Source organism: Caballeronia choica, assembly GCF_001544535.1.
Classification (GTDB): domain Bacteria; phylum Pseudomonadota; class Gammaproteobacteria; order Burkholderiales; family Burkholderiaceae; genus Caballeronia; species Caballeronia choica.
Genome location: NZ_FCON02000045.1, coordinates 1 through 55,309, shown reverse-complemented (window position 1 = coordinate 55,309; position 55,309 = coordinate 1). Strand labels below are relative to the sequence as shown.

The following is a 55,309-nucleotide window of genomic DNA, read 5'->3' as shown; positions in this document are numbered from 1 at the left end:
CGGAGCAGCGGGCGCGGCAGGCGGGAATCGGCGTCGTGCAGTAGTGCAGTAGTGCGGTAAGGGACTGATTTCCGCGAAGGCGCGCACGTCAGCCCTTGCTCGCGCGCAGGATGCGTCGCGCGATGCTCCAGCGATGCACCTCCGACGGGCCGTCGTAGATGCGAAACGCGCGCATGTCCGCGAAAATCCGCGCGACCACGGTTTCGTGCGTGACGCCCTGCCCGCCCAGCACCTGCACCGACCGGTCGACGATGCGCCACAGCGCCTCCGACGAAATCACCTTCGCGATGCTCGACTCGTGCTTGCCGAGCACGCCCTGGTCGAGCACCCATGCGCAGTGCCAGATCGCGAGGCGCGTGACGTGGAGGTCCATTTCGTTGTCGGCGAGCATGAAGCCGACGCCCTCGTGCTCGCCGAGCGCACGGCCGAACGCCTGGCGCTCGCGCGCATAGGCCGTCGCGATGTCATGCGCCCGCCGCGCCGCGCCCAGCCAGCGCATGCAGTGCGTCAGGCGCGCGGGCGAGAGGCGCACCTGGGCGTATCGAAAGCCCTCGCCCGCCTCGCCGAGCACGTTCTCGGACGGCACGCGCAAGCCCTCGAACCGCACGACGGCATGGCCGCCCGGAAAGCAGGTATCGAGCGAATCCATCAGCCGCTCGATCACGATGCCCGGGCTTTTCATGTCGGCGAGGAACATGGTTGCCGGGCCGTCCGCGAGCTTCGCCATGATGATCGCGACCGCCGCGCCTTCCGCGCCCGTGATGAACCACTTGCTGCCGTTGATCACGTAGTCGTCGCCGTCGCGCGTGGCGATGGTTTGCAGCATGCTCGGGTCGGCGCCTGCGCCGGGCGGCGGCTCGGTCATGCAGAAGCACGAGCGGATCGCGCCGGCGGCGAGCGGCCGCAGCCACCGCTCCTTCTGCGCCGGCGTGGCGATCGCTTCGAGCAGATGCATGTTGCCCTCGTCGGGCGCGGCGATGTTCAGCGCGACCGGACCGAGCGGCGAATAGCCCGCTTCCTCGAAGAAAACGGCTTTCGCGACGTGCCCGAGCCCGAGGCCGCCGAACGCAGGCGACACATGGCTCGACAGCAACCCGGCGCGCCGTCCTTTGTCGATCAGCTCCGCGCGCAGTGCCTCGTCCGGCCCGTGCGGCGTGCAGCGCGGATCGCGTTCGAGCGGAACGACTTCTTCGGCGATGAAGGCGCGCACGCGTGCCTGCAAGGCGCTGAGTTCGGGGGAAAGCGTGAAGTCCATCGGCGATTCCTTTTTGGGCGGCGTGTGCGGGGCGCCGGTTGTCGTTGCCGCAGCAGCTTAGCGGTTCGCGCGATGAAAGCGCCATCGCGTTTTTCCCGACCGGCGGCTAGTCCTCGTAGTCGGAGTACTTTCGCGCGTCGCCCCGAACCTTGTGCACGGGATACTTCGCGCGGTTCAGCTCCATCTTTTCGAGCACCGCGCGATACAAGTCGACGTCGAGCTTGTCCGCGAGCAGAACGAGGTAGGCAAGGACATCGGCCATCTCATGGCGGATCGCGGTCAGCTTTTCGTCGTCGATCTCGTCCTTGCCGCCCGACACGAGCCACTGAAAAGGTTCGAGCAATTCGCTCGCTTCGACGCTGATCGCGGTCGCCAGATTCTTCGGCGTATGAAAGCGCTCCCACTCGCGCTCGCCGACGAACTGGCGCACGAGTGCTCGCAGTGCGTCGAATTCGCCTCGTGTTTCCGTCTGATCCATGACGATGTTCCTTGCAGGTTGCCCGACTCACGATGATAGCGAAGCCGGTGCAAGGCGCGTTGTTATTGCATCTTGCCGCTGGCCCTGGGGTTGGGCGCTGACTACGCCCCTCGTCCCCCACCGCGGCCTCCTCGTTGGCATCCGTTATATTCTGTCGTATATTACGGAGGTGCAATCGACCGACTGGAGCGCAGCAAAGCAATGCCGATGCGGAATCGAACCATCGTGCCGGACCGGGCCAAAGCCGGCGGTCCAACACAGCGCGACTACTCCGCAACGATCGTCGCCCTGAAGACGACGCCAGACCGCGAGCGGAACGAACTGATCAGCGCCATCGTCGATGCCGACCGGAGGCTGCGGGACAGTGTGCGCCGCTTTCTCTCGATGCTCGCCGATGCGCTGGGCGAACCTTTCCCGGCCGACGCACTCGCGTCACGTTCGTTCGATGAATTGTTGACGTCGCTCGAACAGCACGCAAGAGCGGCCAGCTTCGGTCGCATTAACGAGCTTGGCGCAAGCAATCGACGAGGCGCGCTCGGCAGAACGCCAGCGCAACGTGATCTTCTCGAGCGCTTCGGGCGACGATACGACCGCGCTCTCCACGGCTGCGTCGATGCTTGAACGGCTGGACGCAATGTTCGTCGGACTGTGCGTGGAGCACGTCCTGGAGGCGCATTCGCGCACCGCTCGCGCCAGCGCGTATCTGGACTAGCCCGGATCCTCGATCATGATGGAAACTCCGCCGTTTCGCCTGGCCCGCTCACTGAGCGTGAATCCCGCCGACACGTGTTGTCAGCCGGCGCAAGCGTCGCTTCGGGCGTTGCGGCGGCGCGTGCGTCTCGCCGAACTCGACTCGCACCTGCATTGCTCGATCATCGGCACATGCCTCACCACGAGCGAACTGAGGAAGCTCGTGCCGAAGTTCGCCGACATCGACCGCCAGCACGCAAGCGACCTGGAGATTCACCACACGGCCGTCGAACTCGCGATGGCCGACGGTCCCGGCAGCAAGGCGCTGCACAAGGCGCTCGACGAACGCTACGCCGGCGCGATTCGCCGCTTCGACCAGGCGCGCGACCCGGAGGCCGTGCTGGCCCTATGGGACGAGGCGCGCAAGAACGGCGACGTCTCGCCCGCGTACTGGGCGCTGATGACGCATCCGCAAGCGACGATCGAAGTACGGCAGGCGGCGTTCGGCGACTTGCACATGCTTTCGCATCTGGTTGGCGCGGCGAATCGCGCGGACATCCGGCGGCTGGTCGCGCTGGAAAAGGAGAACGCGGCGCTGAAGGACAAGGTCGAGCGTCAGCAAGGCCGCTTGCAGGAAATGGCCGTTCAGCGCGATGCCGCGTTGCGCCACTTGACGGAGCAAGTCGTGCAGGTTTCCTCGCGCGCGCATGAAACCGATGTCGATGCCGAAGTGTTGCAGCTAAGAGAAAAGCTCGACGATTGCGAGCGGCGTGTCGCGCTGCATACGAGCCGCCGCGAAGCGGCCGAACAGCGCGCGATCCACGAGCAGGAAAGCGCGCAGGCGCTGCGCGCCAGCCTCGACGAAGCGCATGCGCTGCAGAAGATCATGCAGGCCGAATGCCGGGCGCTCGAACGCGCGATGACGGCGCAGTCGGATCGGCCCGAAACGCAGCGAAGCGACTACGCGTGGATCGCCGGGCAGAGGATCGTCTATGTCGGCGGCAGGCCGGGGTCGAACGCCGCGCTCAAGGGACTGGTGGCGTCGGCGGGCGGCGAGTTCATCGTGCACGATGGCGGCGTCGAGGACCGCAAGGGTCTGCTCGCCGCGGCGCTGCCGGGCGCGGACCTCGTCGTCTTCCCCGTGGATTGCATCGACCACGACTCGATGAACATGCTCAAGCGCGTCTGCGATCGGCATCAGGTGCGTTACTACCCGCTGAGAACGGCGAGCGTCGCGAGCTTTGTCGAGTTGATGACGCGCCTCGCGCCCGACCAGCACCTGCGCGCGGGCACGGGCACGCCGCCGGCATCGGCGTTCTGCTTGCGGCACGGCTGACACTGACGCACGACGCAGCACGCAGAGCGGCTATCGAATGAGCCGCGTCAGCGCTGCGATCTGCGTGACGCAGGACGCCTCCGCCTGCGCCTCCACCTCACGATAAAGACGCACGATGTTCTCGCCGACCGGCGTCAGCGCGCAGCCGCCGCCGCTGTGTCCGCCTTGCTCCGAGACGGTCGCGGGCGACTTGAGCGAGCGGTTCAGTTCGTCGATCAACAGCCACGCGCGCCGGTACGACATGCCGAGGCTCCGGGCCGCAGCCGAGATCGAGCCGTGCTCGTGCACGGCTTCGAGAAGCGCGACCTTGCCGGGACCGAGCGCGACAGTGTCGCCTGTACGGATGCGCATGCGAAAGCGCACTTCGGGCCGGGTGCGGGGGACGGCTGATTTGGTTTTGACTGGTGTAACCATGCCCGAAAGCATACACGAAGGGCATGAGGGCAAATGCGGCGGGCGAACTGTGGCGAGAGCGCCACGAAACGAAGCGATCGAGTTTACTATGAGATTACGCTTCGTTATATTCGCACGGACATAGCGCTGCGATGACGTAAGGACACGTCACGGCATCGCGCCTAACCGCCGCTCGGGTCCGAACGGGCTTGGAACCGGCCACCACGAAGGGAACACCATAATGAAGAAGATTCTGGCCGCCGCTGCCCTGGGCAGTCTGGGGATAACCGCGCATGCCCAAAGCAGCGTGACGCTGTACGGCATCATCGACGCGGGTGTCACGTACGTGACAAATGCCGCGACTCCGACGGGACACGACCATCTGTTCAAGTATGGCGACGGCGTCGCGCAGGGCAGCCGCTGGGGCTTGCGCGGCACCGAAGACCTGGGCGGCGGATTGAAGGCGCTTTTCGTGCTCGAAAGCGGTTTCAGTTCCGGCGACGGCACGCTGCAACAGGGCGGCGCCGAGTTCGGGCGGCAGGCCTTTGTCGGCCTTGCGAAGAACGACGTGGGCTCGGTGACGCTCGGCCGCCAGTACTCGTTTTCGACTGACTTTCTCGGCGCCAACTACACGATGGGCAGCCAGACGCCGGCCGGCAACTATGCCTACCACATCAACGACCTCGATCAACTGACGGCGAGCCGCATCAACAATTCGATCAAGTTCAGCAGCGCCAACTTCGCGGGCGTGACCTTCGGCGGCATGTACGGCTTTTCGAACCAGGCGGGCGCGTTCGCCGGGACGCCTACGACCACCACCGCCGGCACGACCACGCAAGGCTCGTCGAGCGCTTACAGCTTCGGGCTGAACTATGCAGGCGGAGCATTTGGCATCGGCGCGGCGTACACGAACATCCGCTTTCCGAACGGCGCGACCCCGCCGTTCAGCGTGAGCATCGCGAACGTGAACACAGGCGGCTTGCGTGACCTCGAGACCTACGGCGTCGGCGCGCGCTATGCGATCGGTGCGGGCCTGATCTGGGGCAACTGGACGCACACGAAGTTCGAGCCGATCACCGCTGCCACGTCGAGCCTGAACAACTACGAAATCGGCGGCAAGTACGCGTTCACGCCGGCCCTGAGCGCGGGCATCGGCTACACGTTCTCGAAGCTCGACGACAACTTCGAAGGCAAGTGGCACCAGATCAACAGCGTGGTGGACTACGCGTTGTCCAAGCGCACCGATGTCTACGCGCTTGCCATCTATCAGAAGGCGTCGGGCAGCAACACGGTCGCGGGTCGCAGCGTTCCGGTGCAGGCCGAAATCGGTTCGAGTTCGAGCTTCATCGGCAACTCGGGCGTGGGTGCGAACAACCAGTTCGCGGCGCGCGTCGGCCTGCGTCACAGGTTCTGAGCGGGATTTTCAACGGCACTCCAGACTTCCGATTGCCATTTGAGCGCTGCAGGCCTCGCCTGTAGCGCTTTTTTTTACTCTGACGCGCGCTCGGGATAGCAGAATGCAAAGTCCTCGCAGCCTGGACAGCCGGGCGCGAACGTCACGGCCCGACCGTTCGCGAGCGCCACTTCCTGCGCGAGAAACTTCTTCCAGCGCAAGTTCTTCACGTTGCGCGCGATGAAGCGGGGATAGTGACGGTGGAGGATGCTCGTGACGTCGTCGCGGCCGCTCAGTCCGAGGTCGCGCCACAGATGGTCGGGACGCAAGCACGCGGTGGCGATGATCGTTGCGAGACAGTGTGCATCGGCGGCGTGCGTCGCGGCGGTGATGTCGTGCTGAAGCAGCAGCGTTCGCAGTTCGCTCACGAATTGCCAGTGAGGCGACCACAGCACGGCAGTCGGTATTTCCGCGTGGTCGAGTGCGCGAGAGAAATGCCGCTTGACCAGCGCCGCGAGTTGATCGCGGCTCAGGCCGAGCAGCAGCAACTCGCGGGCGCCGAGCCTCGCACCGATCAGGCGCGCGAATGCGATCGTATCGGCGTTGGCAGGGTCGAGCGCGCAGGCCAGTAACATGGCCGCCGCCCCGTTCATTGCCTCGCTGAACCGAGCACGTGCGCATCGATGCGTGCGAGGCGCTTCACATGGCGCGGCGCGCGCACCGTATCCGCGCCGGAGACGAGCACGGGCAAACCGTCCTCGATATCGAGCGGCCGGTCAGCGCAGGCGTACGCAACGATCGCGCGATCGCCGATCGGCGAATTGAACAGTTCGTGCCACGAGAACGTGACCGCATAGCCGTCGTGTCCGTGCGCGAGGAACACGGTCCGCTTGAAATCCGAGCTGCCCGGCCGGCGCACGCCCGCCGCGTCGAGCAGGACGCGCAGTTGCACGCCGCGATAGCTGTCGACCGGGCGGATGAACCTGCCGCTCGTGAAGCAGAACAGGTCGAATGGTTCGAGCGACACGCTTTCGTATTCGCGCAATGCGGCGATATCGAGGGAAAGCGGACGTTCGACCGCTCCGCCAATCATGAGAACCGTGTCGGCCGAAACAATCGCTTGGGAATCGTCCATGTGCAAACTCGCTGGTTCGAATCGGGTTGAAACGAATGCCGTAATATAGCCGAGGATATTACGGACGATAAATCGTGACCATGACTTTCACGGCATGCCGCTCATGCCGATCCGCGCATGAGCCAGCCAACGAGACCAGGAGACGTTCGATGAAGCGGCCGCTGCTGGCCTGCGTGACATCGCTTTGTCTGGCCGCGTGCGGCTCGCTCGGACCGGGCTCCGCCGCGCAGACGATCACGCTTGCCGGTGCGCCGAACGGCGTCGCGGTGCGGGTTCCGGAGGGCACGATCTATGTCACGGATGATGCGAGCAACGGCATCGTCGCGTCGTCTGACGCAGCGCATTTCGCCCCTTACGCCACGCTGCCCGCTGCGGGCGGCCAGCGCAATGGCCTGAGCCAGATCGCGACCGGCGCGGACGGCGATCTGTTCGTCGAGCGCTTTGGCTTCGGCTCGACCAGTGCGATTTTCCGCGTCGATGCGGCGGGCCACGTCACGCTGGCGAGCGATGCGAATCCTTCGCGCCGGCGTTTGGGACTGGCCGTGCTGAGCCGGACGGAACTGTTGTCGAGCTGGTTCGTGAAGCAGGGTGACGATCCGGCGCAAGGCGGCGTGAGCCTCGTAACACGAGATCCGGCTTCGAGCCGGGCGACCGAGCGCGATATCGTCGCCGGGCTCGGCAAGCCGGTCGGTCTGGCGATCGTCGGCGATACGCTCTACATCACTGATCAGACGAATAACCGCATCGTGAAAGTGGGCCTTCGCGCGACGCTTTCCGCCGCCGCGCCGGTCGCGGCGAGCGATGTCTTTGCAACGGTGACGGCGCCCGATTTGCTCGCCGCGTCGCCCGACGGGACGCTCTACACGAAGTGCGGCGAGCACGGCCTGTGCCGTTTTTCGAAGACGGGCGAGCCGACTGTCCTCGCGAACGATTTCGATGAGCCGCGCGGCGTGGCGGTCGATGCGGCGCACAAGCGCCTCGTCGCGGTGGACCGGGCGCGCGGCACGGGCCGGCCGAGTCATCTGCGGATCATGCGCCTCGACTGACCCGGCCCGTAGCTCCGGCAATTCCCGCTTACTCGACCGCGACGATCACGCTCGACGCCTTGAACACCGCGCTCGCGGGCGTGCCGGCGGCAAGGCCGAGACGCGTCGCGCTGTCGTTGGTGATGATGGCCGCGATCTGCAGGCCGCCCGCAGAGATCGTCACTTCCGTGTTCACCGCGCCGGGCTTCACGTTCGCGACGGTGCCCGTCAACACGTTGCGCGTGGATATCTTAGAGGGATCGCAGTCGACCATCACGATGACCGACGACGCCTTGATCAGTGCCGACGCCTTCGCGCCGACCGCCAGCCCGAGCGACTTCGTGCTTTCCTGCGTGACGACGGCGACGAGCGTCGTGCCGTCCACGCGCAGCGTGATTTCGTCGTTGACGGCGCCGGACTTGATGGCCGTGACTTCGCCGGAAAAATGATTGCGAGCGCTGGTTTTCATGGCGGTGTTCTCCGTGTTCGAGGTGGTTGTGGCGGGTTGTGGTTGGTGTTCCGCAACTGTACAACATCGCCGGTTGGCGGCTGGGCAGGCGCACGATCGATTGATGCAATCCGCTGCCGTTCGCGCGATGATGACGAACTGCCTCGGGCCTGCTTTCACTCACCTGATGCACGTTTCCGCCCACGCCCCCACTGAGTAACGCGATGACCTTGCACTCGATGAATCGATGGAAGCGCATCTGTCTGGCGATGACCGCCGCGGCGCTCGCTGGCTGCGGATCGAGCACACCGAGCGGCACCCAGCCGATTCCGGCCGAGATAACGAACGTCATGCAGAAGCCCGCCTACAAGAACGCGACGTGGACCATGCAGGTGATCGATCTCGCGAGCGGCAAGGTCATCTATGCGCAGAACGCCACGGCGCCGACCTTGATCGCGTCGGTGCGCAAGCTCTTTTCGGTCGGCGTGGCGCTGAACCAGCTCGGCCCGGACCATCGCTTCGTAACGCCCGTCTACCGGCAAGGCACGGTCGACGCGGCCGGCACGCTGAACGGCAATCTCGTGCTCGTCGCGAGCGGCGACCTGGCGATGGGCGGCCGCACCAACCCGGACGGCACGCTCGCGATCAGCAGCTTCGACCACAACGAAGCAAACGCGCTCGGCAGCGCCGTGCTCACGGCGCCCGATCCGCTCGCGGGTTACGACGCGCTGGCGGCGCAGGTCGCGGCAGCAGGCATCAAGCGGGTGACGGGCGAAGTCGTGATCGATGATCGGCTGTTTCAGCCGTTCAACTATCGCGACGAATTCGACGTGCGGCCGATCTTCGTCAACGACGACGTCGTGGACGTGATCGTCAACCCGGGCGCGTCGGTGGACTGGCGGCCGAAGTCGGCGGCCTTCAGCGTGCAATCGAGCCTTCAGGCGGGCGCTCAGGGCTCGAAACTCGAAATCGATTTGACGCCCGAACTGCCCGCCTGCATCGGCGCGCCGAACTGCGTGGGCAGCGTCACGGGGAATCTGCCGGCGGGCTTCGTGCCACCGTACACGAACGCTTATCCGCTGATTCGCACCTTCCGCATCACCGAGCCGTCGAACTATGCGCGCACCGTGTTCATCGAGGCGCTCGCGCGCGCGGGGGTCACGGTTGCGGCGGCAGCGGTCGGGGCGAATCCCGTCGCGATGCTGCCGGCGCAGAATTCGTACGCCGCTTCCACGCAGGTCGCGCAGCTCGTGTCGCAGCCATATAGCGAGTACGCGAAGCTCGTCAACAAGGTGAGCTACAACCTCGGCGCGGAAATAAGCCTGATGCTGTTCGGCCTTGCCGCCAACGGATCGACGACGCGCGCGGCCGCGCTTGCCGCCGAGCAGAACGTACTCTCGACGCAGTTCCAGATTCCCGCAGCCGACCTGCATTTCATCGATGGCAGCGGCGGCGGCGACACCACCGCGACCAGCCGCGCCGTCACGACCCTGCTCACCGGCATGAGCAAGCAGGCGACCTTCCCGAGCTATTTCGATTCGCTGCCGGTGCTCGGCGTCGACGGGTCGCTCTCGTTCGTCACCAACTTCGAGGCCGACCCGACGCTCGCGGGCGCGAAAGCGCAGGTGCATGCGAAGACGGGCACGTATGTCGGCGGTCCGCCGCTGACGTTGAAAGGACAGTCGCTCGCCGGCTATATCGATGCGAAGAGCGGGCGCAGGCTCGTGTTCATCGTGGTCGTGAACGGCGTGCCGATCAAGTCGCTCGACGATGTGATCAGCGCCTTCCAGGACGAAGGGACGATCGCCGCGATATTGTGGAAGCTGCAGTGAGCGATGCCTGTGTCGGAAACACACGATGCGGGCATCGCGGGCGTCGTAGCTTGTCGGCGGTGTCGCTGCCGATGTCGCTGTTGCGCGGACGCGCGCACGGCGCGTTCGTGCTGTGCGCCTTGCTTTCGGCGTGCGGCGGCGCGCCCGCCCAGAGTCAGAGTCAAAGCTCAAGCCCGAGCCCGAGCCCGAGCCAGGATGAAATGCGCCCGCCACTGCACCATGCCCGCCACACCGCATCCGGCTACGTGAACAACTACGGCGACTTGCCGCACGAATCGCTGCTCAAATGGCGCTGGGAACGCTGGAAGGAAGGCCTGCCGAAACCGCCCGCGAACGGCTATCACTTTCCGCTCGATCATCCCGATGTCGCGTGGCTCAAGGCGAACCGCACCGTCGATACGCTGACGTGGATCGGCCACGCCACCGCGCTCGTGCAGGTCGATGGCGTGAACATCCTGACCGATCCGGTGTTCTCGCAACGGGCGTCGCCGGTATCGTTCGCCGGTCCCGAACGCAAGGTGCCGCCGGGTTTGTCGATCGCCGAGTTGCCGCATATCGACGTCGTGCTGATCTCGCACAATCACTACGACCATCTCGACACCGCGAGCGTGCAGGCGCTCAATGCCCAGGCGGGCGGGCCGCCGCTCTTTCTCGTGCCGCTCGGCATCAGGAAATGGATGGCCGACAAGGGCATTTCGAACGCGCGGGAACTGGACTGGAGCGACGCAACGCACGCGGCCGGCCTCGACTTCTGGTTCGTGCCGAGCCAGCACTGGTCGGCACGCAGTCTCACCGACCGCGCCGAGACACTGTGGGGCGGATGGGTCGTCAGGACGCCGCCGGGCGCGGCGCGTCCGTATTCGTTCTGCTTCGTCGGCGATACGGGATACTCGAAGGACTTCAAGGACATCGGCGAGGCGTTTGGCGGCTTCGACCTCGCGCTCATTCCGATCGGTGCCTATGCGCCGCGCTGGTTCATGCACGCACAGCACGTCGATCCGCAGGAAGCCGTGCAAATCTTCAGCGACCTTCATGCGAAGAAGGCGATCGGCATTCACTGGGGCACCTTCGAACTCGCCGACGATCCGCTCGACGAGCCTCCGCGTCTGCTCGCCGAAGCGGTCGCGAAGGCGGGGCTTTCGTCCGACGCGTTCACGGTTCTGCGCCACGGGCAGACGATCAGGCTCGACGATGCTTCGCCATCGCGCGACGCGCGTTCGCCTTGAACGATCGATCTGGACGACAAGCCGACGTGGCTGTCAGTCCTGCTGCCGTTGGCGGATACCCGGCGTGACCCGCTCCTGGCGCGTCACTTCGACATCCCCGCAACCAGCACCGCCTTGTCCCGATACAAATCAGGGAACATCTGCTTCAAATAGTCGATCTTCGGCAGATCGTTGATCGCGATATATCCGCTGTCGGGATGCAGCGTCAAATAGTTCTGGTGATAGTTCTCGGCCGGATAAAACCCCTTGAAGTCCTCGACGCGCGTGACGATCTTGTCATGAAACGCATGCGATGCATCGAGTTGCGCGATATACGCCTTCGCTACCGTCCGCTGCTCCGCATTCACCGGGAAGATCGCCGACCGGTACTGCGTGCCGTGATCCGGGCCCTGGTAGTTCAGCTCGGTCGGATTGTGCGCGACCGAGAAGAACACCTGCAACAAGCGGCCATAGGTGATCTGCGCAGGATCGAAGGTGACCTGCACCGATTCGGCGTGTCCCGTATCGCCTTCGCTCACGATCTCGTAATGCGCGGTAGTCGCCGCGCCGCCCGTATACCCCGATACGACCTGCGTCACGCCGCGCACGTGCTGGAACACGCCCTGCACGCCCCAGAAGCAGCCGCCCGCGAACACCGCCGTCTCCGCATGCGTCGCGCCGACGTGTTCGTCCTGCGCGGGCGGCGGAATCCTCGTCGCGCCTTCGGTCGAATTCGCCACGCGTTGCAGCGCGAAGACGCTGACCACCAGCATTGCCGCGCCCGCCACCTTCACCCACGGCTTGCGCGTCTGAGATTTAGCCAACATTGCCACTCCTTCAAAGTCGATCGGTAGCGCCGAATCACCGCGAGTCAGCCGAACGTGAACGCGTAAGCCTCGACGCCCGCATCCAGGAACTCGATGCTGAAAGTATGATCCTCGATCGCGCCGGTCTGGCGCACGAGTTGGTAGAGCCGCTCTTCCGTCACCGTGCCGCTGCCGTCGGCGGCGACGTCGGTGCCGTGCGCCGCGCCCGGCGCGGCGCCGTCGATGCTCACGCGAAAGCGCACCGGCTTGCCGTCCGGCGTCGGACCCAGCACCAGATGCAAGTCGCGCGCGTGAAAGCGATAGACGATGCTGCCCTGCGTCGCGGCGAGCGTCGCGCGTTCGCCGCCGACCTTCCACTCTCCCGCGAAACCCCAGTCGTTGACCGAGAGTCGCTTGGGCGCGGCGTAGTCGTGCACCTGGTCCCGCGTCTGGCCGCCGGGTGACGCGAAATTTTCCGCGCGCTGATAGCCGACATAGGTCTCCGGCGAGCGCATATCGGCGCCGTCGGCGGCGAGCTGGACGCCTTCTGCGCCGGCTTTCGTCAGACCTGTCGCCACGTTCGCGGCGCTGGCATGTCCCGCTTCGACCAGCAATTGCTGGATCACCTTTTCCGATTCCGCATACTCGCCTTCGCCGAAGTGGTGATGGCGGATCTGCCCTTGTGCATCGACGAAGTAGTGCGCCGGCCAATACTGGTTATTGAGCGCGCGCCAGATCGCGAAGTTGTTGTCGATCGCGACCGGGTAGTCGATGCCGAGATCGTGCGTCGCTTTCCTGACGTTGTCGACGTTGCGTTCGAAGGCGAATTCCGGCGCATGCACGCCAATCACGACAAGCCCCTGATCGCGATACTTCTGCGCCCACGCCTTCACGTAAGGCAGCGTGCGCAGGCAGTTGATGCACGAATAAGTCCACACGTCGATGAGCACGACCTTGCCGCGCAGCGCGTCGGCGGTGAGCGGCGGCGAGTTCAGCCACTCGACCGCGCCCGTGAGCGGCGGAAGCCTGCCCTCGACCGGCAGCGCAGGCTCGGCGCTCACCTGCATCATGCCCGGCGTGGCTTTCACCTTCGCCTTTGTCTGCATGGCTGCGCCGCCGCCCGACAACCGGTCCACGAGTTTCTGCTCGATGCCGCTCGTCGCGACCGTCGATACGCGGGCCAGCACGCCGGTGTCGAATCCGAGCGCGATCGCCGCCACGCCGGCCAGCATCGCCGCGCCGATGCCGCGCCGCACCCATTCGCCCGCGCCGAGCGAGCGCTTCATCGCCGTGAACACGCGGCCGCCGATCAGCAACGCAACGGCCAGCGAAGTCGCCGCGCCCGCCGCATACGCCACGAGCAACAGCGTCGTGCCGATGCTTGCGCCGCGCAACGCCGCTCCGGTCAGCACGAGGCCGAGGATCGGGCCGGCGCAGGGCGCCCACAGGAGACCGGTCGCGATGCCGAGCAGGAACGACGATCCCGCGCCCGACTTTTGCCCATCGCCTTGTGCGAATGTCGAAAGCCGGTTGCCCGCGTTCACCAGCGGACGCATCAGGCGCTCGGCGAAGCTGGGCAGCAGCAGCGTGAGGCCGAACACGGCGAGCAGCACGATGGCAAGCCAGCGGCCGTACTGGTTCGCCTGCGCGACCCAGCCACCGCCGACGGCGGCGAGCGTCGCGACGAGCGCGAACGTCACCGACATGCCCGCGAGCAACGGCAGGCCGCTGCGCACGAACGGCTGGTCGGCGCGCGCGAACACGAACGGCAGCACCGGGAGGATGCAGGGGCTCAGGATCGTGAGCGCGCCGCCGAGGTAAGCAAGGACGATGAGTAACATGGTCGTGTTTGAGTAGGTGTAGAGCCGGCGCTCAGGCCGCGCCCGGCGTGAAGTTCATCGCGAGGCCGTTCATGCAGTAGCGCAGGCCGGTGGGCTTCGGGCCGTCGTCGAATACGTGGCCGAGATGCCCGCCGCAGCGCCTGCAATGCACTTCGTTGCGTTCCATGCCGAAGGAACCGTCGGTGCGCGTCGCGACCGCGTGATCGAGCGGCGCCCAGAAGCTCGGCCAGCCGGTATGGCTGTCGAACTTCGTGCGCGACGAAAAGAGGTCGAGCCGGCAGCCGGCGCAGGAAAACGTCCCCGCGCGATGCTCGTCGTTGAGCGGGCTGGTATACGGGCGCTCGGTGCCTTCGTGCCGCAACACGTCGTATTGAGCGGGCGTGAGCAGCCGGCGCCATTCGGCGTCGGGGTGCGTCACTTCGAACGCGTCGCGCGGTTGCGCGGCCGATGCGCGCCACTGTGCCGTCGCCGCGAACGCCGCGGCCGCCGCGCCGGCGGTCAGCAGAAAGCGCCTTCGTGTTTGCATGATGTGCTCCTCGTTGAACCAGTGGACGCATTCTCAGGCGCGCGCGGTGTCGAAGTCCTCACGAAAAGTTAAATTAAATGTGATACCTGGCGGCGCGTAAATTTTGCACAATGACCGGGTCGCCATCCTGCCCGTCGGGCGCCGGTGGCTTCGCATTCAAGGGCATCGTCAATCACATGGACCATCCGAAGCGCATCCTGATCGTCGAGGACGACGTCGACATCGCCGACGTGCTGAGCCTGCACCTGCGCGACGAGCGCTATGAAGTCGTGCATTCCGCCGACGGCGCCGAAGGCCTGCGCCTGCTCGAACAGGGCGGCTGGGACGCGCTGATCCTCGACCTGATGCTGCCGGGCGTCGATGGCCTGGAAATCTGCCGCCGCGCCCGCGCGATGACCCGCTACACGCCGATCATCATCACGAGCGCGCGTTCGAGCGAAGTGCATCGCATCCTCGGCCTCGAACTCGGCGCCGACGACTATCTGGCGAAGCCGTTCTCGGTGCTCGAACTGGTCGCGCGGGTGAAGGCGCTGCTGCGGCGCGTCGATGCCGTCGCCAACGACCTGCGGCTCGATACGGGGCGGCTGGAAGTGGGCGGCATCTCGATCGATCCGCTTGCGCGCGAGGCGTCGGTGGACGGGCGCCGGATCGAACTGACGCCCCGCGAATTCGACCTTTTGTACTGGTTCGCGCGGCATCCGGGCAAGGTGTTCTCGCGCATGGACCTGTTGAACGCGGTGTGGGGCTATCAGCACGAAGGCTATGAACATACGGTCAACACGCATATCAACCGGCTGCGGATGAAAGTCGAGGAAGACGCCGGCGAGCCACGCCGCATCGTGACGGTGTGGGGACGCGGCTACAAGCTCGCCGCCCCTCAGTCGCGCGAGGACGCGCCGTGAAGCTGACCCTGACACAACGGCTCGCGGCCGTCTTTTGCGTGCTGCTGCTGGCGTGCTGCGGCGCGTCCGCGTGGCTGCAGATTCGCGCGAGCGACTTGCGCGAGAAAGAGGTGATCCAGAGCCTGTCGCGCGATCTCGCCGGGCACATCGCCCACGACGCCGCGCTGATGGACGCGAGCGGCCTCAAGCCCGACGCCGTGCGCAAGCTCTTCATGCAACTGATGGTGGTGAACCCGAGCGTCGAGGTATACCTGCTCGACAAGGACGGGCGCGTCGTCGCCGACGATGCGCCTCCGGGCCATCTGAAACGCAACAAGGTCGATCTCGCGCCGGTGCGGCAACTGATCGCCGGGGATGCGTTGCCGATTCTCGGCGACGATCCGCGCAGTATCGACAAACGCAAGGTCTTCAGCGCGGCGCCGTTGAGCATGGCCGGGCGGGACCCGGCTGGATATGTCTACGTGGTGCTGCTCGGCGAAGAACACGATCAACTGGCGGCGCGCGTGTCGGCAAGCGGCGTGCTGCGCACGACGCTCGCGATGATGGCGCTCGTCACGCTGCTCGCGCTGGTGGCCGGCCTCGTGGCGTTCGGCCTGATTACGCGGCCGCTGCGCCGCCTGACCGACGCGATGCGCCGCTTCGACGCGGACGGCCCGCCCGCTACGGACGTTGATACCCAGCAGCCGCGCGTGCCGCGCTCGCGCTACGCGAGCAAGGACGACGAGATCGTCGTGCTGGAAACCGCATTCGCACAGATGGCTGAGCGCATCGGCGAACAATGGCGCGCGCTGACGCGGCAAGACCGCGAACGGCGCGAACTCGTCGCCAATATTTCGCACGACTTGCGCACGCCGCTTTCGTCGCTGCATGGCTACCTGGAGACACTCTCGCTGAAAGCGGACACGCTCGGCGAAACCGACCGGCGCCGCTATCTGTCGATCGCACTCGCGCAGAGCGCCAAGGTCGGCCGGCTCGCGCAGGCGCTGTTCGAACTGGCGCGGCTTGAGCACGGCATGGTCGAGCCGGAGCGCGAGACGTTTTCGCTCGCGGACCTGCTGCAGGACGTCTTCGAGAAGTTCGAGCTGGCCGCCGAGTCGCGGCGGCTGAACCTGCGGGCGATCATCCCGGCGCGGCTGCCGCCCGTGCAGGCCGATCTCGCGATGATCGAGCGCGTGCTGACGAACCTGCTCGACAACGCGATTCGCCATACGCCGCCCGAAGGCACGATCGAAGTCGAGCTGGCGAGCCTCGGTGGCCGGGTGTCGGTGACTGTGAGCGACACCGGCCCCGGCATTCCCCCACAACAGCGTGAAGCGCTGTTTCAGCGGCCCTTCACGTCAGGCGGCGCGCATCGCGGCGGTGGGCTAGGGCTGCTGATCGTGCAGCGCATGCTGCAATTGCATCGGAGCCAGATCCGGCTGGTCGACCGCGAGGGCCGGGGCACTACGTTCCAGTTCGAACTGGCGGCGGCCGGCGTTGCGCAGGGCGTGCATCAGGCCGAGTGATCGACGGATCAAGCCCGCGTTTTACGGAAAATCGGCGCCGAGGGAGGTCGCCTCCCGGGCGTCGAAATCGTGGGTTGTTGTTTACGCCGTTTGATGCGCTTGTGCTTCTATGGAACTTGTTTTCTTATTGGTTTATTTGCTCTGCCCCTGTCCGGGGCGGGACTCACTTTCTTTGCTGCTGCAAAGAAAGTAAGCAAAGAAAGCAGCTTCCCAACGCGAATTCTTGCCATGCGCCACTAGCCCGTTCCCTCGGAGTGGTCCAACCGGGGGAGTGTCGTTAGCGGGGTTTCCCCGTTGTTGGCATGTAGAAGAGGTACGGGCGTCGCACCGCAATACGAAGTGGACCAGCAGTCATACATCCGGCTTCGCGCTACGCGCTCACCCGTCAGGGAAAACTAAAACCCGAAACCCATCGCTGAATCTACGTCCTACGTTCGTGCTGCCGCATGCTTCAATTCACCACCGCTAGCAGACCTGTCGTCGGGCACGCAGTGCCAAGACGGATGAATGACTGCTGTTCCACTCCGTATAGCGGTGCGACGTGCGCGCCTCTTCTACATGCCAACAACGATGAAACCCCGCTAACGACACTCCCCCGGTTGGACCACTCAGACATAACGGTCTGGCGGCGCATGGCAAGCATTGGCGGTGGGAAGCTGCTTTCTTTGCTTACTTTCTTTGCAGCAGCAAAGAAAGTGAGTCCCGCCCCGGACAGGGGCAGAGCTAATAAACCAAAAACAAAACGAGTTCCATAGGAGCACAAGCGCATCAAACGGTGTAAACAACCCAACCCAACCCACCCCCAAGCGCCAGCGCTCCCCCCTAACCCGCAGTCTTCCCGCCATCGACCGTAACGATCTGCCCCGTGACGAACGAGGCCGCATCCGACGCAAGGAAAACAATCGCCCGGGCGATGTCCTCCGGCTTGCCGACTCGTCCAAGCGGCACCTTCGACGCGAGCGCCGCCTTCTTCTCCGCCGTGCCGGTGAAGCGATCGAGCATGCCGGTATCGGTCGGGCCGGGTGCCACCGCGTTCACACGCACGCCCGCCGCGGCGTTTTCGAGTGCAGCGGACTTCGTCATGCCTTCGACCGCATGCTTGCTGCCGGCATAGACCGCCGCATAAGCCGCGCCTTCATGCCCGTAAGTCGACGACACGTTGACGATGCTGCCGCTCTCCTGCGCAAGCATCACGCGCAACTCGTGCTTCATGCTGAGCAGGGTGCCAAGCACGTTGGTGTCGAAGGTCGCGGCGTAGCTTTCCGCGCTCTGGTCGACGATCGCGCCCGGTTGACCTTCGGTGCCCGCGTTGTTGACTGCGGCGTCGATGCGGCCGAAGCGCGCGACCGTGGCGTCGACGAGGTTGCGCACGTCGCCGTCGTGGCGGACGTCCGCCCGAATGAAGTGCGCTTGCGCGCCGAGTTCGCGCAGTTCGGACGCGAGCGCGTTGCCTTCGGCTTCACGACGGCCGGAGACGACGAGACGCGCGCCGCTTTCGGCAAACGCGATGGCGGTGGCGCGGCCGATGCCGGTAAGCGCGCCGGTGATCAGGATGACTGGCTTGTCCATTTTCGATTCCTCGGAGATATGGGTTGCGAAGCTCAGGCGCCGCGGGCTTTTCGTCGAGTGCCTTTGCTGTGAGGCAAATTTAGGCTTTTCTTGCGTCGCGGAAAAAGACTTTATAAGCTGGACCACATGCCTCGCAGGCATGGGAGCCCGCATGGAACTTCGACATCTCCGGTACTTCGTCGCCGTCGCGGAGACCGGCAGCCTGACCGTCGCCGCCGAAAAGCGGCTGCATACCTCGCAGCCGTCGCTGAGCCGCCAGATTCGCGACCTGGAGGACGAAGTCGGCGCTCCCTTGTTGAGCCGCAGCGCGCGCGGCGTCGAACTCACGGCGGCGGGCCGCGCCTTCCTCGATCACGCGCGGCTCGCACTCGCCCAGGTCGACGCGGCGACCGAAGCCGCGCGCCGCGCGTCGAAGCCGGCCAAGCAGGTTTTCGCACTGGGCTTCCTGACCGGGCATGAGATGACCTGGCTGCCGCGCGCCATGCGACTCTTGAGCGACGAGTTGCCCAACATCGACGTCACCGTGTCGAGCGACTATTCGCCGGATCTCGCCGATGCGCTCGCGCGCGGCAAGCTCGACCTCGCCTTCCTGCGCGCCGAACCGGGCTTCGACCTCGACTACCGGGTGGTGGATCACGAACCGCTCGTCGTGCTGATGCCGAGCGATCATCCGCTGACCTCGCGCGACAGCATTCGTCCAGAGGACTTCTCCGGCGAGACGTTCATCGCCGCATCGAACAAGGCGACCGTGCTGCGCGCCGTGATCGAAGGCTATATCGAGTGGTGCGGGCTCGACATCACGCCGCAGCACGGCGTCGACAATCTCGCGATGGCGATGTCGCTCGTGGCATCGACGCGAGGGTTGGCGCTGATGCCGGCGTATGCGCGCAACCTGCTGCCGGGGTCGGTGGTCAGCCGGCCGCTCGCGGGTACGGTGCCGACGATCGATCTCGCGATCGGATACAGCCGGTCGAACACGTCGGCGACGCTGAAGCTTTTTTTGTCACGCGCCGATGAACTGGCCGCGAGCGCGGCTTTGTCGTGACAGGCGAGCGGGGTTTCAGGCGTGCGTCTCGTCGGCGTGCGGCGAGCCGGCCCGGTTCGTCGCGCGCGCCGCACGCGTCAGCCGTGCGCGCACGAAGCCGATGTGTTCGCGCAGCACATAGAAGGCATCCGCGTAGGCAAGCGGCGTGCGCAACGTGTCGAGCGATTCCTCGATGTGGTCGAGTTCGGCGAAGAGCGCGCGGCGCTCCTCCTCCGTCGAGTGATCGAGGGCGCCGCGTTCGATCGCGATCAGCGAGCCGTAGTAGCGATAGATGCGCGAGCGCACCCGCCAGCTATAGAGCGCGGGGATGAGCCGCAAGGCGGGCACGAGCAGCACGGCCATCGGCACGAGCAGGAACAGCAGCCGGTCCACGACGCTCGCGATCCAGAACGGCAGCGTGCGGAACAGCAGGCTCTTGCCCGACCGGTAGTAGCGCTTGGCGTCGTCGCTGATCGGGTATTCATGCGCGACCGGGCTTGGGAACTGGCCGGCTTGCTGCATGATCCCCGGCATGCCGTGGATCTCCTGCGCCGCTTCGATGATGAGGTCCGATATCGCCGGGTGGAGCGTCGGCCGCGCGACGATCTCGACAGTCGGGCTGATCAGGTGGACCGTTTCCGGCGGAATCCTGCGGCCGAGGTCGAGCACGCCGGGCGGAAGGTCGATTTCGTCGAGATACGAAAAGAGGCGCGTATAAGCGTTCGCTTCGGCGAAGTCCATCACCGAGATGCCGGGCACTTTCAGGAGCCGCAGCATCAGCCCGCGCGTCGCCGAGTCGCCGTTCAGGATCGCCGCGTCGGCCTCGCCCGCGACGAGTTGCGTCGCGGCTTGCAGGCCGTCGGAGGGAAGCAGCGTGGTGCTTTCGCCGGGTTCGATGCCGTTGGCCGCCAGCAGCTTGAGTGACAGCATGCGCGTGCCGCTGCCCTCGCGGCCGATCGCGATCCGCTTGCCCGCGAGTTGCGACAGGCGGGTCAGGCCACGGCCGCGATAGAACACGACGACCGGCGCATAGAAGACACTGCCGAGCGACACCAGCGATGAACTCGAAGTCGCGAGCCCGTCCGACGAGCCGCCCTGAACCAGCGCGAGATCGACATGCTGCCTCGGATCGAGCAGGCGTTGCAGGTTTTGCACCGAGCCATCGGAGACCAGCACGTTGAGCTTGATGCCGTTGCGCGCGAGGATCTTGCGGTATTCCACGGCCGTCAGGTAGAGCGAACTGTCGCGCGGCCCGGCGCTCATCGTGATGCTGCGCGGCGGCGCCGGGTCGACGAGCCAGACGACGAGCAGCATCGTCACCACGAAGATGACCACGAAGGGCGCGAACGTGATGACGATATCGCGCAGGTGGGTCGACGCGTGATCGTTCGCAGGATGCGGCCGCAGCGGGCGATAGCGCTTCATGTGCGCCACTTCCGCTCAGCCGCTCGCCCGTTTGACGAGCGCGGCGTTCGATACGGCGGCCGCGAATTCCGAGCACGCCGGGCCGCCCATGCGAGCCGGAATGATCGGATGCCGGCAACCCCGAAGACGGGTGAGCGCGGTGTCGAACGGTGCGGTGGTCTCGGCCATGGCGATCCTTCCGGTTATGTTGCGCGGCTTCAGCATGCCCTTGTGCGCATTCTGCTCCATTGTGACAGGCGGCGTCGAGCGGGAGGCCGCTGGCGCTGGATTATGATGAGCGCTTCCCAAGGCACGTGGACTGCCGATGAACGACAACCCTTCTTTCTCCATGCAACCGACGTTGGCCGGCCGGATCATCGAACTGCAACCGCTCCAGCAAAGCCATGCGGCAGCGCTTCTCGATGCAGCGGCGGACGGTCAGTTATGGAACATGAAGCTGTCGGTCATACCCGGACCGGGGTCTGCCGACAAGTACATTGCTACCGCTCTCGCAGGACGCGAGGCCGGGACGGTGATGCCGTTCGCCATCGTCCAGCGCGACAGCGGGCGTGTTGTCGGCAGCACGCGCTTCTGGAAGATCGATCGCGCGAACCGGAAGATGGAAATCGGACACACGTGGTTGAGCGAGTCGGTGCAGCGTTCGGGCGTCAATACGGAGGCGAAATATCTTTTGCTGACGCATGCGTTCGAGGTCATGCGGGCGGTGCGGGTTCAGTTCACCACGGACGAACTCAATGAGAAGTCGCGGGCCGCGATTTTGCGCATTGGCGCGAAGCAGGAAGGCATCGTTCGAAACGAGCGGATCATGCCGGACGGACGAGTGCGGAATTCCGTGCGGTTCAGCATCGTCGATGGCGAGTGGCTGGAGGTGAAGGCGATGCTGCAGGCGAAAATGAGGTAGATGGACGCAGGCGCTCGGGACGGGGCTGTTTACCCAAACCGCACCCCAAGCGCCAGCAACTACCCACCCATCCGCACCCTGGCCTCCGCCGTCGTCTGAAACCCGCCGGCGGCTTCGTCGAACACGTTCACCTTGCCGTGCCCGATGTCATACACCCATCCCTGAACCTTCAGCGTGCCCAGCGCAAGGCGGCCAGCCACCGCCGGATGCGTGCGCAAGTGCGTCAGTTGCAAACGGATGTTCTCTTCCACCATCGCCTGCACGACCTGCTCGCTCGCAAGCTTGCGCGCCGTGACCACGCTGCGCGCGGCCTCCGCATTGCGCAGCCAGGCGTGGACGGTCGGCATCTCGTCGGCGATGGCCGCGCCGGACGCGAGGCCCTTCATCGCGCCGCAGTCGGAGTGGCCACAAATGACGATCTGCCGGACGTTCAGCGCCAGCACCGCATATTCGACGACCGCCGATACGCCGCCCAGCATCTCGCCATAAGCAGGCACGATGTTGCCGATGTTGCGGCACACGAAGAGTTCGCCGGGACGCGTCTGCGTGATCATTTCCGGCGACACGCGCGAATCGGCGCACGTGATGAAAAGCGTATGCGGGGCCTGGCGGTCCGCCAGGCTTTTGAACAGGTCCTCATTGCCGGGGAAGACAACCTGGCTGAATTCGTCCGCGCCCTGGAGCAGATACAGCAAGTCGTGCTCGCAGGACTTGCCGCGTTCTTCGCTGGGGGACCATTGGTCTGACATGGACGGCCTTCCTTGTCGTGATATTGCGTGATGTTGCGTGATTGTCGCGGATTCGACGCCAGGCCCGTGAATATGTTCCGATGACGGCCGTCGCGCACAGAAGCATTTCAGCACATCGACAGGCGCTGCGCACGCGTCGCGTGTCGGACGGTTTCCGGTGGCACCGGTTTCGTGCGTCGAACGCGGCGGCGGTGCACGCAAAAAAGGCCGGGGTTGGCCCGGCCCTTCTGGACGCTGGAAATACACCCCTGCTTATCCGACGCGGATGAGTCCGAGTTGCTGCAATGCGGTCACGCCGTCGTCCAGACCGATCTCCTCGACGATCATGCCATCCTTCAATCGAAGCACGGTCGTGCCGGTGAAGTGCATCTTGCGGCCCGTTTTCGCCGGCAACGATCCGGCGAGGAAATCGTCGAACGCGGGTCCCGTATGCGTGCCGCCGCCTTCCCAGCGGCCGACGACATAGTCGCCCTCGGCAATCAGGTCCGCCGCGCCCCAGAAGTTCAGGTCGGGAAACGATTCGCGGAAATCCGTCATGAAGGCCTTGATGTCGTCGCGGCCGCGTCGCGGCTCGTGCAGCGAGTAGCGCAGGAGCATGTCGGGGGCGGCAAGTGCATCGACGATGCCGAGATCGCAGGTCTTGCCCCAGAAATCGTTGAACCAGCGGGCAACGATTGCCTTGTTGTCGTCTTCCTTGGACATGGTGAATTCCTCGATTGGCTGTGGTGAAAAGAGAAGCTCGATTGCCTCTCTCAGCCCGGACGATATCGACGCGAGCCGCCCGCAGCGCTCCGTTTCTTGCTCCAATATCGAGCGCGCGGTCGATGCGAATCGAGCAGCAAGAAACGGAGTGCGTGCATCCTTGTGGCGCCTTAGCCTGAGCATTCGATCCAATGCGGAGTTCGATCATGCTGCCACTGCTCTCGCTTCATGCTCTCGCGTCGCGACTACAAAACGGCGACGGATTGCGCCCCGAACTTCTCGCGCTATTCGAACGCCAGATCGGATCAACGGACGGCCTCGTCGCCCCGTTCGATCCCCCCTTCGAAGCAGAGGCCGTTCATCGGGACGACGCGCAGAGCGATGCTTCTCGTTCGTAGCATCGGGTGCCTCGTTCTTGTCGTCGCGATTGTCGCGGCGTGCGCGTCGGCGTCGGCGTCCGCGCAGCAGCCCGACGTGAGCGCGATGCAGCCGCGCCACTCGCCGGATGCCGTGCAAGAACCGCCCAAGACACTGAAAGAGCGCCTCGGCGACAAGGCAAGCGACGATCAGCGCGTCGACAACTGCAAGGTGCCCGCCGACCGCCGGGGTCCGAAGCCGCGCCCGGACGCCTGCGCGCACTAACTCGAGACGCAGCGCCGGTCCCCGCTCGGAGACGGTCGATCACGGCGCCCGATGCGCCGGTTCGCACCTCGCCCGGCGCGTCACCACACCGCTCGCACCACCCTCCTCAGGCAGATCCCGCCGTCCCGTCGCAAAATCAGGCAAAATTCAGGGTTGAATGTCTGTCTGCGGCCGGTTTGTGGCGCGGCCGCCAGCGCTCCCCAACCCGCCTCCAACCGATTCTCGAACCTGAGACAAGCGATGAGTACCCAGCAACCGACGATCATCTACACCCTCACCGACGAAGCTCCGCTGCTCGCGACCAGCGCCTTTCTGCCGATCATCCGCACGTTCACCGCGCCGGCCGGAATCAACGTCGAGACGAGCGACATCTCGGTGGCCGGCCGCATCCTGGGCGAGTTCCCGGAGTTCCTGACCGAGGCGCAACGGGTGCCCGACAACCTCAAGGAACTCGGCCGCCTGACGCTGCTGCCCGATACCAACATCATCAAGCTGCCCAACATCAGCGCATCCGTGCACCAGTTGGTGGGCGCGATCAAGGAACTCCAGTCGAAAGGCTACAAGGTGCCGGATTTCCCCGAGGAACCGAAGACCGACGCCGAAAAGGCCATCCGCCAGCGTTACTCGAAGTGTCTCGGCAGCGCCGTGAACCCGGTGCTGCGCGAGGGCAACTCGGACCGCCGCGCGCCCGCCGCCGTGAAGAACTACGCGAAGAAGAACCCGCACAGCATGGGCGAGTGGAGCATGGCGTCGCGCACGCACGTCGCGCACATGAAGCACGGCGACTTCTATCACGGCGAAAAGTCGATGACGCTCGACCGCGCCCGCGACGTGAAGATGGAACTCGTCACGACGAGCGGCAAGACCATCGTCCTCAAGCCGAAGGTCGCGCTGCTGGACGGCGAGATCATCGACAGCATGTTCATGAGCAAGAAGGCGCTCTGCGACTTCTACGAAGAACAGATGGAAGACGCGCGCAAGACCGACGTCATGCTTTCGCTGCACGTGAAGGCCACGATGATGAAGGTCTCGCATCCGATCGTCTTCGGTCACGCGGTCAAGATCTTCTACAAGAACGCGTTCGAGAAGCACGGCAAGCTGTTCGATGAACTGGGCGTGAACGTCAACAACGGCCTCGTCAATCTGTACGACAAGCTCGAAACCCTGCCGACCTCCAAGCGCGAGGAAATCATCCGCGACCTGCACGCCTGCCACGAGCATCGCCCGGAACTGGCGATGGTGGATTCGGCGAAGGGCATCTCGAACCTGCACGCGCCGAACGACGTGATCGTCGATGCGTCGATGCCGGCGATGATTCGCATCGGCGGCAAGATGTGGGGCGCCGACGGCCGTCCGAAAGACACGAAGGCCGTGATCCCGGAGAGCACGTTTGCCCGCATCTATCAGGAGATGATCAACTTCTGCAAGACCAACGGCAACTTCGACCCGACCACGATGGGCACCGTGCCGAACGTCGGGCTGATGGCGCAGCAGGCCGAGGAATACGGCTCGCACGACAAGACCTTCGAAGTGCCGGAAGCCGGCGAAGCGCGCATCGTCGATCTGGCAACGGGCGACGTGCTGCTCGTGCAGAACGTCGAAGCGGGCGACATCTGGCGCATGTGCCAGGTGAAGGACGCGCCGATCCGCGACTGGGTCAAGCTCGCGGTCACGCGTGCGCGCAACTCGGGCATGCCGGCGCTCTTCTGGCTGGACCCGTATCGTCCGCACGAAGCCGAGATGATCAAGAAGGTCGAGACCTACCTGAAGGATTACGACACCAGCGGCCTCGACATCCAGATCATGTCGCAGGTGCGCGCGATGCGTTATACGCTCGAGCGCGTGATCCGCGGCCTCGACACCATCTCGGTCACCGGCAACATCCTGCGCGACTACCTGACCGACCTGTTCCCGATCATGGAACTGGGCACCAGCGCCAAGATGCTGTCCATCGTTCCGCTGATGGCGGGCGGCGGCATGTACGAAACCGGCGCGGGCGGCTCGGCGCCGAAGCACGTCAAGCAACTGGTCGAGGAGAACCACCTGCGCTGGGATTCGCTGGGTGAATTCCTGGCGCTGGCGGTGTCGCTGGAGGACCTGGGCATCAAGACGGGCAATGCAAAGGCCAAGATCCTCGCCCGGACGCTCGATGCCGCCACCGGCAAGCTGCTGGAGAACAACAAGAACCCCTCGCCCAAAACCGGGCAACTGGATAACCGCGGCAGCCAGTTCTATCTCGCGATGTTCTGGGCGCAGGAACTTGCGGCCCAGACCGACGACGCCGCGCTCGCCAAACAGTTCGCACCGCTCGCGAAGCAACTGACCGAAAACGAGCAGACGATCGTGGCCGAGTTGGCCGAAGTGCAGGGCAAACCCGCCGACATCGGCGGTTACTACATGCCCGAGTTCGACAAGCTCGACACCGTGATGCGGCCAAGCCCGACGCTGAACGCCGCGTTGTCGGCGGTAAAGGGTTGAGGGTTCGTTGAACGCGCCCTTCCGGTCCCTGGCCGGAAGGGCGCAGGCTTTACTCTTCCGACATAACCCTGGCGCGTCCTCCGGGACAGCCAGGCGTCCCCTCATCGCTCCCTTGCCTGCATTGCCCGTCGTGGTGCCTTCTCGCGCCGGCGAACGCGCGCCTCACGATAGTCACGCACTCCTGCTTTCGCGGGTATCCACGATGCGGGTATTCGTCGGCGGGCCGGTCGAGCAGACTCTGGAAACGCTGGAGATGAACGAAGGCATTCGATATCCGGCGCCATCCATTGACTACTGGAAGCGCAGCGATGACTCGCTTCGCATCCGATGCCACCGTCGGGAGCCACGCCATGTATATCGGACTTCTCGTTTCGCAAAGCCGGCAGACGCAAGAGTACAGCCCTCATCACGCCGACATGCCGGCGCTGGACGTCATGTATCCGCGTCACGTCAACGGGCTCTGGCAACTTGTCAAAGGTCTGTTTCGTAAGCTCGTTCAGCCGGCGACTTCGCCCTGACATCCGCCCGACGTTTCATTCTCACCACGCTCTTATTTTGGTGACTAGGGTTATCCCTTATTCGTCCCGTACACTCCCCCGGAACGGCAGCAATTTGCGACACCAGCAGTACGACCGGGAGAGCAAGATGCAGAAACACCGAAATCACAAAGTTGTCATCGTCGGCGGTGGTGCCGGCGGCCTCGAACTGGCATCCAGACTCGGACGACGCTTCGGCTCGCGCCACGTCACGCTGATCGACAAGAATCTTTTCCACATCTGGAAGCCGTCGCTGCACGAAGTCGCGGCGGGCACGCTCGACATACACAAGGAAGGCCTGTCTTACGCGATGCTCGCGAAGCATTGCGGCTTTACGTTCGTGCCGGGAGAAGTACGCGGCGTCGATCGCGATGCGCAAACGGTCGAACTCGGTCCGCTGACATCGGAGCAAGGCGAGGAATTCGTTCCGCGGCGCGGCGTGCAATACGATTCGCTCGTGATCGCGGTCGGCAGCCGGTCGAATTTCTTCGGCACGCCGGGAGCGTCCGAACACGCGTTCGCGCTCGATTCGATGACCGAAGCCGAACGCTTCCGCCTCAAGCTCTTGCGCGCGCTGCATCTGGTGAACGTCGCGAAGCAGGTGGGCAGCGGGCGGCAACTGAACATCGTGATCGTCGGCGGGGGCGCGACCGGCGTCGAACTGGCGGCGGAACTCCGGGAAGCGTGCGCGAACATCGCGCTCTATGGGCTGACTGGCCTCGAACCGCAACGAGACGTCCGCATCACGCTGATGGAGGGCGCGCCACGCATCCTGGCGCCGCTGCCGGAGAAGCTGTCGAAGGCGGCGCATGGGCTGCTGTCGGCGCGCGGGATCGACATCATGACCAACGTCCGCGTCGCGAGCGTCGACGCGAACGGGCTGAAGGACTCGTCGGGCAACTTTTATCCGGCGGATATCTGCGTCTGGGCTGCGGGCATCGAAGCGCCCGCGTTCCTCAAGAATTTTGGCCTTGCCACCAACCGGCTGAATCAGCTCATCGTCGACGAATTCCTTTGCACGGACGATCGTCACGTGTTCGCGCTCGGCGACTGCGCTCAGGCGCCGTGGGCCGCGCGCTCGAAGTCGGTGCCGGCGCGTGCTCAGGCAGCGCACCAGCAGGCGAGCTACCTCTTCAAGGTGATGACGGGTCGCATCCTGCAACGCTCGACGTCTTCACGTCGTCCGTTCGATTATCACGACCGTGGTTCGCTCGTTTCCGTCGGTCAGGCGGAAGGCGTGGGAAGCCTGATGGGCGTGTTGACCGGCAAGAGTCTCTTCGTCAAAGGGCAGCTCGCGCGGCTGATGTACATGAGCCTGCACCTGATGCACCACCAGGCCGTGATCGGCACCCTGCCGACGATGCTCGCCGCGCTCGGCCGCCTGTTGCTGAAGCGCACGGCGCCGCGGGTGAAGCTTCACTGAGTGCGCGTAAGCCGATGGTATGGAACCGCGGCAAGGCCCCGGCCGTGAGTTCCTCGATGGCAGTCGAGTCCAAGGAAATTGTTCGTGAATCGACAAATGTGATTTCGTTCTATCGGCATGGAAGTTCGATAGAAGCGACCATAAACTGAAATGGATTGAACGTCGCGAGGGTCGTTTCGTTCTGCTCGCGAGGCTGTGAGTTACTTCGTCTTTACGAAAGATCGCAAAGGGGCATAACGATGCTGAAACTCCTCGAAGCCGTAGCGTACCTCGCGGCGCTTTTGCTGTATCTCGCGCCAGCCATCATCGCGGACATGCGCAAGCGCGAGGATGCGCTCGCCATTACGGTGGTCAATGTTCTGCTTGGGTGGACAGTCGTCGGCTGGGTCGCGGCGCTGGTGTGGGCACGTCATCCGGTAAGCGAGAGACGCTTGACGCGGGCGGCGAAGAGAACGCGGCGTGCCATTGCCCGAGTGACGATCGGTGCGATTGTTGCACGGGCGCGGGCGAGCGGGTCTGGAGGTCGCTGACGCTTTGGGCGGGGTTGGGGTCACGGTTACACCGTTTGATGCGCTCAGGCTTCCATGGAACTTGTATTGGGGTTGGCTCAATAGTGCTAACGGACCAATAGCAAAGCAAGTTTCATCTAACTCTGAGTGCATCAAACGGTGTAACCCAAACCCCGTGAGCGCGCATCAACACCACACAACGCGTTCATACCCCACAGTGCGTCGAAAAACATGACGCTCGCCCCAGGTGGTGTACTCCATGTACGCACACTCCAGCACCACGATCCAGTTACGCAGATACATCGCCGTTCTCCTCTCGCCTTGTCCGGGAAACCTGCCACATGTCACCTTTCGACATGACCCAGTCTACGGACGCGGCAAGCGAGACGATCGGGCGAACACAGGCCTCAGTCGGGCTCAGTTCGACGCACGAGTGCCACGGCGGCGCACGCGCGCCGCCTGACGAGTGGTTCGTTTAGGGACGGATGACGCCCGGCGGCACAAGATGGCCGCGAGCCATCACTTGAAATCGCCGGTTTCCAGTTCGACCGACTGTCCGCCGTTGTGCGCCAGCAGGCGCTTGGCCGCTTCTTCAATGCGCAAGCGGGCGTTTTCGAACGTACTCAGGAGCGCGTGAGACGACGTGCCATCGTTGCCGAAGTGATCGTTGAGCGCATCGAGCGAGACGCTGCACCAGACTTCGCGACCTTCGACGCTGGCTTCGAACGCAACACGCGAAGCCGCTACGACGTGACGTCGGCCGCTGAATTCAATGGTCATGTCTTTCTCTCCTTGGTTGAGTCGCAAAGGCGTGGATAGCATGGCCTGTGCCAGCTAGCGACGCACGTCCGCGATCGAACGTGCGTCATCATCGATTATAGGAACTACGTAGGGAGTTGGCCCGAGGGATTGGTGCGGCGCCCCCGCCGCGCGCGTGACAACATGGCGTGCGCGACGGCATCGCGCACGCAATCGGCAAGCAGCCCCGACGCCTGGGTGCGCACCGCACCCGACGCGCGCGCGATCACGAGCGGCTGACGCACCGTCGCCTCCCGGATCGGCCGCTCGACGATACCGGGCGTCTGGGCACCCGCTGCGCTCTGCGTGATCAGCAGCGAAACGCCCAGACCGCTCGCGACCATGCCGCGCACGAGCTCGATCGAGGTCGCCCGATAGCGGATCTCCGGCGCGAGCCCGAATTGCCAGAAGGGTGCGATCAAGAAGTCCCGGCTGTGCGGAAGGTCGATGAGAATGAACGGCTCCTTCGCCAGTTCGGCAAGCGGGATCGTGCCGCGCATCCTGGCAAGGCGTGTGTCCGCGCCGACGAGCGCATAGGGATGCAGCTCGGCGAGGCATTCTCGCTCGATGTCCGCAGGCAGCGCGACGTCATAAGTCAGCGCAAGTTCTATGTGACCGCTGCGCAGCCACGTTTCGAGCTGCGCCAGATCTCCCTCGACGAAACGGACCGTGAGGTTCGGATAACGCTCGCGCGCAATGCGCAGTACGCGTGGCAGATAAACCGGCGCGATCGTGCTGAACACACCGATCTGGACTTCGCCGGAAGCGGGGTCGCCGCCATCGTCCGCTTCGAAGGCGGCTGCGGCCTTGAGCAGTTGCCGCGCTTCATCGAGCTTGCGCATGCCGAAGCGCGTGAGCGTCATTCGGGTGCCGGAACCGCGCGCAAACAGGTCTTCGCCGAACAGCCCTTCGAGTTCGCGGATCGCCACCGAGATCGACGGCTGGGACACATTGAGTTCCTTCGCCGCGGCCGTCGTGCTGCCGGTTTGCGCCGCGGCGGTGAAATAGCGCAGCAGGCGCAGCGAAATGTGCATTAGAAAATCCTATAGGGCCTAATTTATTCCGATATTTTACTTGATAGCCCGCACTGCACAGAATGAACTCATCGGATCGCTCAAGCCGTAGTTTGCGAGTCGATCCATCAACCGGGTTCAATTCAGGAGTTCGACGTGGCCCATCCAGACCTGCCACTCGCCGGCATCCGTGTCGTCGATTTTTCCCGCGTGCTCGCAGGACCGTACTGCACCGCCCTCCTCGCGGATCTCGGCGCGGAAGTGATCAAGATCGAGCCGCCCGGCGGCGACGATTACCGTGCAGTCGGTCCGTTCGACAACGACGAGAGCGGCCTCTTCGCCGCGATGAACCGCAACAAGCAAAGCATCGTCATCGACTTGAAGACGGATGTGGGGCGCTCGCTTGCGCAGTCGCTATGCAAGGGCGCCGACGTGGTCGTCGAGAACTTCAGGCCGGGCGTCGCCGACAAGCTCGGCATCGGCTACGCGCAACTCGGCGACGCGAATCCCGCGCTCGTCTATGCGAGCGTGTCGGGCTTCGGGCAGACCGGCCCGAATGCGCACCGGCCCGCCTACGACATCATCCTGCAGGCGATGTGCGGCCTGATGGATGCGACCGGCACGCCTGACGGGCCGCCGACGCTCGTCGGCGAATCGGTGTCGGATGTGGTGAGCGGACTCTTCGCGTCGTGGGGCGTGCTGGCCGCACTCCTGTCGCGGGAGAAGACGGGGCGCGGCACGCATGTCGACGTGTCGATGTTCGACGCCACGCTCTCTCTCTCGGCAACACTCGTCGCGCGCTGTGTGACGACGGGCATAGCACCCGTGCGCACCGGCAACCGGCATCCATCGTCGGCGCCGTTCGGGGCATATCGGGCGGCCGATGGATTCTTCGTCGTCGCCGTGCTGAACAACCGTCTCTTCGAAACCTTCGTGCATGCGATCGGGCAGCCGCACCTGCTCGCCGACGCCCGCTTTTCCGATGACCACTCGCGCTGCCGGAACGAGGCCGATCTGCGCGTGGCGATCGAAGCATGGTCGCGGGATCGTTCGGTCGAGGAGGTGAACGCCATTCTCGAAGACGCGCGCATTCCGGTCGCGCCGATTCGCAACGTACAACAGGCGCTCGAAAGCGATCACGCGGTGTTTCGCGGCCTGCTCACCGCGACACCCCATTCCGATGGCCGCACGCTGCGCCTGCCGTCGCAGCCGGTGAAGTTTTCCGGGTACGCGGCCAATCGCGTGACGCGTGCGCCCGGCCTGGGCGAGCACACCGAGGCGATTCTCGGCCAGCGCCTCGGCATGAGTGTGGAGCGCATCGATGAACTGCGCGCACTCGGCGCCTTTGGACCCGTGGCTGAAGCCCCGAACGAAACTGAAATGGAGAGCCACCATGCTTAAGCGACTGGGCGTCGAAGACAACGACATCGAAATCGCCGACGCGATCGCACGCTTCGCGCAAAGCGAACTCGCGCCGCAAGCCGCCATCGTCGACCGCGAGGAAATATCGACGACGCGCTATGTGCCGCAACTCGCCGAACTCGGCGTGATGGGCATGAACCTGCCCGAGCGCTGGGGCGGCATCGGCGCGTCGCCGGCGGCGATCATCCTGTCGCTCGTCGAGATCGCGCGGGCGTGCGCCGCGACGTCGTCGATGATCGGCGCGCACTACCTCGCGACCGATTCGATCTTGATCGGCGGCGACGACGCGCAACGCGACCGCTTCCTTCCCGAAGCCGCGGCAGGCGTGAAGCTGGGCGCGTTCGCGCTGACCGAGTCGCGCGCCGGCTCGAATCCCGCCGACATGTCGACGCGCGCCACGCCCGAGGGCGACGGCTACCGGATTCGCGGCGTGAAGCACTTCATCTCGAACGCGCACGCCGCGGACTTCATCGTCGTGTATGCGAAGACCGATCCGGAAGCGGGCGCGCGCGGCATCAGCGCGTTCGTGGTCGACCGGCATGCAGCGGGCGTCGAGGTCGCGCCGCCGGAAAAGCTGATGGGCATTCACGGCGCGCCGGCGCACGAGGTGGCGCTCGACTGCTTCGTGCCGGCGGCGAACCGGCTCGGCCCCGAAGGCAGCGGCTTTCGCACGGCGATGAAAGTGCTGGACAACAGCCGCCTCGACGTCGCGGCGACGAGTCTCGGGATCGCCGAAGCGGCACTCGCTCACGCGGTCGACTGGGCCAGACAGCGCCACGTGGCGGGCGAACCGCTCGCACGCAAGCAGGGCTTGCAGTGGCGCTTCGCCGACATGAAGACGCGACTCGAAGCGGCCTGGCTCCTCACGCTCCAGGCCGCCGCGCGACGCGCGGCGGGCGAGCCATTCACCGACGCGGCGTCGATGGCCAAGCTCTATGCCACGGAGATGGCCGGCTTCGTCACGGACGCCGCATTGCAGATTCACGGCGGATACGGCTTCACGCGCGAGATGCCGCTCGAACGGCTCGTGCGCGACGCGCGGATTCTGCGCATCTACGAAGGGTCGTCGGAGATCCAGCGCACCGTCATCGCGCGTTCGCTTCTCGCGTGAGACCGCACTGCCAAGGCAACACATGCCACAGGAGACACGGATGAACACCTCTGATTCGCGTACCAAAGGAAGCAAGCTCATCGAGCACCGTTCGATCGATTACATCCCCGAGGCCGAACGGCACGGCAGCCTGTTCAGCCAGTTCACGCTCTGGCTCGGCGCCAATCTGCAGGTCACGGCGGTAGTGGTCGGCGCACTCGCGGTCGTGCTGGGCGGCGACGTGTTCTGGTCGCTGGTCGGCCTTCTGATCGGACAGGTGCTGGGCGGTGCCGTGATGGCGCTGCACGGCGCCCAGGGACCGCAACTCGGGCTGCCGCAGATGATCTCCAGCCGCGTGCAGTTCGGCGTGTACGGTGCGATCATTCCGCTCGCGCTCGTCTGCGTGATGTACGTGGGCTTTTCAGCGGGCGGCACGGTGCTCGCGGGCCAGGCGATCGGACAGTTGCTGCAGGTGGACAACACTACCGCCATTCTCGTGTTCGCCGCGCTGATCGTCGTGCTGACCGTGCTCGGCTATCGCACGATCCACGTGATGGGGCGCGTGTCGAGCGTCGTCGGCGTGCTCGCGTTTCTCTATCTCTTCGCGAGCCTGCTGCACGGACACGATATCGGAGCGCTGCTCGACAACAAGCGTTTCACCGTGGGATCGTTCTTGCTGGCGATGTCGCTGTCGGCGTCGTGGCAGATCGCCTACGGACCTTATGTGGCCGACTACTCGCGCTATCTGCCGAAGTCGACTTCCGCGCTCAAGACCTTCCTTGCGGTCGGTGTCGGCTCCGTGCTCGGCGCGCAGATTGCGATGGTCTTCGGCGTGTTCGCGGCCGCGCTTGCCGGCGATCATTTCGCGGGGCACGAGGTGTCGTTCATCGTCGGACTCGGCGCAACGGGGACGGTCGCCGCGCTGCTCTACTTCACGATAGCGCTCGGCAAGCTCACCATCACCACGCTCAACGCGTATGGGAGCGTTATGTCGGTTGCCGCAATCACGACGGGCTTCGGCGGCAAGCGGGCGATTTCGGGCCGCATGCGTTTGTGCTTCGTCATCGTGATGGTGGGCCTCTCGACGGGGCTCGCGCTTGCCGGACATCATGCGTTTCTCAAGGAATTCTCGGCGTTCCTGCTGTTCCTGCTCGCCTTCTTCACGCCGTGGAGCGCGATCAATCTGGTCGACTATTATTGTGTGACGAGGGAACGCTATGACGTGCCCGCACTGTTCGATCCAGACGGCCGCTATGGACGCTGGAACGTGCAGGGCATTGCCGTGTATGTGTTTGGCGTGCTGGTCCAGATGCCGTTTCTTTCGACGGGCTTCTACACCGGCTCATTTGCGGCACGCCTGGACGGGGTGGATATCTCGTGGATCGTCGGGCTGTTCGCGCCCGGTCTGGTGTACTACGTCGTCACTCGCAAGGCTCGGGCGGCGCAGCGCGAGCGTGCAAATGTGATTGAGGTTGGTCTCTCCGAGGCCGAGGGTTCGTAGTTGTTATCGAGTAGATGCGACGCAGCCTCCGAGTTGTGGTCGGAGGCTGCAAGGTTGCTTCAATTGTCATTCGGCCGCTACGCTATGGCGAACGCCGAGCACACAGCGGGGAGGTCTCGCGGTCGGTCACCGCGCTACGATAAGCCCATCGCAAACGCATGCGGCAGCGACGCCCGCCGCGTGAGCGCCGTCGTGCGCGCATCATGATGCTCACCCCGCACATACGTCTCCAGTTGATCGATGGCGAACTGCTGCTCCTCGATGAGGTTCTTCACCAAATCGCCGATCGACACCATCCCCACCAATTGCCCGCCATCGATCACCGGCAGATGGCGGATGCGCTGTTCATTCATCAACGCCATGCATTCGTCGGTGGTCTGCCCCGGCCGAACGTAACGGAGCGCCCGCGACATGATTTCCGCAACCGGCGTGCTCCTCGACGACCTGTCCTGCAGCACCACCTTCCTCGCATAGTCGCGTTCGGTCACGATGCCGCGGACAGCCGTACCCGCCGTGGCCACCAGCGCGCCGATGCCGTGATTCGACATCATCGCGATCGCGTCATAGACGCTCGCTGCGGCATCGATCGTATAAACCGATGCATCGGCCTTCGCACTCAACAATTGCCTGACAGTTGCCATTGCGTGACTCCGTATCGATGTCCCGCCGCCGGACACAGGCCGGCAGCCGGGATGTTGCACTCAACCTGAAACCGGACTTCATCCTTTTGGGCGCGCGCTCAGCCGAAATCGAACAGGTCGCCGAGCAGCGACTTTTTCTTCCTGTCCGAATGATGGCGGCCGCGATGGCCGTCGTGTGAATGACCGTCCGAGCGCCACTCGTCGTGACGATCGCGGCCGTTGTTCCCGCCATGCGCTTCACGCGCGTGGTCGCGGCGAGCCGGCGCGGCGTTCTCCATGCGCACCAGCAACTTGTCCAGCTCGCCGCGATCCAGCCAGATACCGCGGCAGGTCGAGCAATAGTCGATCTCGATGCCTTCCCGCTCGCTCAGCAGCAGGTCGGGCGTCTTGCAGACAGGACACTTCATATCGGTGGCTCCTTTCATATTGCCTACAGTAGACACCAATGTAGCGAAGTTGCGTGTGATATAAAACTCGTATTTTTCATCGGTTTCATTCGAGAAAACCGAATGATGCACATTGCCGACGGAGACCGCCTTGAACTTCAAGCACCTGTACTATTTCTGGGTTTCCGCCCGCGCAGGAAGCCTCGCGCGGGCCGGCGCGCAGTTGCACATCACGCCGCAAACGCTGAGCGGCCAGATCAAGTTGCTGGAAGAAGCACTCGACAAGAAGCTCTTCAGAAAGAGCGGGCGCAATCTCGAAGTGACCGACGCGGGCCGTCTTGCCCTGGACTACGCCGATGAAATCTTTTCGCTCGGGGCCGAATTGGAAAGCGCGGTCAAGCGCGACCAGGCGGCCGCGCAGACGCAATTGCGCGTCGGGCTCGCGGACTCGGTGCCGAAGGCCGTGGCGTACCGGCTGCTCGAACCGGCGTTGAACCGTTCCGACTCGCTACGGCTGATATGTCATGAAGGCAAGTTGCATGCGCTGTTGTCGCAACTCGCGGTGCATCGCCTCGACATGATCATCGCGGACGCGCCCATTCCTTCCGACGTCAACGTGAAGGCGTTCAATCATCCGCTGGGCGGCTCGACGCTCAGTTGTTTCGCGCCGAAGTCGCTCGTGACGCGCGCCGCTCGCGATTTCCCGGCGTCGCTCGAGGACATGCCGGTGTTGCTGCCGGGCACCGACTCCGCCGTGCGGCGCAAGCTCGATCACTGGCTGAAGTCGTGCGGAGTGTCGCCGCGCATCGTCGGCGAGTTCGACGACAGCGCGCTTGCCATCGCGTTCGGACGCGAAGGCAGGGGCGTGCTGTTCGCGCCCACCGTGCTCGCCGCGCAGTTGAAGCGCGAGCATGGGCTGCGCGCGGTCGGTCATATCGAAACGATCGTCGAGGAGTTCTTTTCCATCTCGATCGAGCGGCGCGTCAGCCACCCCGCGATTGCGTCGATCCTGAGCGCGGCTCGCAGCGAGCTTTTCAGCGGCTAGCCGCGGTTCGCATCACGACGCTTTCGGCACGCGGCCCATCAGGTAAAACTCGTCGTTGGGACGCATCGAGATCACATTCGCCATCCGGTTCGACAAGCCGAAAAATGCGGTGATCGCGGCGATGTCCCAGATGTCCTCGTCGGAGAAACCCTGCTCGCGCAGCGCCGCGAAGTCCGCTTCCTCGACGCTGCCCGACGCGGTGCATACCTTCAACGCGAAATCGAGCATGGACCTTTGCCGTGGGGTGATGTCCGCCTTGCGATGATTGACAGCGACCTGCTCGGCGAGCAGCGGCTTCTTCTCGTAGATGCGCAGGAGCGCACCATGCGCGACGACGCAGTAGAGGCATTCGTTCACCGCACTCGTCGCGACGACAATCATCTCGCGCTCGCCCTTGGTAAGACCGCCTTCCTTGAGCATCAGCGCATCGTGGTACGCGAAGAACGCGCGGAATTCGTCAGGCCGGTGCGCAAGCGTGAGGAACACGTTAGGCACGAAACCGGCCTTTTCCTGCACTTCGAGGATGCGTGAGCGGATGTCGTCGGGCCAAGCGTCGGGATCGGGCACCGGGTAGCGGCTGATCGGCGGGGTGATTGTCATCGGCTGTCTCCGTTGTAGGAAAGCATCCGGCGATTGTAGCGGCTTGCTGCCAGCGGCTGAACGCTTTCAATCTTGCGCTTCGCCTTCGCATTTTCCCGAAGAAAACGCGGCGCGGTACGACGTTTGCTGTCATGCAGCATTCGCCAACTCAATACCTTGCGCAATAACGATAAATGGAACCTTACGAACGCACTCCGCGAGAAACGATCTGGCGCATCCGGCAAGTGGCGTCGCCGACCGACGAACGGCGCGTGCTGATCGCCGACGACGACATCAGCGCCACGCGCGCCACGGTGCTGGCCCTCGAAGATGCGGGATTCGTGGTGCGCGCGACGCATACGGGGCTCGATGCGGTCGGCGTCGCGCGCAAATGGCGGCCGGCCACCGTGCTGCTCGACCTGACGATGCCGCTTGGCGACGGCTGGGAAGCCGCCGAGGTGATCCGCGCAGCCGACCCGACAATGTTGCTCATGGCGCACACGAGTTCTTCGGATTACGCGGACTGGGAACGCTCGCAGCGCACCGGTTTCGACGCCTACTTTGTAAAGCCGACCGAGCCGGGGCGCATCATCAAGGTGCTGGAGCAGTATTTTCTTCAGCAACCGGATGCGTAGCGCCACATGACGCGCAGTTGACGAAATGGGCAAGGCCCGTGGCCGACTGTGTCGCGGCCACGGGCCTCACGCTCACTCAAACTCATCGACGCATATCAGCGCTTGGCAGCCGACTTCGCCCTGGCCGTTGCAGCCTCGGCGATATCGGTCGCCTGCGCGCCTGCATCGAACGTCTTGCGCGCGAGGTCACCGCTCGCGTCGAGAATGACGTTCGTGTTCTCCTCTGCCGCGCCGGCCATGGTATCGGTGACATCGGAGATGATCGCGCCCTGAGTCTCGGCCGCCGATTGCACTTCTTGCGCCGCTGAATCCAGCGCGTTCTTCACGTCGCTGCCGGTGCGCTCGTACTGGCTGCGCACATCGCTGACGATATCGGCCTCGGTCGACGTGATGATCGACAGGAAGTGCCGCCCATACGACGCCGCCTTCTGCGGCAACTGCGCGAGCATGATGGACTGCCATCCGAGCACGTCGCCGGGGCTTGCTTCCTCGCCTGCCCGCAGCAGCGAGTTGCTTTCGTCGATGACGGTCTTGACGGTTTGAATGTTGAGTTCCGTGAGTTGCTGGACGCCGCTCGCGAATCGTCCTGAAACGCTCAGGAACGCAGCGAGATTGGCCTTGGCAATCGATGAAAACGGTTGTGCGGAATAAGGAAACATTGACTGCTCCTGTGATGTCGAGCGTGCGCTCGATAGGGTTGGAGACTGCGATGTGAAACATCTTCGAATGCTGCCTACGTTAACGCCGATATGATGTCCGCTTGGTGAACGACTGCACCGCTCGTGCACGAATCGCACCGATGTGGCGCGAGTGCACGGATGATGCCGCTGCCGGTTCAGACGATCACACCGGCATCGAGTTCCGCGCATGCATTGCGTTGTTGGATGCGTGTTGAAAATTCCGAAGCGAGGCGGATAACGTGGGTTACGTCGATCGCCGCGTTCGTCGGTTTGAACGGTCGCGCTGGAAAGGAACTTCGGAGGTGATGCAGCATGCGGCGTTCCCGGCTTTGGAGTAACCGGTGAGATACGCACTCTTTGCCGATGAATGGACGATCAGGAAAAGATCGTCCGATTAGTAGCGATCCTGACTAGTTTCGATGGATCGCTTGCGCCGTCTGCGCCAACGATCGTTCGGTCGTTTCCGGTGCGGTGCCGAATGGCACCGCCGCGCCGACGAGCAGATCCGCGACCGCGATGATGCGCATGTCAAGCGCGCAGTACGGCGGCTCCATTCTCGGCGAAAGCACGCAGGAGATGATGCGCGATCGCGAAGGGCTTGGGCACCGAGAGGCCGTCGGCGTGCGTGCCCGCGAGCATCGCCTTGACCTCGGCGCGCGAAAACCAGCGCGCGTCTTCGAGTTCGGTCGTGTCCACGACGATCTCCGTGTCGTCGGCGCGCGCAAAGCAACCGATCATCAGCGACGACGGAAACGGCCAAGGCTGCGTCGCGAAGTAAGTCACGCCGGAACAGTGCACGCCGGCCTCCTCCAGCACTTCGCGGCACACCGCGTCCTCGGCCGTCTCGCCCGGTTCGACGAAACCGGCGAGCGCCGAATACATGCCGGGTGCAAACTGGCGCTGACGGCCGAGGAGACACCGGTCGCCGTCGATGGCGAGCATAATCACGACCGGATCGACACGCGGAAAGTGCTGCGTGCCGCATGCGTCGCACGAACGCCGCCAGCCGGCCGACGTCGAGCGGCTCGGCTCGCCGCAGTTCGCGCAAAAGCGATGGCGACGGTGCCAGTCGAGCATCGCCTTTGCTTGTCCGAGCGCGCCAAGCAACGCAGGCGCGACGAGGCCACGCATCGCGATCGAACGCAGGTCGACCGGCTCGAATTGCGCGGCAAGCGCGGGCGCTTCGGTCGCGGCCTTGTCGAACCCGAGCGCGAAAAGCGCCGGCCCTTCGCCGTTGCGTTCGCTCTCTCCTTGCCCGAGGAACACGGCCTGGATGGGCTCGCCGAACTGCGCCGCTTCGTTCGCGGAGAACAGGATGTCGCGCCCGGCGCCCGCCTTGAACACCGGAACGTCCGCGGTGAAAACGACAAACCGGGTGGACGGATCGTGGCGAAGCCGCTCGACGAATGCTTCGTCGTCGCGTTGCTGCGAGCGGCGGTCGAGCGGGTTGAACGTAAAGCCGATGGCAGTGGACTGATCTGGAAGGGGCATGGAAGTATTTTTGGGTACGATTCGCGCAGCTAGAAACTTACCATGACACGTTCGATGTTGCGGGTAAGCGCATCGACAGGAAACGAGGAGCGAGACGATGAAGGCATGCATTTACGGGGCGGGCGCGATCGGCGGATGGATCGGCGTGAAGCTGGCCCAGGCGGGCCACGAGGTGAGCGTGGTCGCGCGCGGCGAGACGCTCGCCGCGCTCTCGCAACAGGGACTGCGGCTCGTGGAAGGCGATACGACCCATGCCGTGAACGTGCGCACGAGCGACGAGCCAGCGGCTCTTGGGCCGCACGATCTCGTGGTGGTCGCGGTCAAGGCGCCGTCGATGGCGTCGGTGGCCGAACGCATTGCACCGTTGCTGAACGCGGATACGGTGGTTCTTACGGCGATGAACGGCGTGCCGTGGTGGTTCTGCGACGGCCTGGCGGGCGAGTTCGCCGGCAAGCGACTCGCCTCGGTCGATCCGGCTGGCGTGATCGCCGCGGCGATTCCGGGCGCGCAGACGATCGGTTGCGTCGTGCATGCGAGTTGCCGGACCGACGCGCCCGGCGTGATCCGGCACCATCAGGGCAGCGGGCTCATCATCGGCGAAGCGTCGGGCCGTCCGAGCGAGCGCGTGAACCGGCTTTGCGCGCTGCTGAAGGAAGCGGGCTTCGACGCATCGGTGTCGGATCAGATCCAGCGCGAGGTCTGGTTCAAGCTGTGGGGCAACATGACGATGAACCCCATCAGCGCGATCACGGGCGCCACCACGGATCGCATTCTCGGCGACGAACTGGTGCGCGATTTCGTCACGAACATCATGCTGGAGGCCAAGGAAATCGGCGCGCGTTTTGGCATTCCGATCGCGCAGCAGCCCGCCGACCGCCACGCGGTGACGCTGAAGCTCGGCGCGATCAAGACGTCGATGCTGCAGGACGTCGAGGCGAGACGCTCGGTCGAGCTGGATGCGCTGGTTGCGGCTGTCTGCGAGTTGGGGCGGATGACCGGGGTGCCGACGCCCTTCTCGAATGCACTGTTCGGGCTGGCGCGGCTGCAGGCGCGGACGTTGGGGCTGTATCCGGCGGATTGAGGCGACCCCAAGGTTCTAGCCGCCAAATCCACGTTAGAACAATTCCTTCTGCCCCGTCATGAGACTCGCGAAATCATCGCGCAGGAACGGCAGGATCGCGTCTGCCACCGGCTGAAGCTGGCGCGTCAGGTAGTGTTCGTAGTCAATCGCCGCGCGCTGCGCCTCTACCGGCTCAGGTCCGGCAATCGTCATCACGTAGCTGATCCAGCCGCCGTTCTGATATTGCAGCGGCCGATTCTGCCCGCGATTGAATTCGTCCGCGAGTCGCGCCGCCCGCACATGCGGCGGCACGTTGCGCTGATAGTCGCCGAGTCGCCGGCGAAGCTGCTTGCGATATACAAGCAGTTCATCGAACTCGCCGGCAAGCGTGCGGTCGATGTAATCGCGCACGAAATCCTGATACGGCTCGCGCTTGAAGATACGCAGATAAAGCTGCTGCTGGAATTGCTGGGCGAGCGGCGTCCAGTCGGTGCGCACCGATTCGAGTCCCTTGTAGACCATTTCGTCGGCGCCGTGAGCATCGACGGTTAACCCCGCGTAGCGCTTCTTGCTGCCCTGCTCCGCGCCGCGAATCGTCGGCATCAGGAAGCGCCGGTAGTGCGTGTCGACTTCGAGTTCCAGCGCGCTAGCGAGACCGTACTCCTGCTGAAGATGTTCGCGCCACCAGCCATTGACCCGCTCGACGAGCGTGCGGCCGATCCGCTGCGCTTCGTCTTCCGTGTGCGCATGCTTGAGCCACACGAAGGTGGAGTCGGTGTCGCCGTAGATGACCTGATAGCCCGCGCCCTCGATCAGCTCGCGCGTGCGGTGCATGATCTCGTGTCCGCGCATCGTGATCGACGAGGCGAGACGCGGATCGAAGAAGCGGCATCCGCTCGATCCCAGCACACCGTAGAACGAATTCATGATGATCTTGAGCGCCTGCGACAGTGGCTTGTTCTGCTGGCGCTTCGCCGCTTCACGCCCTTCCCACACCTGGCCGACGATCGCCGGCAGGCTGTGCCGGCTGCGCGAAAATCGCGCGCCGAGGAAGCCCGGCACCGAATCGCGATCATCGGGATGACGCATGCCTTCCACCAGTCCGACCGGATCGATCACGAACGTGCGGATGATCGACGGATACAGGCTCTTGTAGTCGAGCACCAGCACCGAATCGTAGAGGCCGGGTTTCGAATCCATCACGAAGCCGCCAGGGCTCGACTCGAGTTGCACATCGCCGAGATTCGGCGCGACGAAACCCACGCGGTGCATGCGCGGCATGTACAGGTGCGTGAACGCGGCCACCGACCCGCCGCTGCGATCCGCCGCCAGTCCGGTGACCGTGGCCCGCTCCAGAAGGAAGGTCAGCAACTCGGTCTTCGCGAAGATCTTCGTGACGAGTTCGCAGTCGTGCAGGTTGTAGCGCGCGAGTGCGGGCTTGTCTTCGGCGAAGCGGCGATTGATCTCGTCCATCCGCTGATACGGGCTCTCGATCGACTTGCCCTCGCCCAGCAGCGCCTGCGCCACGTATTCGAGGCTGAACGACGGAAAACTCCAGGTCGCGGATTTCAGGGCCTCGATGCCATCGATGATCAGGCGCCCCGCCACCGACACGAAAAAATGATTCTGCTTGAGCCCGTGCTCGCGCCATTCGACGAGGCTGCCGTCGCGGCCGAGACGCAGCGCGACGCCGTAGCGTTCCGCTTCCTTTTGCAGCACGCGCAGGTCGAACTGCACGAGGTTCCAGCCGATGATCGCATCGGGGTCGTGGCGCCTGATCCAGTCGATGAACCGCTCCAGCAGTTGTGCGGGCGTCGCGACATATTCGAGGTCGAAGTCGCGCGGCGCGTCGTCGCCATTCGGCGAGCCCAGCATGTAGACCTGCCGCGCGCCGCATCCTTCGAGCGCGATCGAGTACAGGTCGCCGCGCTCGCTCGTTTCGATGTCGAGCGACACCACCGCGAGGCGCGGCCGATAGTCGGGCGCGGGCCGCATTTCCGCGTCGAGCAGCGGACCGTCGCCGTTCGGCGTGCCGCTGAACGAAACCGGCGCGGTGATGAAGCGCTCCATCAAGTAGCGCTCAGGCGGCCGGATGTCGGCTTCATACACCTGGATGCCGCCCTCCTTCAACGCCTTTTCAAGGCCGGCCAACTGCCGGTATTGCTGGCAATAGAGCCCGAGAACCGGGCGATGCTGGAAGTCGCAAAGCGGAAGCGGCCGAAGTTCGACGGAACGCGCGCCGCCGATAATCGATTCCGCGCGCTCGCGCTGCGCGGCCGGAATGAACGCCACCGACGGTTGCGGCGTGAGCCGGATGCGTTGCGGACCGCTGTCGGTGGCGAGCCAGAACCCGACCTCCGTCCCAGCGGCCGTGTCGCGCCAATGACGGGTCAGAAGAAAACCCTGTTGTGCCTGATTCAAGCCGATGCCTTCGAAAGCCGATGCGATCGCATCATTTTACTTTCGATCCGGCTCCGGCCCGGGGCGTCAGCCAGGGTCTCAACCGGCTATCACTTCGATCGGATCGACGCGATCGGGATAGAACGCTAGGTGCTCCGATATTTCGGCAACCGCTTCATACGGCGCCTCGTAGGTCCACGCGGCATTGATCGCGCGCTCGCCGCCCGCCGGAACGCTGTAGTAAGCCGCCTCGCCCTTGTAGGGGCAATAGCTCTGGTGCGCCGTGCGCTCGAACAGGGACATGTCGATGTCCTTGCGCGGAATGTACTGCACCGGCGGGTACGACGCCTCGCGCAGCGTGAGGGCGTCGTGCGTATCCGCGATCACGCGGCCCGCCAGCTTCACCACGACGCGTGACTGCGTCGGCGCGATGTCGATCGGGTGGTCGGGCCCGGGAATTCGTTTGACCCTGGTTTGCGTCTGCATTCGATTCGGCTCCTGAAGGTGCGTCAGCGTGACTTGAACTGCTCGTGCGACCGGATTACCGGAATCGGCAAACCGTACGTCGATGCTAGTTCATCACACGCTGCGGAAAAACGCCTCCGAACAGAACAGACATGTCGATTCAACCGAATAATCGCGGCGTGTTTCAGGCCGCTTCGGGCTGACTTCAGGCCCAGTGAGCGGGCACGTACACGCGTCCGATCCAGTGCGCGGGCACCCACACGGCGCGACGCGGCGCCGGCGCGACATACACCACATGCGGCGGCGGAGGCGCCGGCACATAGACAACGGGCCGGGGCGCGACCACGACTGTTGCGGGCGGCGCGGGCGGCGGCACGTAGACAGCCGGCGGCGGCGCGACCACGACCGTTGTCGACGGCGGGGGCGGTGCCACATACACAGCCGGCGGCGGCGCAACCACGACCGTTGTCGACGGCGGGGGCGGTGCCACATACACAGCCGGCGGCGGCACGACCACGACCGCTCCCGTGCTCACGCCCACGGCCGTGACGCTGCTCGTCACCACCGTGCCGCTGTTCGTCACCGTGGTGCCGTGCACGCCGGTCACGCTGCTCGACGTCGTCACGACGCCCGGCGCGACGCGCGTCGCGCTGCCAGAGTGGTTGACGGTGCCGCCGTCGTTGCCGGTCACAGTGCCGGAGCGCGAGCAGGTCGAGCCGGCGCAATTCGTCGATGCCGAGTGGCTGACGGTGTTGCCGTTCGAGCCGTTGATCGTCCCCGACGACGAATACTGGCCGGGCGCGGTGCGCGTGACGGAGCCGTCGGTGGTGGCGGTCTTGCCATCGGGGCCGGTGAGGTTGCCGTTGTGGGAGCAGGTGCCGCCCGCGCAGCTCGTGTCGCCGGCGTGCTGGACCGAGTTGCCGTAGCGGCCCGTCGCGGTGCCGGAGTTCGAGAACTGGCCCGGTGCGTTGCGCGTCACGGTACCGGTGTTGCTGGCGAAGCCGCCGTAAGGGCCTGCGACACCGCCCGCATGCGAGCAGCTTCCGCCGCTGCAAGCGCCGTAGTGCGCGCCGTTATACGTGCCGCGGGACGTGTACGCCGTGCCATGCTGCGCCCATCCTGCCGATGCCGGTGCGCTTACCAGCGCAAACACAGCGGCCGCTGCGGCGAGCATGAGGTGTCGCAGGGTGATGCGGGCGGACGCGGTCGTTGCGGCGGCGGCGTTCGGGGTGACAGACGATGCGTTTTTCACGGGGTGTCCTTCGCGGTTCTGGCCACTCGCGCGCTGCGTCGTGGCGACGGAAAGGACTATAAAAGAACGGGGCGCCGCGGTCTGCTTCAAACTTATGTCACGGCATTTCACGCAGCGGGCAAGGCCGTCGGCTGGACGATGGCGGGCGGTGCAGCGGCTGCGTCGGCCATGCCGGATGCGCTTCCCGCACCGTGCGAATCAGACACCGGATCGCTGTTATCCGCCTTGCCGTGGTTCCTGCGCCAGCCGGCCGGCGGCATGCCGAACTCCCGCTTGAACGCGCGATTGAATGCCGCTTCCGACTCGTAGCCGACCGACTCCGCCACCGCCGCCAGCGACTTGCTTCCGCCCAGCAGTTCCTGCGCCGCGACCTGCAAACGCCAGCGCGCGAGATACTGCATCGGCGGCTGGCCGAGCAGTTGCGTGAAGCGCTGCGCGAGCGCCGAGCGCGAGAGGCCCGCCTTGCGCGCGAGTTCGTCGACGGTCCAGCAATGCGCGGGCTGCGCATGCAGCATCGCGAGCGCCCGGCCGACGAAGCGGTCGCCCACGCCCGCGAGCCAGCCACGGCGATCGGCGGGCAACGCGTCGATGCAGCGGCGCACCGCCTCCACGAACAGCAGTTCGGACAGCCGCGCGAGCACGATCGCGCTTCCCACGCGCCACTCGGCTGCTTCAGCCGCCGCGAATTGCAACGACGATTCGAGCCACGCCGAGCGCGGGTCGTTGCGCATGTCGATCTTGAAGATGCGCGGCAGCGAAACGAGCACCGGATTGCTCAACGTATCGTCGCAGGCGAGAAAGCCGCAGACGAGCCGTGTGCGCGCCCCGCCGCCGCCGTAGCTCAGCTTCATCACCTGGCCGGGCGTCGCTTCGAGCTGGCTCGAGAGCAGTTCTCCCGTGGGCGCGGGCGCGAGATCGAGTGCGCTGCCCATCAGGTGCGCCTCGCCTTGCGGCACGACGAGCAACTCGCCGGCATCGACGCGAATCGCCGACGCGGGATCGTCTGCGAGGCTCGCCCAGCAGCTTCCTTCGGTGATCAGGTGATAGGAGACGACGCGCTCCGCGCGCGGCAGGAACGCGGCGCACAACGCCGCGTCGGCCTGGCCGTACAGGCACCAGGGCGCGGTGAAGTCACCGTTCAGATACACCGCGCCGCCGAGCCGCACGACGCGAAGGACGTCTGATAAAGCATCCATGAAGAGCGCCCGCCAGTTCAGGCGTCCCGGAGAAAAGATCTGGACGCCTGGTCATTCATTGATACAACCGTCGCGCTGATACTAGCACTCACGCGAATCCGCAACAACGCATGAACCGGGGCGCGGACGACGCGGCAGTCAACCATCGAGGAGACACGTCATGAGTGAAGCAAACGGCGAACAGCGCGCGTATCACGGGCAGTGCTTTTGCGGGGAGGTTCAGTTCAAGGTCAGTGGCACGCCCGCAGGCATGGGGTATTGCCATTGCGACTCGTGCCGAAGCTGGTCGGCGGGACCCGTCAACGCATTCACGCTATGGAAGCCGGACGCGGTCAGGATCACGCGCGGCGCGGAGCATGTCGGCACTTACAACAAGACGCCGCACAGCTATCGCAAATGGTGCAGGACCTGCGGCGGCCATCTGTTCACCGAGCACCCGGGCCTTGGACTCACCGACGTCTATGCCGCGGTCATCCCCGACTTCCCCTACGAGGCGTGCGTGCACGTCCACTACCCGGAATCGAGGCTGCCGATGAAGGACGGACTGCCAAAGATGCAGGATCTTCCGAAGGAAATGGGCGGCTCGGGGGTCACGGTCGCCGAGTAAGTCGTCCGACGCGCTCCCGGCCACGGTGTGGCCTTTCGCCCGCTCGCCGCGCGGGTATCCGGGGAGCACAAGTTGTAAGCGGCACTACAACAGGCAGCGCCCATGATGCGTCCGCATCGCTGCCACTCGCCTCTCTCAGGAGCATCGCCATGTCCGCAGTCGAAACCGCTTTCTCCCCCGCCGCCGATCTCGCAGCCGTCAAGGTCCGTCAACAGGCCGCCTGGTCGACGGGCAACTATGCCGTCGTCGGCACCACGCTGCAGATCGTCGGCGAGAACCTCTGCGAAGCGCTCGACCTGCGCGCCGGCAGCCGCGTGCTCGATGTCGCCGCGGGCAACGGCAACGCGACGCTCGCGGCAGCGCGCCGCTACTGCGACGTGACGTCGACCGATTACGTGTCGTCGCTGCTCGACGCCGGCCGGGCGCGCGCCGAAGCCGAAGGTTTGCCAGTGCAATTCCAGGAAGCCGATGCCGAAGCGCTGCCCTTCCCGGATGCGTCATTCGATGTGGTGATGTCCACCTTCGGCGTGATGTTCACGCCGAATCAGGAGAAAGCGGCGAGCGAACTCGCGCGCGTCTGCAAGCCCGGCGGCACCATCGGGCTCGCGAACTGGACGCCGGAGAGTTTCATCGGACAGGTGTTCAAAACCATCGGCAAATACATTCCGCCGCCGCAGGGTGTGAAGTCACCGGCGCTGTGGGGCACGAAGGAGCGCCTCGCGGAACTGTTCGGCGAGCGCGCGTGGGACATCATCGCGACGAGCCGCGAATTCACATTCCGCTACCGGTCGCCGGCACATTGGGTAGAAGTTTTCCGCACTTACTACGGGCCGATGAACAAGGCGTTCGCCGCGCTCGAAGGCGAACGGCAGGCGGCGTTCATGCACGATCTGGCGGCGCTGATCGACAGCCGCAATCGCTCGGGCGACGGCACGCTGGTGTTGCCAAGCGAATATCTGGAAGTCGTGATCGAACGGAAATAGAAGCGCTCAGTATCGCCACGCGATATTTCCATTTGCGTCGCGCCGACTTGCTGGCGCGACCCTCGTTGGCAGCCGCCTTCTTTGCAGCAGTTTTGCGAAGAAGGCGGCCTTTTGGTCATTGACGTCATGACAACGCTGCTTATCTACTTCGTTCCGGCGCTCCTGGATTTCGTCCGTGTTCGGTTTCGGTCGTGGCATTGTCGATTGCCGCGCCGTTGGTCTTCGGGTCGGAACGAGTCAGGTCTCGAAACTGAACAGAACGGCGGCTTGAAAACCGAGGTCGTCTCCGCTTCGCTCGATCAAACAGCAGTGCCCGTGGAGCTATAAAGCAAAAGCCGGTATCACAGCCCACGCTACGACCGCGCGAACACCGGCGTCAGCGTATCCGCGTGCAACGGCACCGGCTCGACCGCATAGCCATGCGCGGTCCACGCGTCGAGGCCGCCCTTGAGCGCGCGCGCATTCATGAAGCCCTCGCGGCGCAGCCGGCGACAAACCAGCTTCGCGGTCACGTCGTTCGGACACACGCAATACACGACGATCTCGCGCTCCAGCAGCGCCGGACGCACGGTCTCCGGGGCGTTCAAGTCGAGCAGCAAGGCGCCGGGAATCCGGTACGGCTCCTGGCTGACGGCGCTCGCGAGACGCGCGTCGAGCACCACGGGCGGCGCGCCGGAACGCATCATGCCGTCGAGTTGTTCCGCCGAGATGGTCAGGTGATCGAGCCATCGGCGCAGGCGCCAGCGCCGCACGTATCGATACGCGAGATAGAGGAGCGCGAGCGCCACGAGCACGTCGACGACCGTCGCGCCGTGCTGCTCCACCGTGTGCACCAGCAGCGCGAGTTGCCTGCTGAAGAGCGCGCCGCCGAGCAGCCAGAACGAGGCCCACGCGAATACGCCGATCGCGTCCCAGATCGCGTAAAGTTTTACCTCGATGCGGGTCGTGCCCATCAGCGGCGGCGTGATCAGCGCGAGACCCGGGACGAACTTGCACATCGCCATGATCGGCGCACCAAAACGCTCGAAGAGCGCGCGCGTCGTCTGCACGCTGGAGTCGATCGAGAGCGAGAAGCGGGCGAGCCGGTTGATGAGCGGACGCCCGTAGATGCGGCCCGCCGTGAACCACACGCCGTCGCCGATCAGCGCCGCGAGCACCGCCGCGAGCAGGACATGCGTGAACGAAAGCGTGCCGTGCGCGATCGCCGAGCCCGCGAGCACGAGCACCGGCACGCCGAGCCGCGTCAGAAGGACATTCGCGAAGACGGCCTCGGCGCCCCAAGCCGTGATCGCCGCAGGCGTTACGTGTATCACTTGCTGCACTCCTCGAACTTCCGGGCCTGCGCCCCGCTGCTGATTTCATTGTTGCACGCGGCGCGCGGTTCGCGCTGTCGCGTGCTGCGCGCGCTTCACTGCCTGATTCACTGCCTGATTCACTGCCCGATTCACTGTGCCCGCGAAGCGATCAGCGCCACGCGCACGCCCTCGCAGCTCGTGCTGCGCGCCACTTCGATGTCACGCCACGGCGAACTCTCACCATATTCGGAAATCATCGGTTCGACCACTTTGGTCGGACGCAGCACGTTGAACGGCCACGACGGCCGGCGCAAGCGCTCGTGCACCAGCGAGCCGAGCCAGATCGGTGTCGCGGGCGCGCCGTCCTGGCGCTCGACGGCGTACTGCGTCGGCCAGAAGCGCAGCACGTCGCGCTCGTCCGCACCGGCGTGCGAACGCACGAATTCGAGGCGCGACGGCTCGCCGTTGTTCAGCTTCGGCAGCACGGGCAGCGCGGTCGCCGTGACGTTCGGCGACACCAGCGAGAGCAGGCTTCGCGCCGACAGTTGCGAGCCCTCGCTCCACCCGCGGCTTTCGAGCTGCGTCCTGATCTGCTCGGCGGTGGCAGTCCACTGCACGGTGATCGGCTCGCGCCGGTCGCCCTCCATGTTCGACCGATAGCACGAAAAAGTTCGCCAGATCTTGTCGGTCCATTGCGCGGGCGTCACGACGACGACACCGGGACGCTGCGCGCCCTCGGCCGTCGGGAACACGCGCCCGGTCGCGAGTTGAGCCGCGACGGCGGCGCTGACCACGGCCAGCACCGCCGCCGGCAAGAACGGCCGCGCGGGCGGCTTTTGCGGATACCGCCACACGGCCGTCAGCGCGACGAGGAAGACCCAGATCGCCGCGAGCGCCGCGCCGCCGAGGGCGTCGGAAAGCATGAAGCGATTGAAGTAAAGGCCCGCGAGCGTGACGGCCGTCACGGCCCCGACGGTCGCCACGGCGACCACCACCCGCGACACCGTGCCGACGCGCCGTTCGACCAGGAACCCCAGGAAGCCGTAGATGACGACCGTCGCCGCAACGTGGTTGCTCGGGAAAGCGCGCGCGTCCGAGGCCAGAGCGCCGAGCGGCAGATGCCGCGTCGCAAGCTGGATCGCGAGGACCAGCACTTGCGAGAACACCACGGCGGCGAGCCAGTACGCGATTGTGCGCCAGCGCCGCTCGACGGCCATCCACGCGATCACCATCACGACGAGCGCCGCGAGCGTGGGCAGGCTGCCGAAGGTCGAGAAGATCGAGAGGACGTCGTCGGCCCAGGTCGAGCGGAAGGACTGCAGGAACCGGTACGCGGACATGTCGACCTGCACGATCGGATCGCCGTGAGCGATGTCCTCGAGCGTCGAGAAAAACACACCTGCCGACACCAGCAGGAACAACGAGATCGTCGCGATGAGCCCGGTCGCCGTGCTTTCCGGGTTGAGCATGCGGAGCACGACGCGGCCCGCGCGGCCCGGATGGTGCTGGCCCCACGCCAGCAGCCGCTCGCGCGACGTGATGGTCCACGAGCGCGCGTGCGACACCGCGATGCGGATGATGTTATACGTAAGCCACGCCGCCACCGCGACGATCGCCACGACCACGACGAGACGGAACGACACCGCCCCGGCCAGTTCGATCGACGCGCCGAACACGACGCCCGGCAGGATGTGCACGGGCGCCCACAACAGCGCGGAGAGGATGTTGATTACGAGGAAGCGCCCCGGCGCCATGCCGAGCATGCCCGCGACGACCGGCACGATCGCCCGCAGCGGCGGCAGGAAGCGTGCCGATACGACGCTCTTTGCACCGTGCAGCTCGAAGTACTTTTCGCCTGCGGCGAGCACGCCGGGATGCGTGCGGAACGGCCACACCTGCCTGATCTTTTCCTTGTAGCGCGCGCCGAACCAGTAGCTCGCGGCATCGCCCGCGACGGCGCCCACGATCGCGCAGACGAATACCCAGCCGAGATTGAGCGTGCCCGTGCCGATCAGCGCGCCGGCAACGAACATCGCCGTGCTGCCGGGGATGAACGTTCCGATGAATGCGACCGATTCGAGCAGCGCCGCGAGCGCGACGACCACGAGAGCCCATTCGGGATGCCCCGACAGCATGTGCAGCAACTTGAAATAGGCATGCTCCATTGAGGGGCTCCGTTCGCTGGCGCTTGATATTTACACCGTTTGATGCGCTCAGGCTTTCATGAAACTTTGAGTTCTTTGTGGTCTATGTGTTCTGCGCCTGACGCCGCCTATTTTCCGCCTTTCGCGACCCAACCCCTCGTTTTGTCGATTCGCGGCTGCGCCATTCGTCGTGCAGATGGGAAGCGCACATTCCGCGCCCGTTCCCCCTTAACCCGTACCGGAGGTGGTTCATGAATTACGTCGATGGATTCGTCGCAGCGGTCCCCGTCGCCAGTCGCGAGATATACACGAAGTATGCCCGGGACGCAGCGGCCATCTTCAAGGAGAACGGCGCATTGCAGGTCGTCGAGTGCTGGGGCGACGACGTCCCCGAAGGCACGCTCACATCGTTTCCTATGGCCGTAAAGCGCGGCGACGATGAAGTGGTCGTGTTCGCGTGGATCGTGTGGCCGTCGCGCACGATACGCGACGAAGGCATGAAAGCCGTGATGGCCGACCCTCGCGTGAAACCCGAGACCAACCCGATGCCCTTCGACGGAAAACGCCTGATCTATGGCGGATTCGAAGTGATCGTTGACGAGTAAATGTAGCAAGCATTCCGTACCGATCGATCCGTTTCGATGCGCTGCACAACGGCCACCGGCCGTTGGTAGGCATCCGTCTGCGGGGATGTGCGAAGGCCGTCGTCATGGGATAACTGCGCCAACTTGTTTCGCGTCAGCGGGACGCGAATCTCGGGCGGCGGGAGGAAACCATGCCTTCGGACAACGTGATGCAGCGCGTGTCGACCAGTTTTGCGGACAGAGCACCGAATCGCCGGTCCGCATCGCCACGAAAAGCGGCGCGAACCCCGGTCATGCGCACCGGCCCGAAAGGCAGGTCGGTGCTGCTCTGGACCTTCGTGCTGGTCGTCAACGTGGCGGGCGGCATCATCCTTTGGCTCCTGATGCCGCCGGGCGCGTGTGGCGCGCGGATTCCGTGCAGCACGGCCGAAAGCGTGCGCGCATGGCTGTGGGAACTCGTCGGCAAGTCGCCGGCGAATGGCGACACCCTGCGCGGACTCGTCGCGCCCGATGACTTCGTCGTTGCGATCCTGCTGGCCGCGATCGCCTCGACGCTCGTCGCCGCGCCGTTCATCGGCTTCCTCACGCGCGGCTGGTTCGCCCGCCTCGACGAGTTCCGCAACAGCCTGCAGGACGGCGCGCTCTTCGCCTATCTCCGGCGCTTCTGGTCGGCGCGGCTGCTCGCCGAGATCTACGCGGGCCCGTCGGCCGAGCGGCCCACCGAGGAAGCGCTCGGCGCCGAGGATACGTGGAAGGCGCTCGAAGCGCGCCACGCCGGCGTGAGCGGCAAGGTGTTCGAGGACATCTATCACGAGCAGTTCGGACTCTGCTCGTACCTCCCGCCCATCCTGCTGCTCGTGGTGATCACCTATGTGGAGGCCGTCGTGCTCGCGCCGCTGCGCGCATGCGGCGGCCCGTCGTCCACCTGTACCGGATACTTCTTCGGCGCCGATGCGCAACTCGTCATCAGCGCGATCGCGGGTGCCTACATGTTCGCCGTGAGCGACGCCGTGATCAGCATCCGGCGCCGCTCGCTGAACGTGTCGGACGTGTACTGGTACGCGCTGCGTGCGTTCCTCGCGCTGCCCATCGCCACGCTGTTCGCGCAGGCGCCCGGCAGCGATGGCCTGAAGCCGGTGTTCGCGTTCGCCGTCGCGATGCTGCCCGTCGACGTCCTGCTCAAGCAGATCCGGCGTCTTGCCTATCCGCCGTCGATCTCGCAGGCCAATCCCGAAGAACAGGGCGACCAGTTGCTGATGCTGACCGGCGTGACGACGCCCGTCGCCGGACTCTTTCTGTCCGAAGGCGTTTATTCGGTCGAGCAGGTCGCGGCGTCGGACCCGGTGCTGCTCGCGATCCGCACCGGCCTGCCGTTTCGCTTCGTGATCCGCCTCGGCGGACAGGCGATCGTGCGGCGCCATCTCGGCGACCGGGCGCGCGAACTGATCCCCCTCGGTCTGGCCGATGCCGGTCCCATCTGCGATCTCGTGAAGCGCGAAAGCGACGGCCAGGCGTTCGAGGTCGCGACGCAGGCCGCGCGCACCCGGCTCATCGCCGACGGCGACAAGGACATCCCGCTCGAACTCGTGCAGATGAAGTTCCGGCAGATCGCGTGCGAGGAGTACACGAAGATGCTGTCGAAGATGGGGCCGTTGAGGGATGCCGTTGCCGGCCCGGCCACTGTGGCGACCCCGATGGCCAATCCCGTTGCAAACCCCGCCGCAAGCCCCGCCGCATAAGGCCGCCCGCCCGTGACATGCCGCGAAATAATTGTTGAATGGAGTTCGCGGGACCGCTCGCCCATACTCGCCTCTGTTGCTGGAGCACGAACGAAAAGCGCCCCGGCCAAGGAGTATCACGCATGAACGACATCGCCCCCACGCAACGGATTCGCGATGTTCTGGATCATCGGACGATACGTTTGATCATGGTGGCGACACGGGTGTGTCGGTAAAAGGGTGAACATGTTTGCTTCGAATAATGTCTTTGGTGGCAAGGCTGTGCGTCGTATCTCCGCAGTGCTGGCTCTGAGTTCCGTATTGCTGACGGGATGCGCCGGCACCGGCGCGAGCGCCGCCCAATATTCGGCCCAGCCGCAAGCGCGGCCGGACAACATCTATGTCTACACGTTCGAGAGCTCCGCCGATGAAGTCAAGCTCGACAGCGGCATGATGCAGAAGATGAAGGCGCATATCGAGGGCACGTCCGCCGCCGAGCAACAATCCGCCGACGCCGCCGAAGTGCGCGAGGAAGTGGCAAACGAAATCGTGGCGAAATTGCAGGCGATGGGCCTGCCCGCGATCCGTTCGAACGTGCCGGCGCCGGCGAACGAGAACGTGCTGATGGTCACGGGCAACTTCGACGCGATCGATGCCGGCAATCGCCGCCGCCGCACGCTGATCGGCTTGGGCGCCGGCAAGAGCGAGGTCAGCACATCGGTGCAATTGATCTACAAGCCGGCCGGCGGCGTCCCGCAACTCGTGCAGAGTTTCGATGCAAGCGCCGACAGCGGCAAGGCACCGGGCGTCGCGGAGACAGCCGGCGTCGGAGCGGCGGTCGGGCATGTGGCGACCTCGGCTGCGTTGGGCGTCGGTCTGCATGGCGTCAGCGAGACGAAGCGCGCCGGCGTGTCGGCGGACGCCAAGCACCTTGGCGATTCCATCGCGAAGCAGATTGCCGAGGTCGGCGTGTCGGAAGGGTGGATGTCGGCGAGCCGCATCAAGGGTTGATGGGGGGCGTGGGGGGGGTCGCTGGCGCTTGGGATCGGGGGTGGTTTGGGGTTACACCGTTTGATGCGCTTGTGCTCCTATGGAACTCGTTTTGTTTTTGGTTTATTTGCTCTGCCCCTGTCCGGGGCGGGACTCACTTTCTTTGCTGCTGCAAAGAAAGTAAGCAAAGAAAGCAGCTTTCCAACGCAAATCCTTGCCATGCCCCGCTAGACCGTTATGTCGGAGTGGTCCAACCGGGGGAGTGTCGTTAGCGGGGTTTCCCCGTTGTTGGCATGTAGAAGAGGTACGGGCATCGCACCGCTATACGAAGTGGACCAGCAGTCATACATCCAGCCTCGCGCTTCGCGCTCACCCGTCAGGCAAAACTGAAACCCGAAACCCATCGCTATATCTACGTCCTACGTTCGTGCTTACCGCATGTTTCTATTTATCACCGCCTGGCAGACCTGTCGTCGGGCACGAAGTGCCGGGACGGATGTATGACTGCTGATCCACTCCCTGTCGCCGTGCGACGTGCGCGCCTTTTCTACATGCCAACAACGATGAAACCCCGCTAACGACACTCCCCCGGTTGGACCACTCCGA

Annotated in this window: 56 protein-coding genes (1 of these 56 cut by a window edge); 27 read left to right on the top strand and 29 right to left on the bottom strand. The window is 64.8% G+C overall.

What is annotated here, in order from left to right; genetic code table 11:
- On the top strand, positions 1-44 hold the 3' end of the coding sequence (locus tag AWB68_RS20335) for a DUF4148 domain-containing protein (protein WP_087646148.1). The gene continues 217 nt to the left of window position 1, outside the view; 44 of the gene's 261 nt are visible here — the last part of the coding sequence; its start codon lies beyond the left edge, outside the window; it ends in the stop codon at positions 42-44.
- 44 nt (positions 45-88) lie between these two features.
- Here the strand turns inward: AWB68_RS20335 and AWB68_RS20330 are convergent, their stop codons facing one another.
- Complete coding sequence (locus tag AWB68_RS20330) at positions 89-1,255, bottom strand: acyl-CoA dehydrogenase family protein (RefSeq protein WP_087646147.1); 1,167 nt, start codon at positions 1,253-1,255, stop codon at positions 89-91.
- 106 nt (positions 1,256-1,361) lie between these two features.
- Positions 1,362-1,733: a nucleotide pyrophosphohydrolase gene (locus AWB68_RS20325; protein WP_087646146.1), complete on the bottom strand. Its 372-nt coding sequence runs from the start codon at positions 1,731-1,733 to the stop codon at positions 1,362-1,364.
- Positions 1,734-1,958: 225 nt separating this feature from the next.
- Between AWB68_RS20325 and AWB68_RS20320 the strand changes: the two genes are divergently transcribed.
- A complete protein-coding gene (locus tag AWB68_RS20320; RefSeq protein ID WP_235028423.1) occupies positions 1,959-2,354 on the top strand; it encodes a hypothetical protein in 396 nt (131 codons plus the stop codon).
- 109 nt (positions 2,355-2,463) lie between these two features.
- A complete protein-coding gene (locus AWB68_RS20315) occupies positions 2,464-3,759 on the top strand; it encodes a DUF2325 domain-containing protein (protein ID WP_087646154.1) in 1,296 nt (431 codons plus the stop codon).
- Between the two features lie 30 nt (positions 3,760-3,789).
- On the opposite strand, the gene AWB68_RS20310 is transcribed toward AWB68_RS20315, so the two are convergent.
- The gene (locus tag AWB68_RS20310; RefSeq protein ID WP_087646145.1) at positions 3,790-4,185 is read right to left on the bottom strand and encodes a winged helix-turn-helix domain-containing protein; all 396 of its coding nucleotides are present in this window, start codon (positions 4,183-4,185) and stop codon (positions 3,790-3,792) included.
- Positions 4,186-4,390: 205 nt separating this feature from the next.
- Between AWB68_RS20310 and AWB68_RS20305 the strand changes: the two genes are divergently transcribed.
- Positions 4,391-5,566: a porin gene (locus AWB68_RS20305; RefSeq protein ID WP_087646144.1), complete on the top strand. Its 1,176-nt coding sequence runs from the start codon at positions 4,391-4,393 to the stop codon at positions 5,564-5,566.
- Positions 5,567-5,640: 74 nt separating this feature from the next.
- Here the strand turns inward: AWB68_RS20305 and AWB68_RS20300 are convergent, their stop codons facing one another.
- Together AWB68_RS20300 and AWB68_RS20295 are read right to left on the bottom strand one after the other, a co-directional pair.
- Positions 5,641-6,180 carry a nitrogen fixation protein NifQ gene (locus tag AWB68_RS20300; protein ID WP_235028422.1) on the bottom strand — a complete coding sequence of 180 codons (540 nt, stop codon included), beginning with the start codon at positions 6,178-6,180 and terminating at the stop codon, positions 5,641-5,643.
- Between the two features lie 14 nt (positions 6,181-6,194).
- On the bottom strand, positions 6,195-6,680 hold the full coding sequence (locus AWB68_RS20295; RefSeq protein ID WP_087646142.1) for a molybdopterin-dependent oxidoreductase: 486 nt from the start codon (positions 6,678-6,680) through the stop codon (positions 6,195-6,197).
- 149 nt (positions 6,681-6,829) lie between these two features.
- On the opposite strand from AWB68_RS20295, the gene AWB68_RS20290 reads away from it, so the two are divergent.
- A complete protein-coding gene (locus AWB68_RS20290; protein ID WP_087646141.1) occupies positions 6,830-7,726 on the top strand; it encodes an NHL repeat-containing protein in 897 nt (298 codons plus the stop codon).
- Positions 7,727-7,754: 28 nt separating this feature from the next.
- Here the strand turns inward: AWB68_RS20290 and AWB68_RS20285 are convergent, their stop codons facing one another.
- Positions 7,755-8,174, bottom strand: coding sequence for a TOBE domain-containing protein (locus tag AWB68_RS20285; protein WP_087646140.1), 420 nt, complete (start codon positions 8,172-8,174; stop codon positions 7,755-7,757).
- 203 nt (positions 8,175-8,377) lie between these two features.
- Here AWB68_RS20285 and AWB68_RS20275 point away from each other — a divergent pair, with 203 nt between their 5' ends.
- Both AWB68_RS20275 and AWB68_RS20270 read left to right on the top strand, forming a co-directional pair.
- Complete coding sequence (locus AWB68_RS20275; RefSeq protein WP_087646138.1) at positions 8,378-9,985, top strand: D-alanyl-D-alanine carboxypeptidase/D-alanyl-D-alanine-endopeptidase; 1,608 nt, start codon at positions 8,378-8,380, stop codon at positions 9,983-9,985.
- A 71-nt stretch (positions 9,986-10,056) separates the two neighbouring features.
- Positions 10,057-11,211, top strand: coding sequence for an MBL fold metallo-hydrolase (locus AWB68_RS20270; RefSeq protein ID WP_374729587.1), 1,155 nt, complete (start codon positions 10,057-10,059; stop codon positions 11,209-11,211).
- 83 nt (positions 11,212-11,294) lie between these two features.
- On the opposite strand, the gene msrA is transcribed toward AWB68_RS20270, so the two are convergent.
- From msrA to msrB, 3 genes are all read right to left on the bottom strand, one after another.
- Positions 11,295-11,963 (bottom strand): peptide-methionine (S)-S-oxide reductase MsrA, encoded by a 669-nt coding sequence (gene msrA / locus AWB68_RS20265; RefSeq protein WP_087646152.1) that lies wholly within the window; start codon positions 11,961-11,963, stop codon positions 11,295-11,297.
- A 98-nt stretch (positions 11,964-12,061) separates the two neighbouring features.
- Positions 12,062-13,837, bottom strand: coding sequence for a cytochrome c biogenesis protein DipZ (locus tag AWB68_RS20260; protein ID WP_087646137.1), 1,776 nt, complete (start codon positions 13,835-13,837; stop codon positions 12,062-12,064).
- 31 nt (positions 13,838-13,868) lie between these two features.
- Positions 13,869-14,363 carry a peptide-methionine (R)-S-oxide reductase MsrB gene (gene msrB, locus AWB68_RS20255; protein WP_087646136.1) on the bottom strand — a complete coding sequence of 165 codons (495 nt, stop codon included), beginning with the start codon at positions 14,361-14,363 and terminating at the stop codon, positions 13,869-13,871.
- A 176-nt stretch (positions 14,364-14,539) separates the two neighbouring features.
- On the opposite strand from msrB, the gene AWB68_RS20250 reads away from it, so the two are divergent.
- Positions 14,540-15,265: a response regulator transcription factor gene (locus tag AWB68_RS20250; protein WP_087646151.1), complete on the top strand. Its 726-nt coding sequence runs from the start codon at positions 14,540-14,542 to the stop codon at positions 15,263-15,265.
- The gene (locus AWB68_RS20245) at positions 15,262-16,770 is read left to right on the top strand and encodes a sensor histidine kinase (protein WP_087646135.1); all 1,509 of its coding nucleotides are present in this window, start codon (positions 15,262-15,264) and stop codon (positions 16,768-16,770) included. The genes AWB68_RS20250 and AWB68_RS20245 overlap by 4 nt, the downstream gene beginning before the upstream one ends.
- Positions 16,771-17,592: 822 nt before the next feature.
- Here AWB68_RS20245 and AWB68_RS20240 read toward each other — a convergent pair.
- Entirely contained in the window at positions 17,593-18,339 is a 747-nt protein-coding gene (locus AWB68_RS20240) for an SDR family NAD(P)-dependent oxidoreductase (protein WP_087646134.1), read from the bottom strand.
- 151 nt (positions 18,340-18,490) lie between these two features.
- On the opposite strand from AWB68_RS20240, the gene AWB68_RS20235 reads away from it, so the two are divergent.
- Positions 18,491-19,384, top strand: coding sequence for a LysR family transcriptional regulator (locus tag AWB68_RS20235; RefSeq protein ID WP_087646133.1), 894 nt, complete (start codon positions 18,491-18,493; stop codon positions 19,382-19,384).
- Positions 19,385-19,399: 15 nt separating this feature from the next.
- Here the strand turns inward: AWB68_RS20235 and AWB68_RS20230 are convergent, their stop codons facing one another.
- A complete protein-coding gene (locus AWB68_RS20230) occupies positions 19,400-20,788 on the bottom strand; it encodes a TAXI family TRAP transporter solute-binding subunit (protein WP_087646132.1) in 1,389 nt (462 codons plus the stop codon).
- Between the two features lie 15 nt (positions 20,789-20,803).
- Positions 20,804-20,956 carry a hypothetical protein gene (locus AWB68_RS48265; RefSeq protein WP_160110039.1) on the bottom strand — a complete coding sequence of 51 codons (153 nt, stop codon included), beginning with the start codon at positions 20,954-20,956 and terminating at the stop codon, positions 20,804-20,806.
- A 136-nt stretch (positions 20,957-21,092) separates the two neighbouring features.
- On the opposite strand from AWB68_RS48265, the gene AWB68_RS20220 reads away from it, so the two are divergent.
- The gene (locus AWB68_RS20220; protein ID WP_087646130.1) at positions 21,093-21,689 is read left to right on the top strand and encodes a GNAT family N-acetyltransferase; all 597 of its coding nucleotides are present in this window, start codon (positions 21,093-21,095) and stop codon (positions 21,687-21,689) included.
- A 59-nt stretch (positions 21,690-21,748) separates the two neighbouring features.
- On the opposite strand, the gene AWB68_RS20215 is transcribed toward AWB68_RS20220, so the two are convergent.
- Positions 21,749-22,438 (bottom strand): carbonic anhydrase, encoded by a 690-nt coding sequence (locus AWB68_RS20215; RefSeq protein WP_087646129.1) that lies wholly within the window; start codon positions 22,436-22,438, stop codon positions 21,749-21,751.
- Between the two features lie 252 nt (positions 22,439-22,690).
- Positions 22,691-23,140: an ester cyclase gene (locus tag AWB68_RS20210; protein ID WP_087646128.1), complete on the bottom strand. Its 450-nt coding sequence runs from the start codon at positions 23,138-23,140 to the stop codon at positions 22,691-22,693.
- A 381-nt stretch (positions 23,141-23,521) separates the two neighbouring features.
- Here AWB68_RS20210 and AWB68_RS20200 point away from each other — a divergent pair, with 381 nt between their 5' ends.
- The 5 genes from AWB68_RS20200 to AWB68_RS20180 all read left to right on the top strand — a co-directional run bounded on the left by AWB68_RS20200 (position 23,522) and on the right by AWB68_RS20180 (position 28,749).
- Positions 23,522-23,782 carry a hypothetical protein gene (locus tag AWB68_RS20200; protein WP_087646126.1) on the top strand — a complete coding sequence of 87 codons (261 nt, stop codon included), beginning with the start codon at positions 23,522-23,524 and terminating at the stop codon, positions 23,780-23,782.
- Positions 23,783-24,022: 240 nt separating this feature from the next.
- Entirely contained in the window at positions 24,023-26,260 is a 2,238-nt protein-coding gene (locus tag AWB68_RS20195) for an NADP-dependent isocitrate dehydrogenase (protein ID WP_087646125.1), read from the top strand.
- 308 nt (positions 26,261-26,568) lie between these two features.
- Positions 26,569-26,778 (top strand): hypothetical protein, encoded by a 210-nt coding sequence (locus AWB68_RS20190; RefSeq protein WP_087646124.1) that lies wholly within the window; start codon positions 26,569-26,571, stop codon positions 26,776-26,778.
- A 127-nt stretch (positions 26,779-26,905) separates the two neighbouring features.
- Positions 26,906-28,219, top strand: coding sequence for an NAD(P)/FAD-dependent oxidoreductase (locus AWB68_RS20185; RefSeq protein WP_087646123.1), 1,314 nt, complete (start codon positions 26,906-26,908; stop codon positions 28,217-28,219).
- Between the two features lie 239 nt (positions 28,220-28,458).
- On the top strand, positions 28,459-28,749 hold the full coding sequence (locus AWB68_RS20180; protein ID WP_087646122.1) for a superinfection immunity protein: 291 nt from the start codon (positions 28,459-28,461) through the stop codon (positions 28,747-28,749).
- 498 nt (positions 28,750-29,247) lie between these two features.
- On the opposite strand, the gene AWB68_RS20175 is transcribed toward AWB68_RS20180, so the two are convergent.
- Together AWB68_RS20175 and AWB68_RS20170 are read right to left on the bottom strand one after the other, a co-directional pair.
- Positions 29,248-29,508, bottom strand: coding sequence for a DUF1488 family protein (locus AWB68_RS20175; RefSeq protein WP_087646121.1), 261 nt, complete (start codon positions 29,506-29,508; stop codon positions 29,248-29,250).
- A 104-nt stretch (positions 29,509-29,612) separates the two neighbouring features.
- On the bottom strand, positions 29,613-30,560 hold the full coding sequence (locus AWB68_RS20170) for a LysR substrate-binding domain-containing protein (protein ID WP_087646120.1): 948 nt from the start codon (positions 30,558-30,560) through the stop codon (positions 29,613-29,615).
- A gap of 135 nt (positions 30,561-30,695) precedes the next feature.
- On the opposite strand from AWB68_RS20170, the gene AWB68_RS20165 reads away from it, so the two are divergent.
- Genes AWB68_RS20165 through AWB68_RS20155 form a run of 3 tightly spaced genes read left to right on the top strand, consistent with a single transcriptional unit; the run spans position 30,696 to position 34,552 of the window.
- Positions 30,696-31,940 carry a CaiB/BaiF CoA transferase family protein gene (locus tag AWB68_RS20165; protein ID WP_087646119.1) on the top strand — a complete coding sequence of 415 codons (1,245 nt, stop codon included), beginning with the start codon at positions 30,696-30,698 and terminating at the stop codon, positions 31,938-31,940.
- Complete coding sequence (locus AWB68_RS20160; protein WP_087646118.1) at positions 31,933-33,072, top strand: acyl-CoA dehydrogenase family protein; 1,140 nt, start codon at positions 31,933-31,935, stop codon at positions 33,070-33,072. Before AWB68_RS20165 ends, AWB68_RS20160 begins: the two co-directional genes overlap by 8 nt.
- 40 nt (positions 33,073-33,112) lie before the next feature.
- On the top strand, positions 33,113-34,552 hold the full coding sequence (locus AWB68_RS20155) for a purine-cytosine permease family protein (RefSeq protein WP_087646117.1): 1,440 nt from the start codon (positions 33,113-33,115) through the stop codon (positions 34,550-34,552).
- A gap of 134 nt (positions 34,553-34,686) precedes the next feature.
- On the opposite strand, the gene AWB68_RS20150 is transcribed toward AWB68_RS20155, so the two are convergent.
- Positions 34,687-35,193 carry a CBS domain-containing protein gene (locus AWB68_RS20150; RefSeq protein ID WP_087646116.1) on the bottom strand — a complete coding sequence of 169 codons (507 nt, stop codon included), beginning with the start codon at positions 35,191-35,193 and terminating at the stop codon, positions 34,687-34,689.
- A gap of 98 nt (positions 35,194-35,291) precedes the next feature.
- Positions 35,292-35,600 (bottom strand): TFIIB-type zinc ribbon-containing protein, encoded by a 309-nt coding sequence (locus AWB68_RS20145; RefSeq protein ID WP_087646115.1) that lies wholly within the window; start codon positions 35,598-35,600, stop codon positions 35,292-35,294.
- A 130-nt stretch (positions 35,601-35,730) separates the two neighbouring features.
- On the opposite strand from AWB68_RS20145, the gene nhaR reads away from it, so the two are divergent.
- The gene (nhaR, locus tag AWB68_RS20140) at positions 35,731-36,624 is read left to right on the top strand and encodes a transcriptional activator NhaR (RefSeq protein ID WP_087646114.1); all 894 of its coding nucleotides are present in this window, start codon (positions 35,731-35,733) and stop codon (positions 36,622-36,624) included.
- 12 nt (positions 36,625-36,636) lie between these two features.
- Here the strand turns inward: nhaR and AWB68_RS20135 are convergent, their stop codons facing one another.
- Both AWB68_RS20135 and AWB68_RS48260 read right to left on the bottom strand, forming a co-directional pair.
- Entirely contained in the window at positions 36,637-37,224 is a 588-nt protein-coding gene (locus AWB68_RS20135) for a peroxidase-related enzyme (RefSeq protein WP_087646113.1), read from the bottom strand.
- Positions 37,221-37,364, bottom strand: a complete 144-nt coding sequence (locus AWB68_RS48260; protein WP_160110038.1) for a hypothetical protein — start codon at positions 37,362-37,364, stop codon at positions 37,221-37,223. Before AWB68_RS48260 ends, AWB68_RS20135 begins: the two co-directional genes overlap by 4 nt.
- 33 nt (positions 37,365-37,397) lie before the next feature.
- On the opposite strand from AWB68_RS48260, the gene AWB68_RS20130 reads away from it, so the two are divergent.
- The gene (locus AWB68_RS20130) at positions 37,398-37,838 is read left to right on the top strand and encodes a response regulator (RefSeq protein ID WP_200828746.1); all 441 of its coding nucleotides are present in this window, start codon (positions 37,398-37,400) and stop codon (positions 37,836-37,838) included.
- Positions 37,839-37,933: 95 nt separating this feature from the next.
- On the opposite strand, the gene AWB68_RS20125 is transcribed toward AWB68_RS20130, so the two are convergent.
- From AWB68_RS20125 to nudC, 3 genes are all read right to left on the bottom strand, one after another.
- The gene (locus AWB68_RS20125) at positions 37,934-38,497 is read right to left on the bottom strand and encodes a phasin family protein (protein WP_160110037.1); all 564 of its coding nucleotides are present in this window, start codon (positions 38,495-38,497) and stop codon (positions 37,934-37,936) included.
- A 176-nt stretch (positions 38,498-38,673) separates the two neighbouring features.
- A complete protein-coding gene (locus AWB68_RS48255; protein WP_160110036.1) occupies positions 38,674-38,832 on the bottom strand; it encodes a hypothetical protein in 159 nt (52 codons plus the stop codon).
- A gap of 214 nt (positions 38,833-39,046) precedes the next feature.
- Positions 39,047-40,009 (bottom strand): NAD(+) diphosphatase, encoded by a 963-nt coding sequence (nudC, locus tag AWB68_RS20120; RefSeq protein ID WP_087646111.1) that lies wholly within the window; start codon positions 40,007-40,009, stop codon positions 39,047-39,049.
- Between the two features lie 97 nt (positions 40,010-40,106).
- Between nudC and AWB68_RS20115 the strand changes: the two genes are divergently transcribed.
- A complete protein-coding gene (locus tag AWB68_RS20115; protein WP_087646110.1) occupies positions 40,107-41,090 on the top strand; it encodes a 2-dehydropantoate 2-reductase in 984 nt (327 codons plus the stop codon).
- 33 nt (positions 41,091-41,123) lie between these two features.
- Here the strand turns inward: AWB68_RS20115 and AWB68_RS20110 are convergent, their stop codons facing one another.
- The 4 genes from AWB68_RS20110 to AWB68_RS20095 form a co-directional block, all read right to left on the bottom strand.
- The gene (locus AWB68_RS20110) at positions 41,124-43,490 is read right to left on the bottom strand and encodes a DNA polymerase II (protein ID WP_087646109.1); all 2,367 of its coding nucleotides are present in this window, start codon (positions 43,488-43,490) and stop codon (positions 41,124-41,126) included.
- Between the two features lie 78 nt (positions 43,491-43,568).
- A complete protein-coding gene (locus tag AWB68_RS20105; protein WP_087646108.1) occupies positions 43,569-43,955 on the bottom strand; it encodes a DUF427 domain-containing protein in 387 nt (128 codons plus the stop codon).
- Positions 43,956-44,139: 184 nt separating this feature from the next.
- Positions 44,140-45,186, bottom strand: a complete 1,047-nt coding sequence (locus AWB68_RS20100; RefSeq protein WP_087646107.1) for a hypothetical protein — start codon at positions 45,184-45,186, stop codon at positions 44,140-44,142.
- Positions 45,187-45,293: 107 nt separating this feature from the next.
- Entirely contained in the window at positions 45,294-46,382 is a 1,089-nt protein-coding gene (locus tag AWB68_RS20095) for an AraC family transcriptional regulator (RefSeq protein WP_087646106.1), read from the bottom strand.
- A gap of 160 nt (positions 46,383-46,542) precedes the next feature.
- On the opposite strand from AWB68_RS20095, the gene AWB68_RS20090 reads away from it, so the two are divergent.
- Together AWB68_RS20090 and AWB68_RS20085 are read left to right on the top strand one after the other, a co-directional pair.
- Positions 46,543-46,989 (top strand): GFA family protein, encoded by a 447-nt coding sequence (locus AWB68_RS20090; RefSeq protein WP_087646105.1) that lies wholly within the window; start codon positions 46,543-46,545, stop codon positions 46,987-46,989.
- A gap of 149 nt (positions 46,990-47,138) precedes the next feature.
- A complete protein-coding gene (locus tag AWB68_RS20085; protein ID WP_087646104.1) occupies positions 47,139-47,972 on the top strand; it encodes a class I SAM-dependent methyltransferase in 834 nt (277 codons plus the stop codon).
- Between the two features lie 353 nt (positions 47,973-48,325).
- Here AWB68_RS20085 and AWB68_RS20080 read toward each other — a convergent pair whose 3' ends face one another.
- Together AWB68_RS20080 and AWB68_RS20075 are read right to left on the bottom strand one after the other, a co-directional pair.
- Positions 48,326-49,285, bottom strand: coding sequence for a VTT domain-containing protein (locus AWB68_RS20080; protein WP_160110035.1), 960 nt, complete (start codon positions 49,283-49,285; stop codon positions 48,326-48,328).
- Between the two features lie 131 nt (positions 49,286-49,416).
- On the bottom strand, positions 49,417-51,432 hold the full coding sequence (locus AWB68_RS20075; protein ID WP_087646102.1) for a VTT domain-containing protein: 2,016 nt from the start codon (positions 51,430-51,432) through the stop codon (positions 49,417-49,419).
- Between the two features lie 230 nt (positions 51,433-51,662).
- Here AWB68_RS20075 and AWB68_RS20070 point away from each other — a divergent pair, with 230 nt between their 5' ends.
- The 3 genes from AWB68_RS20070 to AWB68_RS20060 all read left to right on the top strand — a co-directional run bounded on the left by AWB68_RS20070 (position 51,663) and on the right by AWB68_RS20060 (position 54,724).
- Positions 51,663-52,016, top strand: coding sequence for a DUF1428 domain-containing protein (locus AWB68_RS20070; protein ID WP_087646101.1), 354 nt, complete (start codon positions 51,663-51,665; stop codon positions 52,014-52,016).
- 272 nt (positions 52,017-52,288) lie between these two features.
- A complete protein-coding gene (locus AWB68_RS20065) occupies positions 52,289-53,734 on the top strand; it encodes a hypothetical protein (RefSeq protein ID WP_087646100.1) in 1,446 nt (481 codons plus the stop codon).
- 225 nt (positions 53,735-53,959) lie between these two features.
- A complete protein-coding gene (locus AWB68_RS20060) occupies positions 53,960-54,724 on the top strand; it encodes a DUF4410 domain-containing protein (protein ID WP_087646099.1) in 765 nt (254 codons plus the stop codon).
- Positions 54,725-55,309 lie beyond the last annotated feature (585 nt).

Coding starts and splice junctions, on each gene's coding strand:
- AWB68_RS20330 (WP_087646147.1), bottom strand. CDS start 1,255: ATGGACTTCACGCTTTCCCCCGAACTCAGCGCCTTGCAGGCACGCGTG.
- AWB68_RS20325 (WP_087646146.1), bottom strand. CDS start 1,733: ATGGATCAGACGGAAACACGAGGCGAATTCGACGCACTGCGAGCACTC.
- AWB68_RS20315 (WP_087646154.1), top strand. CDS start 2,464: ATGGAAACTCCGCCGTTTCGCCTGGCCCGCTCACTGAGCGTGAATCCC.
- AWB68_RS20310 (WP_087646145.1), bottom strand. CDS start 4,185: ATGCTTTCGGGCATGGTTACACCAGTCAAAACCAAATCAGCCGTCCCC.
- AWB68_RS20300 (WP_235028422.1), bottom strand. CDS start 6,180: ATGTTACTGGCCTGCGCGCTCGACCCTGCCAACGCCGATACGATCGCA.
- AWB68_RS20295 (WP_087646142.1), bottom strand. CDS start 6,680: ATGGACGATTCCCAAGCGATTGTTTCGGCCGACACGGTTCTCATGATT.
- AWB68_RS20290 (WP_087646141.1), top strand. CDS start 6,830: ATGAAGCGGCCGCTGCTGGCCTGCGTGACATCGCTTTGTCTGGCCGCG.
- AWB68_RS20285 (WP_087646140.1), bottom strand. CDS start 8,174: ATGAAAACCAGCGCTCGCAATCATTTTTCCGGCGAAGTCACGGCCATC.
- AWB68_RS20275 (WP_087646138.1), top strand. CDS start 8,378: ATGACCTTGCACTCGATGAATCGATGGAAGCGCATCTGTCTGGCGATG.
- AWB68_RS20270 (WP_374729587.1), top strand. CDS start 10,057: ATGTCGCTGTTGCGCGGACGCGCGCACGGCGCGTTCGTGCTGTGCGCC.
- msrA (WP_087646152.1), bottom strand. CDS start 11,963: ATGCTGGTGGTCAGCGTCTTCGCGCTGCAACGCGTGGCGAATTCGACC.
- AWB68_RS20260 (WP_087646137.1), bottom strand. CDS start 13,837: ATGTTACTCATCGTCCTTGCTTACCTCGGCGGCGCGCTCACGATCCTG.
- msrB (WP_087646136.1), bottom strand. CDS start 14,363: ATGCAAACACGAAGGCGCTTTCTGCTGACCGCCGGCGCGGCGGCCGCG.
- AWB68_RS20250 (WP_087646151.1), top strand. CDS start 14,540: ATGGACCATCCGAAGCGCATCCTGATCGTCGAGGACGACGTCGACATC.
- AWB68_RS20240 (WP_087646134.1), bottom strand. CDS start 18,339: ATGGACAAGCCAGTCATCCTGATCACCGGCGCGCTTACCGGCATCGGC.
- AWB68_RS20235 (WP_087646133.1), top strand. CDS start 18,491: ATGGAACTTCGACATCTCCGGTACTTCGTCGCCGTCGCGGAGACCGGC.
- AWB68_RS20230 (WP_087646132.1), bottom strand. CDS start 20,788: ATGAAGCGCTATCGCCCGCTGCGGCCGCATCCTGCGAACGATCACGCG.
- AWB68_RS48265 (WP_160110039.1), bottom strand. CDS start 20,956: ATGGCCGAGACCACCGCACCGTTCGACACCGCGCTCACCCGTCTTCGG.
- AWB68_RS20220 (WP_087646130.1), top strand. CDS start 21,093: ATGAACGACAACCCTTCTTTCTCCATGCAACCGACGTTGGCCGGCCGG.
- AWB68_RS20215 (WP_087646129.1), bottom strand. CDS start 22,438: ATGTCAGACCAATGGTCCCCCAGCGAAGAACGCGGCAAGTCCTGCGAG.
- AWB68_RS20210 (WP_087646128.1), bottom strand. CDS start 23,140: ATGTCCAAGGAAGACGACAACAAGGCAATCGTTGCCCGCTGGTTCAAC.
- AWB68_RS20200 (WP_087646126.1), top strand. CDS start 23,522: ATGCTTCTCGTTCGTAGCATCGGGTGCCTCGTTCTTGTCGTCGCGATT.
- AWB68_RS20195 (WP_087646125.1), top strand. CDS start 24,023: ATGAGTACCCAGCAACCGACGATCATCTACACCCTCACCGACGAAGCT.
- AWB68_RS20190 (WP_087646124.1), top strand. CDS start 26,569: ATGACTCGCTTCGCATCCGATGCCACCGTCGGGAGCCACGCCATGTAT.
- AWB68_RS20185 (WP_087646123.1), top strand. CDS start 26,906: ATGCAGAAACACCGAAATCACAAAGTTGTCATCGTCGGCGGTGGTGCC.
- AWB68_RS20180 (WP_087646122.1), top strand. CDS start 28,459: ATGCTGAAACTCCTCGAAGCCGTAGCGTACCTCGCGGCGCTTTTGCTG.
- AWB68_RS20175 (WP_087646121.1), bottom strand. CDS start 29,508: ATGACCATTGAATTCAGCGGCCGACGTCACGTCGTAGCGGCTTCGCGT.
- AWB68_RS20170 (WP_087646120.1), bottom strand. CDS start 30,560: ATGCACATTTCGCTGCGCCTGCTGCGCTATTTCACCGCCGCGGCGCAA.
- AWB68_RS20160 (WP_087646118.1), top strand. CDS start 31,933: ATGCTTAAGCGACTGGGCGTCGAAGACAACGACATCGAAATCGCCGAC.
- AWB68_RS20155 (WP_087646117.1), top strand. CDS start 33,113: ATGAACACCTCTGATTCGCGTACCAAAGGAAGCAAGCTCATCGAGCAC.
- AWB68_RS20150 (WP_087646116.1), bottom strand. CDS start 35,193: ATGGCAACTGTCAGGCAATTGTTGAGTGCGAAGGCCGATGCATCGGTT.
- AWB68_RS20145 (WP_087646115.1), bottom strand. CDS start 35,600: ATGAAGTGTCCTGTCTGCAAGACGCCCGACCTGCTGCTGAGCGAGCGG.
- AWB68_RS20135 (WP_087646113.1), bottom strand. CDS start 37,224: ATGACAATCACCCCGCCGATCAGCCGCTACCCGGTGCCCGATCCCGAC.
- AWB68_RS48260 (WP_160110038.1), bottom strand. CDS start 37,364: ATGCTGCATGACAGCAAACGTCGTACCGCGCCGCGTTTTCTTCGGGAA.
- AWB68_RS20130 (WP_200828746.1), top strand. CDS start 37,398: ATGGAACCTTACGAACGCACTCCGCGAGAAACGATCTGGCGCATCCGG.
- AWB68_RS20125 (WP_160110037.1), bottom strand. CDS start 38,497: ATGTTTCCTTATTCCGCACAACCGTTTTCATCGATTGCCAAGGCCAAT.
- AWB68_RS48255 (WP_160110036.1), bottom strand. CDS start 38,832: ATGCTGCATCACCTCCGAAGTTCCTTTCCAGCGCGACCGTTCAAACCG.
- nudC (WP_087646111.1), bottom strand. CDS start 40,009: ATGCCCCTTCCAGATCAGTCCACTGCCATCGGCTTTACGTTCAACCCG.
- AWB68_RS20115 (WP_087646110.1), top strand. CDS start 40,107: ATGAAGGCATGCATTTACGGGGCGGGCGCGATCGGCGGATGGATCGGC.
- AWB68_RS20105 (WP_087646108.1), bottom strand. CDS start 43,955: ATGCAGACGCAAACCAGGGTCAAACGAATTCCCGGGCCCGACCACCCG.
- AWB68_RS20095 (WP_087646106.1), bottom strand. CDS start 46,382: ATGGATGCTTTATCAGACGTCCTTCGCGTCGTGCGGCTCGGCGGCGCG.
- AWB68_RS20090 (WP_087646105.1), top strand. CDS start 46,543: ATGAGTGAAGCAAACGGCGAACAGCGCGCGTATCACGGGCAGTGCTTT.
- AWB68_RS20085 (WP_087646104.1), top strand. CDS start 47,139: ATGTCCGCAGTCGAAACCGCTTTCTCCCCCGCCGCCGATCTCGCAGCC.
- AWB68_RS20075 (WP_087646102.1), bottom strand. CDS start 51,432: ATGGAGCATGCCTATTTCAAGTTGCTGCACATGCTGTCGGGGCATCCC.
- AWB68_RS20070 (WP_087646101.1), top strand. CDS start 51,663: ATGAATTACGTCGATGGATTCGTCGCAGCGGTCCCCGTCGCCAGTCGC.
- AWB68_RS20065 (WP_087646100.1), top strand. CDS start 52,289: ATGCGCACCGGCCCGAAAGGCAGGTCGGTGCTGCTCTGGACCTTCGTG.
- AWB68_RS20060 (WP_087646099.1), top strand. CDS start 53,960: ATGTTTGCTTCGAATAATGTCTTTGGTGGCAAGGCTGTGCGTCGTATC.